The organism is Phaeobacter sp. HS011, from assembly GCF_018101215.1.
GTDB classification, from domain to species: domain Bacteria; phylum Pseudomonadota; class Alphaproteobacteria; order Rhodobacterales; family Rhodobacteraceae; genus Phaeobacter; species Phaeobacter inhibens.
In genome coordinates this window covers 398,816-456,017 of record NZ_JAGEUF010000004.1, presented here as the reverse complement: position 1 = coordinate 456,017, position 57,202 = coordinate 398,816, and the positions used below count along the sequence as shown (strand labels likewise).

Annotated in this window: 53 protein-coding genes and 1 tRNA gene (2 of these 54 cut by a window edge); 24 read left to right on the top strand and 30 right to left on the bottom strand. The window is 59.9% G+C overall.

Features of this window, described 5'->3' with window-relative positions:
* Positions 1–1,815, bottom strand: the 5' portion of a protein-coding gene (clpB, locus tag J4721_RS10490; protein ID WP_014876139.1) for an ATP-dependent chaperone ClpB. 804 nt of this gene lie to the left of the window's left edge; 1,815 of the gene's 2,619 nt are visible here — the first part of the coding sequence; it begins with the start codon at positions 1,813–1,815; its stop codon lies off the left edge, out of view.
* Between the two features lie 325 nt (positions 1,816–2,140).
* Here clpB and pyrF point away from each other — a divergent pair, with 325 nt between their 5' ends.
* Positions 2,141–2,872 (top strand): orotidine-5'-phosphate decarboxylase, encoded by a 732-nt coding sequence (gene pyrF, locus J4721_RS10485; protein WP_102855562.1) that lies wholly within the window; start codon positions 2,141–2,143, stop codon positions 2,870–2,872.
* 495 nt (positions 2,873–3,367) lie between these two features.
* Here the strand turns inward: pyrF and J4721_RS10480 are convergent, their stop codons facing one another.
* Positions 3,368–3,784: an NUDIX hydrolase gene (locus tag J4721_RS10480; protein ID WP_076617792.1), complete on the bottom strand. Its 417-nt coding sequence runs from the start codon at positions 3,782–3,784 to the stop codon at positions 3,368–3,370.
* Positions 3,785–3,968: 184 nt separating this feature from the next.
* On the opposite strand from J4721_RS10480, the gene J4721_RS10475 reads away from it, so the two are divergent.
* Entirely contained in the window at positions 3,969–5,249 is a 1,281-nt protein-coding gene (locus tag J4721_RS10475; RefSeq protein ID WP_211002632.1) for a DNA polymerase IV, read from the top strand.
* A 12-nt stretch (positions 5,250–5,261) separates the two neighbouring features.
* Here the strand turns inward: J4721_RS10475 and J4721_RS10470 are convergent, their stop codons facing one another.
* Entirely contained in the window at positions 5,262–6,122 is an 861-nt protein-coding gene (locus J4721_RS10470) for an N-formylglutamate amidohydrolase (protein WP_014881331.1), read from the bottom strand.
* A 160-nt stretch (positions 6,123–6,282) separates the two neighbouring features.
* On the opposite strand from J4721_RS10470, the gene J4721_RS10465 reads away from it, so the two are divergent.
* From J4721_RS10465 to J4721_RS10455, 3 genes are all read left to right on the top strand, one after another.
* A tRNA-Val gene (locus J4721_RS10465) sits at positions 6,283–6,357 on the top strand.
* Between the two features lie 78 nt (positions 6,358–6,435).
* Positions 6,436–6,561, top strand: coding sequence for a type B 50S ribosomal protein L36 (gene ykgO, locus J4721_RS10460; RefSeq protein WP_008562923.1), 126 nt, complete (start codon positions 6,436–6,438; stop codon positions 6,559–6,561).
* A 232-nt stretch (positions 6,562–6,793) separates the two neighbouring features.
* Complete coding sequence (locus tag J4721_RS10455) at positions 6,794–7,810, top strand: Fe(3+) ABC transporter substrate-binding protein (protein WP_014876144.1); 1,017 nt, start codon at positions 6,794–6,796, stop codon at positions 7,808–7,810.
* 105 nt (positions 7,811–7,915) lie between these two features.
* Here the strand turns inward: J4721_RS10455 and J4721_RS10450 are convergent, their stop codons facing one another.
* Positions 7,916–8,467, bottom strand: a complete 552-nt coding sequence (locus J4721_RS10450; protein WP_231739901.1) for a DUF2938 domain-containing protein — start codon at positions 8,465–8,467, stop codon at positions 7,916–7,918.
* A gap of 283 nt (positions 8,468–8,750) precedes the next feature.
* Between J4721_RS10450 and J4721_RS10445 the strand changes: the two genes are divergently transcribed.
* Complete coding sequence (locus tag J4721_RS10445) at positions 8,751–9,617, top strand: GTP-binding protein (protein ID WP_211002505.1); 867 nt, start codon at positions 8,751–8,753, stop codon at positions 9,615–9,617.
* 19 nt (positions 9,618–9,636) lie between these two features.
* Here J4721_RS10445 and J4721_RS10440 read toward each other — a convergent pair whose 3' ends face one another.
* The 6 genes from J4721_RS10440 to J4721_RS10415 form a co-directional block, all read right to left on the bottom strand.
* A complete protein-coding gene (locus J4721_RS10440) occupies positions 9,637–11,397 on the bottom strand; it encodes an iron ABC transporter permease (RefSeq protein ID WP_211002506.1) in 1,761 nt (586 codons plus the stop codon).
* 201 nt (positions 11,398–11,598) lie between these two features.
* Positions 11,599–12,816 (bottom strand): phenylacetate--CoA ligase family protein, encoded by a 1,218-nt coding sequence (locus J4721_RS10435; RefSeq protein ID WP_014881335.1) that lies wholly within the window; start codon positions 12,814–12,816, stop codon positions 11,599–11,601.
* Between the two features lie 14 nt (positions 12,817–12,830).
* Positions 12,831–13,667, bottom strand: a complete 837-nt coding sequence (locus tag J4721_RS10430) for an ABC transporter ATP-binding protein (protein WP_014876149.1) — start codon at positions 13,665–13,667, stop codon at positions 12,831–12,833.
* 157 nt (positions 13,668–13,824) lie between these two features.
* Complete coding sequence (locus tag J4721_RS10425) at positions 13,825–15,108, bottom strand: ABC transporter substrate-binding protein (protein WP_014876150.1); 1,284 nt, start codon at positions 15,106–15,108, stop codon at positions 13,825–13,827.
* A gap of 90 nt (positions 15,109–15,198) precedes the next feature.
* Entirely contained in the window at positions 15,199–16,275 is a 1,077-nt protein-coding gene (locus tag J4721_RS10420) for a branched-chain amino acid ABC transporter permease (RefSeq protein ID WP_014876151.1), read from the bottom strand.
* Between the two features lie 3 nt (positions 16,276–16,278).
* Entirely contained in the window at positions 16,279–16,536 is a 258-nt protein-coding gene (locus tag J4721_RS10415; protein ID WP_014876152.1) for a hypothetical protein, read from the bottom strand.
* 102 nt (positions 16,537–16,638) lie between these two features.
* Between J4721_RS10415 and J4721_RS10410 the strand changes: the two genes are divergently transcribed.
* Positions 16,639–16,983, top strand: coding sequence for an SHOCT domain-containing protein (locus tag J4721_RS10410; RefSeq protein WP_102884143.1), 345 nt, complete (start codon positions 16,639–16,641; stop codon positions 16,981–16,983).
* Positions 16,984–17,040: 57 nt separating this feature from the next.
* Here J4721_RS10410 and J4721_RS10405 read toward each other — a convergent pair whose 3' ends face one another.
* The 3 genes from J4721_RS10405 to J4721_RS10395 form a co-directional block, all read right to left on the bottom strand.
* A complete protein-coding gene (locus J4721_RS10405; RefSeq protein ID WP_014881337.1) occupies positions 17,041–18,027 on the bottom strand; it encodes a branched-chain amino acid ABC transporter permease in 987 nt (328 codons plus the stop codon).
* Between the two features lie 74 nt (positions 18,028–18,101).
* Positions 18,102–18,911, bottom strand: coding sequence for an ABC transporter ATP-binding protein (locus J4721_RS10400; RefSeq protein ID WP_014881338.1), 810 nt, complete (start codon positions 18,909–18,911; stop codon positions 18,102–18,104).
* A gap of 97 nt (positions 18,912–19,008) precedes the next feature.
* The gene (locus tag J4721_RS10395) at positions 19,009–20,952 is read right to left on the bottom strand and encodes an AMP-binding protein (protein WP_102859702.1); all 1,944 of its coding nucleotides are present in this window, start codon (positions 20,950–20,952) and stop codon (positions 19,009–19,011) included.
* A 270-nt stretch (positions 20,953–21,222) separates the two neighbouring features.
* Here J4721_RS10395 and J4721_RS10390 point away from each other — a divergent pair, with 270 nt between their 5' ends.
* The 7 genes from J4721_RS10390 to J4721_RS10360 all read left to right on the top strand — a co-directional run bounded on the left by J4721_RS10390 (position 21,223) and on the right by J4721_RS10360 (position 27,984).
* Entirely contained in the window at positions 21,223–23,124 is a 1,902-nt protein-coding gene (locus tag J4721_RS10390) for a PAS-domain containing protein (protein WP_014876157.1), read from the top strand.
* Positions 23,121–23,825 carry a response regulator transcription factor gene (locus J4721_RS10385; RefSeq protein ID WP_014876158.1) on the top strand — a complete coding sequence of 235 codons (705 nt, stop codon included), beginning with the start codon at positions 23,121–23,123 and terminating at the stop codon, positions 23,823–23,825. The genes J4721_RS10390 and J4721_RS10385 overlap by 4 nt, the downstream gene beginning before the upstream one ends.
* Before the next feature lie 80 nt (positions 23,826–23,905).
* Positions 23,906–24,133 carry a WGR domain-containing protein gene (locus tag J4721_RS10380; protein WP_014876159.1) on the top strand — a complete coding sequence of 76 codons (228 nt, stop codon included), beginning with the start codon at positions 23,906–23,908 and terminating at the stop codon, positions 24,131–24,133.
* Between the two features lie 300 nt (positions 24,134–24,433).
* Positions 24,434–25,084, top strand: coding sequence for a histidine phosphatase family protein (locus J4721_RS10375; RefSeq protein WP_014876160.1), 651 nt, complete (start codon positions 24,434–24,436; stop codon positions 25,082–25,084).
* Between the two features lie 48 nt (positions 25,085–25,132).
* On the top strand, positions 25,133–25,747 hold the full coding sequence (locus J4721_RS10370) for a glutathione S-transferase family protein (protein ID WP_211002633.1): 615 nt from the start codon (positions 25,133–25,135) through the stop codon (positions 25,745–25,747).
* 10 nt (positions 25,748–25,757) lie between these two features.
* Entirely contained in the window at positions 25,758–26,810 is a 1,053-nt protein-coding gene (locus tag J4721_RS10365) for a saccharopine dehydrogenase (RefSeq protein ID WP_102875083.1), read from the top strand.
* A 31-nt stretch (positions 26,811–26,841) separates the two neighbouring features.
* On the top strand, positions 26,842–27,984 hold the full coding sequence (locus tag J4721_RS10360) for a saccharopine dehydrogenase family protein (RefSeq protein WP_102875084.1): 1,143 nt from the start codon (positions 26,842–26,844) through the stop codon (positions 27,982–27,984).
* 116 nt (positions 27,985–28,100) lie between these two features.
* Here J4721_RS10360 and J4721_RS10355 read toward each other — a convergent pair whose 3' ends face one another.
* From J4721_RS10355 to J4721_RS10320, 8 genes are all read right to left on the bottom strand, one after another.
* The gene (locus tag J4721_RS10355) at positions 28,101–28,424 is read right to left on the bottom strand and encodes a DUF3775 domain-containing protein (RefSeq protein WP_014876164.1); all 324 of its coding nucleotides are present in this window, start codon (positions 28,422–28,424) and stop codon (positions 28,101–28,103) included.
* Between the two features lie 99 nt (positions 28,425–28,523).
* Positions 28,524–29,825, bottom strand: a complete 1,302-nt coding sequence (locus tag J4721_RS10350; protein ID WP_102875085.1) for an adenylate/guanylate cyclase domain-containing protein — start codon at positions 29,823–29,825, stop codon at positions 28,524–28,526.
* Complete coding sequence (locus J4721_RS10345) at positions 29,825–31,054, bottom strand: DNA recombination protein RmuC (RefSeq protein WP_102875086.1); 1,230 nt, start codon at positions 31,052–31,054, stop codon at positions 29,825–29,827. The genes J4721_RS10350 and J4721_RS10345 overlap by 1 nt, the downstream gene beginning before the upstream one ends.
* Positions 31,054–33,006, bottom strand: a complete 1,953-nt coding sequence (gene mutL / locus J4721_RS10340) for a DNA mismatch repair endonuclease MutL (RefSeq protein ID WP_102875087.1) — start codon at positions 33,004–33,006, stop codon at positions 31,054–31,056. The genes J4721_RS10345 and mutL overlap by 1 nt, the downstream gene beginning before the upstream one ends.
* Positions 33,007–33,084: 78 nt before the next feature.
* A complete protein-coding gene (locus J4721_RS10335; RefSeq protein ID WP_211002507.1) occupies positions 33,085–34,014 on the bottom strand; it encodes a metal ABC transporter permease in 930 nt (309 codons plus the stop codon).
* The gene (locus J4721_RS10330) at positions 34,011–35,216 is read right to left on the bottom strand and encodes a metal ABC transporter permease (RefSeq protein ID WP_211002508.1); all 1,206 of its coding nucleotides are present in this window, start codon (positions 35,214–35,216) and stop codon (positions 34,011–34,013) included. The genes J4721_RS10335 and J4721_RS10330 overlap by 4 nt, the downstream gene beginning before the upstream one ends.
* Positions 35,216–36,064, bottom strand: coding sequence for a metal ABC transporter ATP-binding protein (locus J4721_RS10325; protein ID WP_247656034.1), 849 nt, complete (start codon positions 36,062–36,064; stop codon positions 35,216–35,218). Before J4721_RS10325 ends, J4721_RS10330 begins: the two co-directional genes overlap by 1 nt.
* A gap of 14 nt (positions 36,065–36,078) precedes the next feature.
* The gene (locus J4721_RS10320) at positions 36,079–37,089 is read right to left on the bottom strand and encodes a metal ABC transporter solute-binding protein, Zn/Mn family (RefSeq protein ID WP_211002509.1); all 1,011 of its coding nucleotides are present in this window, start codon (positions 37,087–37,089) and stop codon (positions 36,079–36,081) included.
* 221 nt (positions 37,090–37,310) lie between these two features.
* Between J4721_RS10320 and deoC the strand changes: the two genes are divergently transcribed.
* Both deoC and J4721_RS10310 read left to right on the top strand, forming a co-directional pair.
* Positions 37,311–38,300, top strand: a complete 990-nt coding sequence (deoC, locus tag J4721_RS10315; RefSeq protein WP_211002510.1) for a deoxyribose-phosphate aldolase — start codon at positions 37,311–37,313, stop codon at positions 38,298–38,300.
* Between the two features lie 93 nt (positions 38,301–38,393).
* Positions 38,394–40,736, top strand: a complete 2,343-nt coding sequence (locus J4721_RS10310) for an aldehyde dehydrogenase family protein (protein ID WP_102859416.1) — start codon at positions 38,394–38,396, stop codon at positions 40,734–40,736.
* Between the two features lie 102 nt (positions 40,737–40,838).
* Here the strand turns inward: J4721_RS10310 and J4721_RS10305 are convergent, their stop codons facing one another.
* The 7 genes from J4721_RS10305 to J4721_RS10275 all read right to left on the bottom strand — a co-directional run bounded on the left by J4721_RS10305 (position 40,839) and on the right by J4721_RS10275 (position 49,752).
* The gene (locus J4721_RS10305) at positions 40,839–42,158 is read right to left on the bottom strand and encodes a pitrilysin family protein (RefSeq protein WP_027248471.1); all 1,320 of its coding nucleotides are present in this window, start codon (positions 42,156–42,158) and stop codon (positions 40,839–40,841) included.
* On the bottom strand, positions 42,155–43,579 hold the full coding sequence (locus tag J4721_RS10300; protein ID WP_102855577.1) for a pitrilysin family protein: 1,425 nt from the start codon (positions 43,577–43,579) through the stop codon (positions 42,155–42,157). Before J4721_RS10300 ends, J4721_RS10305 begins: the two co-directional genes overlap by 4 nt.
* 295 nt (positions 43,580–43,874) lie before the next feature.
* Complete coding sequence (locus J4721_RS10295; protein ID WP_040178773.1) at positions 43,875–44,390, bottom strand: DUF3035 domain-containing protein; 516 nt, start codon at positions 44,388–44,390, stop codon at positions 43,875–43,877.
* 53 nt (positions 44,391–44,443) lie between these two features.
* Entirely contained in the window at positions 44,444–44,926 is a 483-nt protein-coding gene (lspA, locus tag J4721_RS10290; protein WP_096872800.1) for a signal peptidase II, read from the bottom strand.
* A gap of 71 nt (positions 44,927–44,997) precedes the next feature.
* Positions 44,998–46,587, bottom strand: a complete 1,590-nt coding sequence (gene purH, locus J4721_RS10285) for a bifunctional phosphoribosylaminoimidazolecarboxamide formyltransferase/IMP cyclohydrolase (protein WP_102875094.1) — start codon at positions 46,585–46,587, stop codon at positions 44,998–45,000.
* A 23-nt stretch (positions 46,588–46,610) separates the two neighbouring features.
* Positions 46,611–48,353 (bottom strand): heparinase II/III family protein, encoded by a 1,743-nt coding sequence (locus J4721_RS10280; RefSeq protein WP_102875095.1) that lies wholly within the window; start codon positions 48,351–48,353, stop codon positions 46,611–46,613.
* A 133-nt stretch (positions 48,354–48,486) separates the two neighbouring features.
* Positions 48,487–49,752: an RsmB/NOP family class I SAM-dependent RNA methyltransferase gene (locus tag J4721_RS10275; protein WP_211002511.1), complete on the bottom strand. Its 1,266-nt coding sequence runs from the start codon at positions 49,750–49,752 to the stop codon at positions 48,487–48,489.
* Positions 49,753–49,842: 90 nt separating this feature from the next.
* Here J4721_RS10275 and J4721_RS10270 point away from each other — a divergent pair, with 90 nt between their 5' ends.
* A complete protein-coding gene (locus tag J4721_RS10270) occupies positions 49,843–50,037 on the top strand; it encodes a DUF1674 domain-containing protein (protein WP_211002512.1) in 195 nt (64 codons plus the stop codon).
* A 23-nt stretch (positions 50,038–50,060) separates the two neighbouring features.
* A complete protein-coding gene (locus J4721_RS10265) occupies positions 50,061–50,396 on the top strand; it encodes an antibiotic biosynthesis monooxygenase (protein WP_247656032.1) in 336 nt (111 codons plus the stop codon).
* 3 nt (positions 50,397–50,399) lie between these two features.
* On the opposite strand, the gene dapB is transcribed toward J4721_RS10265, so the two are convergent.
* Positions 50,400–51,221: a 4-hydroxy-tetrahydrodipicolinate reductase gene (gene dapB / locus J4721_RS10260; protein WP_211002513.1), complete on the bottom strand. Its 822-nt coding sequence runs from the start codon at positions 51,219–51,221 to the stop codon at positions 50,400–50,402.
* 113 nt (positions 51,222–51,334) lie between these two features.
* Here dapB and rbfA point away from each other — a divergent pair, with 113 nt between their 5' ends.
* The 6 genes from rbfA (at position 51,335) to rpsO (ending at position 55,716) form a co-directional block, all read left to right on the top strand.
* Positions 51,335–51,730, top strand: coding sequence for a 30S ribosome-binding factor RbfA (gene rbfA / locus J4721_RS10255; RefSeq protein WP_014876184.1), 396 nt, complete (start codon positions 51,335–51,337; stop codon positions 51,728–51,730).
* Between the two features lie 17 nt (positions 51,731–51,747).
* A complete protein-coding gene (locus tag J4721_RS10250) occupies positions 51,748–52,485 on the top strand; it encodes a phosphodiester glycosidase family protein (RefSeq protein WP_211002514.1) in 738 nt (245 codons plus the stop codon).
* A gap of 131 nt (positions 52,486–52,616) precedes the next feature.
* Complete coding sequence (gene truB / locus J4721_RS10245) at positions 52,617–53,522, top strand: tRNA pseudouridine(55) synthase TruB (RefSeq protein ID WP_211002635.1); 906 nt, start codon at positions 52,617–52,619, stop codon at positions 53,520–53,522.
* 43 nt (positions 53,523–53,565) lie between these two features.
* Positions 53,566–54,084: a DUF1643 domain-containing protein gene (locus J4721_RS10240; RefSeq protein WP_102849822.1), complete on the top strand. Its 519-nt coding sequence runs from the start codon at positions 53,566–53,568 to the stop codon at positions 54,082–54,084.
* Between the two features lie 102 nt (positions 54,085–54,186).
* Positions 54,187–55,233 carry a calcium-binding protein gene (locus J4721_RS10235; RefSeq protein ID WP_102859426.1) on the top strand — a complete coding sequence of 349 codons (1,047 nt, stop codon included), beginning with the start codon at positions 54,187–54,189 and terminating at the stop codon, positions 55,231–55,233.
* Between the two features lie 213 nt (positions 55,234–55,446).
* A complete protein-coding gene (gene rpsO, locus J4721_RS10230; RefSeq protein ID WP_014876189.1) occupies positions 55,447–55,716 on the top strand; it encodes a 30S ribosomal protein S15 in 270 nt (89 codons plus the stop codon).
* Positions 55,717–55,800: 84 nt separating this feature from the next.
* Here rpsO and J4721_RS10225 read toward each other — a convergent pair whose 3' ends face one another.
* Positions 55,801–57,202 carry the 3' portion of a class I SAM-dependent methyltransferase gene (locus tag J4721_RS10225; RefSeq protein WP_211002515.1) on the bottom strand. Its footprint extends 218 nt past the window's final position, so 1,402 of the gene's 1,620 nt are visible here — the last part of the coding sequence; the start codon falls outside the window, past its right edge; it ends in the stop codon at positions 55,801–55,803.

Here is a 57,202-nt window from a genome sequence, read left to right as displayed (position 1 = left end):
TGGGCCTAGGAACAGGAACGATCCCAGGGGCCGATTTTCATCATTCAGGCCCGCACGGGCGCGGCGCACGGCGTTGGACACCGCGGTCACAGCCGCATCCTGACCAATCACCCGACCGTGCAGGTCAGCCTCCATCCGCAGCAGTTTCTCACGCTCCCCTTCCAACATCTTGGAGGTGGGGATACCGGTCCAGCGTTCGACCACGCCGGCGATTTGCTCGGGGCGAACGGCCTCTTCGACCATTAGTCCATTGCGTTCAGAGGCTTCCGCCTCACTCAGCTGTTTTTCCAGCCCGGGAATGACACCATAGGACAGCTCCCCCGCGCGGGCGAGGTTGCCCTCTCGTTTGGCCGCATCCAGATCGGCGCGGGCGCGGTCCAGCTGTTCCTTCAACCCACGGGCAGAGGCCAGTTTGTCCCGTTCGGACTGCCACTGCGCGGTCATTTCCGCCGATTTCTCCTGCAGCTCTGCCAGTTCTTTCTGCAGCGTCTCCAACCGGTCTTTTGATGCTGCATCATCCTCAAGCTTCAGCGCCTCTTCCTCAATCTGCATCTGCAGAATCTGCCGGTCGAGCGCATCCAGCTCTTCGGGCTTGCTGTCGACCTGCATCCGCAGGCGCGCCGCAGCCTCATCCATAAGGTCAATCGCCTTGTCCGGAAGGAACCGATCAGTGATATAGCGATGGGAGAGCGTCGCCGCAGACACCAGCGCCGCATCCGCAATACGAACACCGTGGTGCAATTCGTACTTCTCCTTGATGCCGCGGAGGATCGAAATGGTGTCCTCAACCGTCGGCTCGGTCACCATCACAGGCTGAAACCGGCGCGCCAAAGCAGCGTCTTTTTCGACATATTTTCGGTATTCGTCCAGCGTCGTGGCGCCAATACAATGCAACTCCCCCCGTGCAAGCGCAGGCTTAATCAGGTTCGCCGCATCCATCGCGCCATCCGATTTCCCCGCGCCAACTAGTGTGTGCATCTCATCGATGAACAGAATGATTTCGCCAGCGGCCTCCGTCACCTCGGTCAGAACCGCCTTAAGGCGTTCCTCGAATTCTCCGCGGTATTTGGCACCCGCGATCAACGCGCCCATATCGAGCGAAAGCAACTGCTTGTCGCGCAGAGATTCGGGAACATCGCCATTGACGATACGCAGGGCCATACCCTCGGCGATTGCAGTCTTACCAACCCCCGGCTCGCCAATCAGCACGGGATTGTTCTTGGTCCGGCGGCTCAGCACCTGCATCGCCCGGCGGATTTCCTCATCCCGGCCAATGATCGGATCAATCTTGCCGTCCCGTACCGCCTCCGTCAGATCGCGGGCGTATTTCTTCAGTGCGTCATAGCCATCTTCGGCGCTGGCACTGTCCGCCTTGCGACCCTTACGGATATCATTGACCGCCTCGTTCAACGCCTGCGCGGAGACATTGCCATCCGCCAGCGCATCCTTGGCCTTGGACTTGACCATACACAGCGCCATCAGCAGCCGCTCAACCGGCACGAAACTGTCACCGGCCTTCTCAGCAATCTTAGCCGCCTCGTCGAGCACCTTGGCGGTCTGGCCATCCAGATAGATATCAGCAGAATTGCCCTGCACCTTGGGCAGTTTGGACACCGCCAACTCCAGCGCCTGAACCACCTGTTCCGGCGTTCCACCAGCGCGAGTGATCAGATTGCTCGCCAGTCCTTGGTCGTCATCCATCAGCGCCTTCAGCAAATGCTCAGGCATCAGTCGCTGGTGATCCTCACGTCGTGCAATCGTCTGGGCCGCCTGCACAAAACCGCGCGCCCGTTCTGTGAACTTGTTCAAGTCCATCTTGCTCTCCTTATATAAGCGCCCCGTTTTGGTGGCGACGCCCGCTTTGCAGCACGTCCCGTTCAGGGCCTTCAGGTTCAATGTGGGAGATCTTACTGTCTCTTCAAGGTCAGTATGCGGCAAATATGTCACCAAATCCCTGACCCAGATCAAGAGTATGCCCCGCCTGCACTCCTAGCAGAACACTGAGGGAGCATGGCCGCCCCGTCGACCCCGCCGTTTTCCCCTTTCCCAACGGCAACACCACCACTAAAAGCAGCGCGATCCCTAAACTGCCTGCATCTCCACACTGCCCGCAAAGGCGCCCCTAAGCCGAGGAACCTCCATGTCCGCATCTTCCACCGCCAAACCCCGCCAAGAAACCACAGCTGACGACCGCCTGATCGTTGCGATGGACGTTCCCAATGCGATCGCCGGGCTGCAACTGGCCGATACGCTTGGCGATGCTGTGTCGTTCTACAAGATCGGCCTGGGCATGTTGACCGGCGGGGGGCTGGCCCTCGCCAATGAACTGAAACAGGAACGCGGCAAGCGCATCTTCCTTGACATGAAACTCTTCGACATCAGCGCCACAGTTGAGGCTGCGGTGCGCGGTCTGGCGCAGTTTGACCTCGATTTCCTCACCGTCCACGGTGATCCGCATGTTGTGCGCGCCGCCAAGGAAGGCGCCGCTGGCACCAACCTCAAAATCCTTGGCGTGACCATCCTCACCTCTCTGGACCGCGCCGATCTGGACGAGGCGCTGATCAAATCTGGGGAAATCTCTGATCTGGTACAGGAGCGCGCGGGCCTTGCGCTCACCGCTGGAGCCGATGGCGTGATCGCCAGCCCGCAGGAGGCCGCCCTGATCCGCGCCCTGCCCGAAGCATCAGGCAAGCTCATTGTCACCCCAGGCGTACGCCCCGCCGGAGCCGCCCTGGGAGATCAGAAACGCGTGGCCACCCCGGCCAGCGCGTTAGAGGCAGGTGCCGACCATATCGTAGTGGGCCGTCCGATCTGGGCCGCGGAAGCACCACGCAGCGCAGCCGAAGATATTCTGACCAGCCTGCCCCGCTGACACAGACGTTCAAGCAGGCGGCAGCCAAGCTCAGGTTTCACTTCTTCAACACTCCAAACCCGCCGACGCAGATCGCTTTGGCGGGTTTCCCTTCGCGACGGTCAGATTGACCGTTCCAGCACGGTCGATATCGAAAACTGCCTAAACATTAGGCAGAAATAAAACATTTGACTGCGCCCCATATAGGCAGGCTGCGACCCGGCCTTACGCAACGCTTACCTAGGGTCAAGTATGCGAATTGCAACAGATTTCTATATCGCCATGCTGCCAAATGCGCCTTTTTGTCCTGTGCCCACAAAAGCACACAGCCAGAGATGGAATTACATAATCCTGCGCAACAGACTATGCTGAGAGGTCAAAATGACCGACCCTGTTGAAGAGACACTCCCCTGACGGCCTTGCTCTTCCTGAGGTTCGTCACCTCCCCCGCTACAGCAGCGGGGGTTCTTTCTTTCAGGGCATCGATTTTGAACCGGGCGGCAAACGCGCACAAGCTCATGCGCCGATAGTGCCGCGATGCGATAGATAGGCCTGCAGATAATCGGCGAAATGGGGTACCGCCAGATCGTGCGCGATGTACCATTCGGGCCGGACCAGCGCCCAGCTCTGCCCCTCATCCCCCAGCCTGATGTCTCGCTCTCTCTTGGCAGGTAAATGTGCAGCAAAAAACCAGACCACACCGTTGGGCCGCGCATAGCTTCGCCGCCAGACCAGATCTGTCTCCTGTACGAGCAGCCCGACCTCCTCCTCGGTTTCGCGCAGGGCACAGGTTTCTGGTGTTTCCGCCCCTTCGCGACCGCCGCCTGGGAAATCCCAGTGGCCGGGATAGGGAATGTCCGGATAGGCGTCACGCTCAATGACCAACAGCCTGTCACCGATAAAAAGTGCCAGCTTGGCACCGTTGAATGTCATCCCTGCTCTCACCATGTCAGATCGTCTAAAGACAATTTCCGTTGCAGAGGCTACTCTATGCGCCCCTGCAGCACCATGAGATTCCCTCATTCAGCCCCTCCCGGTTTTTGCGCCCATGTCCGACCAGCATCCTATAACGTCTGATCTGACCAGACCTGAGGGTCCGGCAGGCGGCGGCCAGAACCTGCAGGTACTTTGTCGGGAATGCCTGTCCCATGGTGTGCTGAAACCGAAGAATGGCAGGACCCCGAACCCAAAGCGCTGCCCCAGCTGCCAAAGCCCGCGTATCAAAGCTCATCCTGAGCTGTTCTCGCTCTCAATCGCACATATGGATTGTGATGCATTCTACGCCAGTGTTGAAAAACGCGACAATCCAGATCTCGCCGACAAACCTGTGGTGATCGGTGGCGGGCAACGTGGCGTGGTCTCCACCGCCTGCTATGTCGCGCGCATTCGTGGTGTTCGTTCGGCCATGCCGATGTTTCAGGCGCTGAAGCTCTGCCCGGACGCGGTGGTGATCAAACCTCGCATGAACGTCTATGTCGACGTCAGCCGCCAGATCCGCGCCATGATGGATGAGCTGACCCCAGATGTTGAACCGCTATCCTTGGATGAGGCTTTCATGGATTTGTCCGGCACCCAGCGCCTGCATGGCGCGCCGCCTGCGGTGATGCTGGCGCGGCTGGTCAAACGCATGAAAGATGAACTGGGTGTGACCGGATCCATCGGGCTGTCGCACAATAAGTTCCTGGCCAAGGTCGCGTCAGATCTGGACAAACCCCGCGGATTTTCGGTGATTGGCGCGGCTGAAACCTCTGAGTTCCTGAAGGACAAACCGGTGCGCCTGATCTGGGGCATTGGCCCCGCCGCGCAGGCCTCGCTCGACAAGGCCGGGATTCGCAGCTTCTCCGATCTTCTCAGATGGGATCGGACTGATCTTAATGCTCGCTTCGGTTCGATGGGAGAGCGGCTCTGGCATCTCGCGCGTGGCCAGGACCGGCGCCGCGTATCCTCCAATGCGCCCATCAAATCCATCTCGAATGAGACCACCTTCTTTGAGGATACGGCCAGTCTTGAGGTGCTTGACGGACATCTGTGGCGGCTGGCCGAAAAGGTCTCCGACCGTGCCAAAGCGCGGCAGCTGGCCGGACGGGTGGTGACGCTGAAGCTGAAACGCGCAAATCACAGCAGCCTCACCCGGCGGCAATCCCTGCGCGACGCCACCCAAATCGCGGATACCGTCTATCGCACCGCCCGTGCCCTGTTGGATCAAGTTGGCGACGAAGGTCCCTACCGGCTGCTTGGCTGCGGCATTTCCGATTTGGTCCCGGAAACCCAAGCTGATATCACCGGTGATTTGCTCGACCCTCAGGCAGGTCAGCGCGCCAAGGCCGAACGTGCGACAGATGCTATCCGCGAACGCTTTGGTAAATCCGCCATCCAGAAAGGCCGCGCTCTTCGGTAACAGGGGCTGCGCTTACTCCGCTGCCAGAGGCACCGGATCACAATTCAGCTGCGACAGTTCAGCGATCACATCGGTCAGCACCATTTGCAGCGCGGCAAAATCGGCGGTTTTCTCAATGCGCGCCTCATTCATATAGAGGCTACGATCAATTTCGACCTGCACCGCATGTTGCGCACGCGACGGGCGGCCATAGGTCTGCGTGATATAGGCCCCTGCAAAGGGGGTATTACGCGCCACACGCAGCCCGGCGCCGACAAACGCCGCTTCGACCCGGTCCATGACCTCGGAGGAGGCGGCAGCACCGAACCGGTCCCCAAGCACAACATCAGGCAGCCCAGCCCCCCTCCGCCCGGCAGCAGATATCGCCTCATGCGGCATTGAATGGCAATCAATCAGCACCGCCTGTCCAAACCCGATCCGCGCCTGATCCAGAAGCTGCTGCAATGCGGCATGATATGGTCGCCAATAGGACTCGATTCGCCGCCTCGCTTCGCACTGGCTTAGCTTTCCATGGTAGATCGCCCGCCCATGGGCCACCACCCGTGGTACAACTCCCAGCCCCGAAGCCACCCTCGGGTTCTGCCCGCGTTTAATGACACCCTCGATCAGCGCCGGGTCCAGTTCTTCGGTTGATCTGTTGAGATCGACATAGGCGCGTGGCGCCCGCGCGGTCAGCAGGGGCATTCCGAATCGCGGCGCGGCTGCGAACAGCTCGTCAACAAAGGCGTCTTCCGAACTGCGCAGCTGCAAAGGATCAAGAATCGTCTGCGCCAGAAACGCTGCGCTGTAGTCCGATCCGCTGTGCGGTGAGGCAAAAACAACCCCGGACCGCAATTCCTGTGGCATTTCCACCAAATATACTGTGTCAGACATGCAGGCTCCGGCCGCTCAGATACAAGAAACAGCATAGACCGGAAATTTCTGCGGTCAAAAGCTCTTGCACCCCTCTCCGACTCATTTTATAGACCCCCTCACCGGCGCGGTCATCCGCGCCCCTTTCAATTTGGGGCCGGCCGAAAGCGTAGGTATTTATGGGCGATTAGCTCAGTGGTAGAGCACTTCGTTGACATCGAAGGGGTCACAAGTTCGAACCTTGTATCGCCCACCATGAATTCATTGCTCTGGTCTAAGGATCGGAGCCCCGCAACCCAGGCGCTGGTTCGCGCCGCAGAACAGGAGATAGGCCATGAAGGTCAAGAACTCGCTCCGCTCGCTCAAGAACCGGCACCGTGATTGCCGCGTTGTGCGTCGCAAGGGCCGTGTCTATGTGATCAACAAGACCCAGCGCCGCTTTAAAGCACGCCAGGGCTGATTGCCAGACGCAGCTTAGCTGATTTGAAAACCGCATCTTCGGATGCGGTTTTTTCATTTTATACCCTCCCACATCGCGCCCTACGGCCAAGTCGCCGAGGCAGGCGCCTTTTTCCGATTATTTTTGTCGGTTTTTCTTTGCATTTTTGCTGAAACTCTTTATCTGAGCAAATCAGTCGGGTTCGACGCCTCTGGCCAAGACCCCCGAGTGTTTTGAATAGATGGGATGTACCATGCTGAAATCGACCACCATTCTTGCAGGCGCCTTGGTCGCCGCCGTCGCAACATCTGCCGCTGCTGAGGGTGAGCTGAACCTCTACTCCTCGCGCCACTATGATACCGACGAGCGTCTCTACTCCGATTTTGAAGAGGCCACCGGCATCACCATCAACCGCATCGAAGGCAAAGCCGACGAGCTGATCGCCCGGATGAGCGCAGAGGGTGCAAACTCCCCTGCTGACATTCTGCTGACAGTCGACACCTCTCGCCTTGCCCGCGCCAAGAACGAAGGTCTGCTGCAAGCCATCGACAGCGACACGCTGGAAGCCCGCGTTCCGGGCTACCTGCAGGATGCAGACAACCAATGGTTCGGCTTCTCGCAGCGCGCACGTATCATATTCTTTGACAAGGCAGATGTCGCAACCCCGCCGAAGACATATCTCGACCTCGCCGATCCGGCTTACAAAGGTCAGGTCTGCATCCGGTCGTCGACCAACACCTACAACCAGACCCTGCTGGCCTCGATCGTCACGCACCACGGTGAAGAGGCCGCAACCGATTGGGCCAAAGGCGTTGTCGCCAATATGGCGCGCGCACCGCAGGGGGGTGATACCGACCAGCTGCGCGGCATTGTCTCTGGCGAATGCGAAATCGCGGTTGGCAACAGCTACTACTTTGCCCGCTCCATCCGTAAAGACGTAAAAGGTCTATCGGCAGACCGTGACATGATCGGTTGGGTTTTCCCTGCGCAGGACGCAGAAGGCGCGCATATGAACCTCTCCGGCGGTGGTGTGGCAGTGAACGCCCCCAACAAAGACAATGCCGTGAAGTTCCTAGAATACCTCGCCTCCGATCAGGCACAGCAGTATTTCTCGGCTGGCAATGACGAATACCCTGCGGTTCCCGGCGTTGCTCTGGCACCCAGCATCGCCGCACTCGGTCACTTCAAGCCGGATGATGTTCAGCTGTCCGACGTGGCAAAGAACATCCCCACCGCCCAGAAGATCTTCAATCAGGTGGGCTGGGAATAATCCCTACCGCGTGATGACCGGCGCAAATGCGCCACTGATCTAGAGGCAAAGGCGCAGGAGGATTTCCTGCGCCCTTGTTGTTCTGAACGCCGGACAGCAACCCAGCTACTCAGCAGGCGAAATCTGATCCTCAGATCCGAGCCGCCCCTTGGGTGCCAGACGGGACAGACCATACGCCACCACGTAAAGCCCCAAACCGAATGAGAAATGCGACATCAGGCTCTTTAGTCGCGCGGCATCCGGATTGGGTTTATTTGCCGCCATGATGCCCGCCCCCAGTGCTGGTTGCAGGATGAAGAACGGTGCAACCACCGTCACCAGGCCAAAAAGGATCGGTACAACCGGCCCCGGCTGCAGCAGCTGACGCTGCCCGCCAACCGCAACGAATAACGCGGCGAAGATCACGCCAACTATGTAATGTGCAGTCCAGCCAAGTGCGCCTTCATTCGCCACCGGTGCAGCTTTGCGGATACTGTCGTGGGTGAACACCCCCTCAGGCATATGGCCAAGCCATCGTCCAACCACGGCAAAATTGCTCTGCGGGACGCCAAACAATGTATCAGCGGCAATCGCCCATAGATCCATAAACGCCGTCGCCCCCAGCCCCAGTAGGACAATGCGGAGAATCAGTTCATTGCGGTTTAACACGGCTTTCATCCCTTTTTCACAATTCCAGTGTCCCTGGAGCCGAGCCCCCGGGTTGCCGTGATTTTAGGTCCTCCCTACCGCTTCCCGCCAATTGCATTGTCTGAGGTGCTCCCCCAGAAAAGCGGATACGCCATGAATTAAACGAGCATGTTGCCGCCAGTACCGGCTTGACCTGACGTCGCGCTGAGGGTGGACGGACCGGGAAAGACCACCTATAGCTGCAGCCCGTATTCAGCGATGCAGAGCGGGGACAAGCCATGCGTGACCACATCATCCCATCGGGACACACCCGATGAAGCGTATCCCGGTCACCATCATCAGCGGTTATCTCGGCGCCGGAAAAACCACCCTGATCAATCGACTTCTGAGCGAGGATCATGGATTGCGCCTAACGGTTCTGGTCAATGACTTTGGTCGCATCAACATCGACGAAAGTCTTCTTCAGGATGCCAACGCGCAGACCATCGCGCTCAGTAACGGCTGCGTCTGCTGCACATTAGGGGAGGATCTGACTGCCGCTCTGCACCGTATTCTCGCAGAGGAGAACCACCCGGATCACATCGTGATCGAAGCCAGCGGCCTCTCCGATCCGGTCGCCATCGCTAATACCGTGGTGAACGAAGCTCAGCTGTCCTACGGCGGTATCATCACCGTTACAGATGGCGAAAACCTCTCGGATCTCCTTGGCGATGATCTCTTGCGCGATCAGGTAAGCCAGCAGATCCGGGCCGCAGATCTGGTGCTGATAAGCAAATGTGACACCCTGTCGAACGCTGTCATGGAGCAACTGAACGCGCTTGGCGCCCGCACCCCAACGCTCCTGGAAAACGCTCCCCTAGCAGACCTGCTGTTTGACGTGCTGCCGTTGCCTGTCGGCAGAACCGGCGCGAAATCCGCCCATCATTCCTATGCCACCTGGCACCATCGTAGCAATGAACCCATGGACCGCTGCCGCTTGGGCGACAAACTGGCGAACCGGCCCGATGGCCTCTACCGGATGAAGGGCTTTGTGCTGACGAACGGCGGCGGTTATGAGCTGCATGTGGTTGGCCGACAGGTCTCCGCCAAACGCTGCGAGGCGGAAGAAACCATACTTGTTGCACTTGGCCCCGCGGCCCGGATCTCCCGCGAAGACATAGAGGATTGGTGGCACAGCTAAGCCGCCAAAGGGCGCATACTTAACTGCGCCGCCCCACCTGTCGACAGATCAGGATCACTGGCAACAGGCCAACCAGCATGATCACCAGCGAGGGCACCGCCGCGCCTTCCAGCCGCTCGTCCGATGCAAGGCGATAGGCATGAACCGCCAGCGTATCGTAATTGAAGGGGCGCATGATCAGCGTTGCAGGCAGCTCCTTCATCACATCGACAAAGACAATCAGCAAAGCGGTCATCAGGCTGGGCGTCAGGATCGGCAGATGCACCCGACGCAGCATGCCCAGCGGGCTTTGCCCCAGTGACCGCGCGGCGGCGTCCATATTGGCGTGCACCGTGGATTGCCCGCCCTCATAAGCCCCCAAGGCCGCTGCCAGAAAGCGCACCATATAGGCAGCCACCAGCAGCCAGATCGATCCGGTAATCAGCAGACCGGTCCGGATCTCGAAATTCGCCTGCATCCAAGCATCCAATGTGTTGTCAAAGGCTGCGAAGGGCACCATCAACCCAACCGCGATCACTCCGCCCGGCACCGCATAGCCCAGCCGCGAGACATGCCCCGCCAGCGCTGAGGGCCGACCCGGCCGCAGGCGCTGGTAAAACCCAAGGCAAACTGCCGCGACCACCGTCAGGAGCGCAGCCGTCATCGCCAGCGTGAGCGAGTTCTGCAAGAATCCCAGGTAGCGTTTGCTGAACAGGTTCTGCTCCGACTCCATCCCCATCTGTGCCAGAATCACAACCGGCAACAGAAACCCCAAGAGGACCGGCAAGACACAGAGACCAAACGCCAGAGCCGCCTTGAAACCGTGCAAATCCACCGGCGGCATCTTGGCCTGGTGCTTACCCGCGTGATGATAGCGTGCCCGTCCGCGTGTGGCCCGTTCCGCGACTGCCAAGGTCAGGGCAAACCCAAGCAGACATAGCGCCAGCTGCGCCGCGCCAGCCCTGTCCGCCAGAGAAAACCAGCTGGTATAGATCCCGGTGGCAAAGGTCTGCACACCGAAATAACTCACGGTCCCGAAGTCAGCGATGGTCTCCATGACAGCCAACAGAACACCGGACGCAATCGCGGGGCGCGCCATGGGCAGGCTGACCCGCCAGAATGCCTGCAGAGAGGTGTTGCCAAGCGCACGCGCCGCTAAAAAGGCTCCCGCGCTTTGCTGCAGGAACGCGGCCCGCGCCAGCAGGTAAACATAGGGGTAAAGCACCAGTACCAGCATCACCGCTGCCCCTCCGACGGAGCGGATCTCCGGGAACCAATAGTCGCGCGGCCCCCAGCCAGTCACCTGTCGCAATGTCGTCTGCACAACACCGGGATGATCCAGCACGAAGGTATAGGCATAGGCCAACACATAGGCTGGGAAGGCCAGCGGCAGGATCAGCACGACCTCCATCACCCGTACGCCTGGAAAACGGGTCATCGTCACCAGCCAGGCCGCACCCACACCGACCATTCCGGTACCTAGCGCCACCAGCAAGACCAGTACCAATGTGGTGCCGACATACCCCGGCAATACCGTGTCCATCAGGTGCCGGATCGTCTCTGTCCCACCTGTCAGCGCCGCAAGGGAGACCGCCAGCATTGGCAACAGACACGCCAGGGCCACCACCCAACCGACAGTGGCAAACAGCGCACCGCCGGGTTTTTTCCGCCGCCCCCGACGGCCGCTCGGACCTGTCATGGATGGCACCGCACCTGCGGAGGCCGTATCACTAACGGCCGATGCATCGGCGGCTCGTGCTGCCTCTGCTGCTACGGGTGAAATGGATGTGATCTTTGGCATGAACGCAGGACTACCTCAGTGCAGCCCTCTATTTCGATCATTTTCGTCGGAAATGCCAGCAACAATGCCAAAGCGCAGCCATTCGCCGCGCCCGCATACTTCAAAAAAGCGTGGCGAAACAAAAACTGGCGCAACCGGAGGGAGGAACCCGGTTGCGCCAGATATACCCTGATCGGGTGGTACCCCCAACAGGACAGGGGATCAGTCGTAGCTGCGCTGGTCCTCGATCACCAAACCATCCTTAGGCAGGACACCGGGTGCGACCACTTCCACGCGGCCTTTCAGCTTCAGCACCTCCACCACAGAACGGGAAAAAGCGATTTCATCGCCGTTCTGCGCTTCGATCTGAACGGTCATCGCATCCATTTCGCCGTCCCGGCTGGCAATAACGCGCGCCTTGATGATCTCATCGTGCTTGTCGACCAGTGCCGCAACCTGTTCAGGGCGCACAAACATGCCCTTGATCTTGGTGGTTTGATCCGCGCGCCCCATCCAGCCCTTGATCCGCATATTGGTGCGACCGCAGGGGGAGTCACCCGGCAACACGGCGCTGAGATCCCCGGTGGCAAACCGGACAAGCGGATAGTCCGGGTTCAGCGTGGTCACCACGACCTCGCCGACCTCACCTGCGGCCACCGGGGTGCCGGTCCCGGGGGTGACAATCTCGACGATGACCTGTTCATCGACGATCATCCCCTCCATAGCCGCACTCTCATAGGCAATATTGCCCAGATCCGCCGTCGCATAAGATTGAAGACAGGTGATACCACGATCCGCATATTCCTGACGCAAGGAGGGGAACAGCGCCCCGCCACCCACAGCCGCCTTGGTAAAGCCCAGCTGCACACCCATGGCATCGGCCTTGTCCAAGATCACCTTCAGGTAGTCAGGGGTGCCGGCGTAAGCAGTCGCGCCCACATCACGCGCCGCAGTGACCTGCAATTCGGTCTGACCGGTACCCGCGGGCAGCACAGCGGCACCAACCGCGCGCGCACCATTCTCAAAGATCATACCTGCGGGCGTCAGGTGATAGCCAAAGCAGTTTTGCACCACATCGCCGGGGCCAATACCCGCCGCATGAAGGAACCGCCCCATACGCCACCAGTCATGATCCACCCCGCCCGGTTCGTAGATCGGACCGGGTGACTGGAAGATATGAGCAAAACCGCTGGCAGGCTTCACCGTGAACCCACCAAACGGTGGATGTGCAGCCTGTGCCTTGCCCAAATCAGATTTGCGCAGAACCGGCAGAGCCGCCAGATCCGCAACGGAGGTAATAGACGCGGCATCAACATCCCGCAAGCTGTCGCCATAACCAGGCGCGGCCAAGGCACGGGCAATCTGCTGCGGCAGTTGTTCCGCCAAGTCAGAGGCACGGGCGTCTGCACTGCGAGTCTCAAGGCTGTCAAAATTTGTCATGTCAGCACCCCGCCTCAGCTCAACCACCGCTTCCGGCGGCGATAGGATCGCACATCCCGGAAACTCTTGCGCCCGTCGTCGGACATACCAAGGTAGAATTCTTTCACATCCGGATTCTCGCGCAGTTCAGCAGCCGGGCCATCCATCACCACACGACCGGATTCCAGAATGTAGCCGTAGTGGGAATAGCGCAGCGCCACATTGGTGTTTTGCTCAGCCAGAAGGAAGGTCACCCCTTCGTTTTCATTGATTGATTTCACGATCTCAAAGATCTGTTCCACCAGCTGGGGCGCCAGCCCCATTGATGGCTCGTCCAGCAGGATCGTCTCCGGGCGGCTCATCAAAGCGCGGCCCATGGCAACCATCTGCTGCTCACCACCCGAGGTATAGCCCGCCTGGCTTCGGCGGCGCTCCTTCAAACGTGGGAAGTAGCTATAGACCATCTCCAGATCGCGCTGGATGTTCGCATTGCCATCGCTGCGCGTATAGGCGCCGGTCAGCAGGTTTTCCTCAACGGTCAGATGTTCAAAACAGTGACGGCCTTCCATCACCTGAATAACACCTTTTTTGACCAGTTCGGCAGGGTCCCGGTCCTGAATGCGCTCACCGCGATAGCTGATCGACCCTTTGGTGACCTCGCCCCGCTCGGAGTGCAGCAGGTTTGAAACCGCCTTGAGTGTTGTCGTCTTGCCCGCGCCATTGCCGCCCAGCAGCGCGGTGATCCCACCCTTCGGGACCTTCAGGCTGACGCCCTTCAAAACGAGGATCACGTGGTTGTAGATCACTTCGATGTTGTTGACCTCAAGCAGGGTCTCTGCCTGAACATCGGTGGTTTTGGCTGTATCCAGCATCTGTTGTTGTCCTCACGCGGTCCTGACCCGATCGCCCTGTTCCGGGTCTGTCAGTGGGTGCGGCCCTCACGCGCCGCACCGGGTGATATGCGCGCCGGCAGCGACGCGGTTCGGCAGATCCGCCCCCGACCGAAAGCCGGGGACAGACCAAACTGCGTTACTTGCAGCCCGCCTCGATATTGTTTTCCTTGGCATAGGCCATGGAATCTTCCTCGATCAGCGGCTGGATCACATCACGATCGCTGGGTGCGAAATCGCTGATCAGGTTCCAGGTTTTGGCCGAGGCATCCCACTGGGTCATGCCAACCAGACCGGGGCCACCGTGGTTTTCACAGGAGACGTTGAAGGACGGACCGAAATACGGCATCCCCAGCGCAGACATGCGCGCTTCCGGCATCTCCAAGGCTTCCATACCATCGCGCATCATCGCAGGCGTGATGTCATTGGTGCCATGGATTTCCTGGGCGGTTTTTGCCGCTTCAACAGCCAGCATCGCTGCATACATGCCGCGGTTATAAAGCACATTGCCGATCTGATCGCCGGCACCAGCCGCCAGCCCTTTGTCCACAACATGTGTCTGAATATCCGCAAATACAGGGAAGTCACGCCCCACACCGTGGAAGGTCACAGCCTTGTATCCATTGGCCTTATCACCCGCAGCCATCACATCGTGCTCAGCACCGGACCACCACACGCCGATGAAATTCTCCATCGGATAGCGAGTATTGGCGGCTTCCTGAATGGCGACCTGATTCATCACGCCCCAGCCCCACATGATCACGAAATCCGGACGGTCGCGACGGATCTGCAACCACTGGGATTTCTGCTCCTGACCAGGGTGGTCGACGGGCAATGTCGACAGCGTGAAGCCGTGTTTCTTCGACAGCTCCTCCAGCGTCCGGATCGGCTCCTTGCCGTAGGCGGAGTTGTGGAACAGCAGCGAGATCTTCTTGCCGTTCAGATCACCGCCGTTTTCTTCCAGCAGATAGTTGATGATCCCAGACGCACCATCCCAGTAGTTGGCAGGGTAGTTGAAAACATTGCTGAACACTTCACCATTTGCCGCCGAGGTGCGGCCATAGCCCATTGTGTGCAGCGGAATGCCATCTGCGGTCACTTTCGGGATCAACTGATAGGTGATGCCGGTGGACAGCGGCTGATAGACCAGCGCGCCTTCGCCCTTGGTCGACTCATAGCATTCCACACCTTTCTCGGTGTTGTAGCCGGTCTCACACTCGATGACCTTTGCCTTCACGCCATTGATGCCGCCATCGCGTTCGTTGACCAGCGTGAAGTAATCCGCATAGCCATCCGCAAAAGGGATACCGCCAGCCGCATAGGGGCCGGTACGATAACTCAGCGACGGGAACACCAGGTCCGCCATGGCAGGGCCAGCGGCCATCACGGCGCCCAGCGCCAGAGTTGTCAGTTTCATTTTCATCGGGTCTCATCCTCCCTTGAATTGTCCGATGTGGGTCACAGCGGGGGTTGATCTTGTTATTGCCCCGCAGTCTTGCTTGGCCGGCCCCACTTAGTGCGGGAAAGGCCAGAGTCTCAGTTTTTCCTTGGCGACGCGCCACAGCTGCGCGATGCCATGCGGCTCCGCGATCAGGAAGATCACGATCAGCGCACCGACAATCACCAGCTGGATATGGGCCACGATATCAGTGGGCCAGCCCAGCACATCCACGCCTACGACCTTCAGTACGACCGGCAGCAGCACCAGGAACGCCGCCCCGGCAAAGGAGCCGAAGATCGACCCCAAGCCACCGATGATCACCATGAACAGCACCAGGAACGATTTATTGATACCAAAGGCTTCGCCAACTTCGACTGCGCCAAGATAGACGGAAAAGAACAGTGCGCCGGAAACCCCGATGAAGAAACCAGACACCCCAAAGGCCGAAAGCTTCGCCTTTAGCGGGTTCACCCCGATGATCTCCGCCGCAATGTCCATGTCACGGATCGCCATCCAGCTGCGGCCTACGGTCCCGCGGGTCAGGTTGCGGGCAACCAATGCGCAGAAGGCAAGGAAAATCAGGCTGAACATATATGTGGCCCAGGCCGGTGCATTGGGGCCGGTGATGATAATGCCGAACACATCCCGCTCCGGCGCGCTGATCTGACCCGAGGCGGAATAGTTGTAGAACCACGGCACCCGGTTGAAGAGCCAGACCAGAAAAAACTGCGCTGCCAGCGTTGCCACGGCAAGGTAGAACCCCTTGATCCTGAGCGATGGCAGACCAAACCCGATGCACACCAGCGCCGTGATACCACCGGCGAGCAACACGTGAATGAACATGCTCATTTCCGGGAACGCCGTCATCAGCTTGTAGCAGGCATAGGCTCCCACAGCCATGAAACCACCAGTCCCCAAGGACACCTGACCGCAGTACCCGACCAAAATATTCAGGCCAATTGCGGCAATCGAATAGATCAGAAACGGCAGCAGGATCGCATTGGCCCAGTAGTCATTTACGACGAAAGGCACCACCAGGAATGCCAGCGCCAGCACCACGTAGTAGCGGATCCGGTCAAACTTGATCGGGAAGGTCTGGCTGTCATCTTGGTAGGAGGTTTTGAAATCTCCGGCTTCACGATAGAACATGACTCAGATGCTCCCTTCTTGCTGCGCGCGGTTTCTCTGACCCGCGTCGAGTTGATTTGTCTTGCTTGCGTAACCACTTAGCTCGGCCACACGGGCCAGACGCAAATAGGCAAGGATGCCAGTGATCAGCCCCGCCGCCGCCAACAGCGATGCCGTGACCATCTGCGCCTCCGAAAACCCCTCGGCAGTCAGCGCCAGGTAGCCAAAGGCCCAGAACCCGGCCCATGCGATCACATTGACGATGGCAATCAGCTTGGTCATCTGACCCCTCCGACGTTAACCATTTCTTCGGATTTCCGGCTTTCGCCACATTTCGCCCAATTCTCTGTGCCATCTTTTGCGTGGGAAAAGTGAGTGGGAACGATGAGTGCAATATTGCAGGAAATCCGGCAGCTAGAGGCTGCCCGGGACAGGGGAGACATATCCCCTGAGGACTTTACAAAGGCGAAGAACCGGCTGCTAAGCACAGTCGAAGACGCGACTGTGTTACCGCAGGCCAATCGCCAGCCAGCCCCGCGCACCGCAGCGCGGCAATCGGGGACCGCGGCCTCTACGGCCTGGGGCATGCTGCTTCTGGCGCTATGCGCCGCTGCTGTCATGACGGTGCTTGTCGGCCAGTTGGTCGGGGACATCACTATCGCCTTCACACTGGTGGTCACCATCTTTGCCGCCATCGTCATCGCCGCCTTCCGACGCTTGGAAGGCTGAACAGAACGGCATGGCGCGGCCATATTCCGGTGGCGCCATGCAGACGTGATAACAGCCTCAGACCCGTTCAATGATCTTCTCCCCGAACAGACCTTGCGGGCGGAACACCAGGAACAGCAGCGCCAGCACATAGGCAAACCAGTTCTCCGTCGCGCCCCCAACCATCGGGCCAATCATGAATTCGAACAGTTTTTCGCCGACGCCAATGATCAGGCCGCCTACAATGGCTCCAGGGATCGAGGTGAAGCCGCCCAGCATCAAGACTGGCAGGGCCTTTAGCGCGATCAGCGACAGTGAAAACTGCACGCCGGATTTGGTGCCCCACATGATCCCGGCGACCAGTGCAACAAAGCCCGCAACCGACCAGACCAGCACCCAGATAAAGTTCAGCGAGATACCAACCGACAGTGCCGCCTGATGGTCATCGGCCACCGCCCGCATCGCACGGCCCTGTTTGGTATATTGCGCAAAGGCAACCAGCCCCATCACCAGCAGCGCGGCAATAACCGTCGCCACAATGTCGAGGTTGTCGATGAAGAACCCGTAGTCAAAGATCTGATAGGTGGTCTCATCGATCCACAGGTTGATCCCCTGCGGCAGGCCGACATCCAGCGCTTTGATCTCTGACCCCCACATCAGATCCGCCACCCCTTCAAGGAAATAGGCAAGTCCGATGGTGGCCATGAACAGAATGATCGGCTCCTGCCCGACCAGGTGACGCATCACGAAATGCTGCACCATCCAGGCCAGCAGCACCATCACGCCCACTGTCATGACAATTGCGACAAAGGACGGGACGGTCCAGCCAAAGTGGGTGATATGCCCACCGAAGATCGCATTGATCACATGGGAGAACGGCACCTGACCGTTCATGATCCCCACCAGCGTCATCGCGGCAAACAGGGCCATAACACCCTGCGCATAGTTAAAGATGCCCGAGGCCTTGTAGATCAGGACAAAGCCCAGCGCGACCAGCGCATAGAGCACCCCTGCCATCAGGCCGTTCAGCGTGACTTCCATCGCAAAGACGAGTTGTTCAGGCATCCCGCTCTCCTCCTGCAAGTTTCATCAAAGAAGCTTGCCAAAAATTTCCGAAATTCATTCCACAGCCCAGATGATCAGTCATGGCTGACCCCCAAGTAGGCATCAATCACGTCCTGATTGTTGCGCACTTCGTCCGGTGTGCCGTCGCCAATCTTCTTGCCGTAGTCCATAACGACAACACGATCAGACAGGTCCATCACAACGCCCATGTCATGTTCGATCAGCGCGATGGTGGTGCCGAATTCGTCATTCACATCAAGGATAAAGCGGGACATGTCCTCTTTTTCCTCAACGTTCATACCCGCCATCGGTTCATCCAGCAGCAACAACTTTGGCTCGGCGGCCAGGGCACGCGCCAGCTCAACCCGTTTTTTCAAACCGTAAGGCAGACGCGCAACCGGCGTCTTGCGGATTGCCTGAATCTCGAGAAAATCGATGATCCGTTCCACCGCTTCGCGGTTTTCGGTTTCTTCCGCCTCCGCCTTGCCGCGCCAGATCGCCTGCTGAAAGATATTGGTCTTCATGAAATTGAGGCGCCCGGTCATCACATTGTCGAGCACACTCATCCCGTCGAACAACGCGATATTCTGGAACGTGCGTGCGATGCCCTGACGGGCCACCTCATAGGGGCGCATCTGTGGGCGGGGCTTACCACGAAACAGCACCTCGCCTTCCTGCGGGACATAAAACCCTGAGATCACGTTCAGCATTGAGGATTTGCCCGCGCCGTTGGGGCCGATGATGGCCCGGATCTCGCCTTCGCGAATGTCAAAGGAGATATCCTTGATCGCAACCACGCCGCCAAAGCGCAGAGTGATGTTTTTCATCTCCATCACCACGCCGCCGATCTTGCGCCCGTCCTCGGTGATATAGCCGTCTTCCATATCCTTCACGACACCGCGCCTTTCGCATTGTTGTTTTGTTGTCTATGGCTAAGCGCCGCTGCCGATCGTGTTGATGCGGTTCTTGTCATCAAATGTCTCATTCCGCGGCCACCGCGTGTGTGGTAACCGGCACGACCTTGGCATCGATGATATCCAGCGTGGCGCTTATCTCGCCCTTGCGTCCATCCTCATACGTCACTTCCGTACGTGTCGAAATCTGCGAGGAGCCATCGTAAAGCGCTGTGATAATATCGGAATACTTATCCTCGACAATCACACGGCGCACTTTGCGGGTCCGGGTCATCTCGCCATCATCGGCGTCCAGCTCTTTGTGCAGCACAACGAAGCGGTGCACCTGACAACCCGAAAGCATGACATCCTGCGCCACCGACTCGTTGACGGTTTCGACATGTTCCCGAATGGATTGCAGCACCTTCGGATGACCCGCCAACTCCTGATAGGACGCATAGGCAATGTTGTTCCGCTCCGCCCAATTGCCCACCGCCGTCAGGTCAATATTGATAAAGGCAACACAGCGGTCCCGGCCATTACCGAACAGCACAACCTCCAGAATATCCGGATAGAACTTCAGCTTGTTCTCAACATATTTGGGCGCAAACATCGCCCCGTCCGCCATTTTGCCAACGTCCTTGGCTCGGTCGATGATCCGCAGATGGCCGCTGTCTTCTTCAAAGAAACCTGCGTCACCCGTTGCGACCCAACCTTCGGCATCCTTGGTCGAGGCCGTGGATTCCGGGTTGTTGTAATATTCGACGAAGGTTCCCGGCGAGCGGTAGAAAATCTCACCATTGTCGGCGATCTTGATCTCTACATCGGGGGCCGGAACACCCACGGTATCAGCGCGCACCTCACCATCGGGCTGCACGGTGATGAACACCGTCGCTTCGGTCTGGCCGTAGAGCTGTTTGAGGTTGATCCCAAGACTGCGATAGAAATCAAAAATCTCCGGCCCGATCGCCTCACCGGCGGTGTAGCCAACGCGAATGCGGCCATAGCCCAGCGTATCCTTCAGCGGACCGTAGACCAGCAGATCACCCAGTTTGTACTTCAACCGGTCCATCAATCCGACCGGGCGACCATCCAGGATGTCACCACCCACCTTTTTCGCATGTGCCAAGAAGTGGTGGAACATCTTGCGCTTCAGCGTGCTCGCGTCTTCCATACGGATCATAACGCTGGTCAGCTGACCTTCGAAAACACGCGGCGGTGCGAAGAAATAAGTTGGCCCGATTTCGCGCAGGTCCGTCATCATGGTGTCGGCGCTCTCTGGGCAGTTCACACAGAAGCCACACCAATAGGCCTGCCCAACCGAGAAGATGAAATCACCAACCCAGGCCATCGGCAGATAGGACAGGATATTTTCACCTGCCGTCAGCTTGTCAAACTCCGCAGAGTTCTTAGCGCTTTCGATCACATTGCGATTGGACAGAACAACGCCTTTGGGCTTGCCCGTGGTGCCAGACGTATAAAGCATCACGCAGGTGCTGTCGTAGGTCAGCTTGGCCTTGCGGGCTTCCAGATCAGGCGTCCATTCGTCGCGCGCCGCGCGGCCCTGATCCTGAACATGCGCATATTCATGCAGCGCATGGTGGTCATATTTGCGCATGCCGCGCGGATCCAGATAGATGATCTGCTCCAGATTGCTCAGCTCTTCCTGAACCTCAATGACCTTATCGACCTGTTCCTGGTCACCCGCGATCACAAACCGCGCACCGCAGTGGCCCAGCACATAGGCCATCTCTTCCGCCACCGCGTCCTGATAGAGCGGCACCGGCACCGCGCCCACCGATTGCGCCGCAACCATCGCCCAATAGAGCGATGGACGGTTGCGCCCGATGATAGCTATGAAATCTCCCTCGTTAACCCCGAGGTTGATCAACCCAAGCGCAAGCGCCTCGATTTCCTTCTGGGTTTCGGACCAGGTCCAGCATTGCCAAATGCCGAATTCCTTTTCCCGATAGGCTTGGCGGTCGCCAATCTGCGCCGCATTGCGTTCAAGCAGCGCCGGCAGGGACATCATCCCTGCGGCACCCGACTGCGTCTGAGCCACGTTCTTTCTCCTCCCCTTTCCGACCCATGCGGCCGGACTGATCGCTACCCGCGATTCTGATCCCGATTAGGGACGGCCTCATGCTAAGGCGTCAACTTTTTCCTGATGTTTTCCCAAATCTTACGAATTGTAACAGCAGTTCACCTGGCGTACGCAGACCCTCTTGAACGGTCCCCCTGTGACAGGCTAGCCCCTTTGCGCAGACCCATCGGGATGCTAGCCATACGCCGGGGAGACAGCATGAACCGATCCGAAAAACACCGCGCCACGATGACCACAGCCGGGCTCAATCTGATTGCCCAGGCAATGTCGATCTATGACAGCGATTTGTGTCTGGTGGTTTGCAACCAGCGCTTTCAGGAGATGTTCGACCTGCCCAATGCGCTGATCACTCCGGGCGCGCGGTTTGACGAAACCATCCGCCATATCGCCACCAGCGGCGAATACGGCCCCGTTGATGATATCGAGGGTTTCGTGCAGCAGCGCGTCGATCAAGCGCTCGATTTTGTGCCCCATTATCTGGAACGCGAACGCGCCAACGGTCAGGTGATTTCGATCGAAGGGGCGCCGCTGCCTCAGGGGGGCTGGGTCACAGTCTATACCGACATTACCCGCACCAAGCGAATCGAACAGCTGTTGCGCGCCCGGTCCGAGGAAATGTCCGATCAGCTGATCGTACATACCGAGGAACTCTCGGCCACCAACCGCAAACTGGCCGCCACGATCACCGCACTGGAAGAGGCAAAGCGTCAGCTCACCGAGATGGAAGCCCGCACCCGCCTGACGACCGAGATGATGCCCGCCCATATCGCCCATGTGGATGCAGAGGGTTACTATACCTATACCAACCGGCGCCTCAGCTCTGTCTTTCCCAGCCGTCCTTCTGAAATTCTCGGCATGCATATCGCGGAGGCGCTTGGTGCCGCTGCCTACGACAAGATCGCACCACATCTGATGGCCGCCTATCAGGGCGACAGCCCGGTATTCGAATTCACCGAAAACCACGACAGCCGCCGGATCCGGGTCGCCTTCACCCCTGATGCCACTGGCGGCGTGTTCATCCTGTCGATGGATGTGACTGAGGAAACCCAGACCCGTGTCGCCCTGCAACAGGCCCGCCGCCGCGAGATGGCCGCACAGATGACCAGCGGGCTGGCGCATGATTTCTCCAACCTGTTGACCATCATTCTGGGTATGCAGGGCAAGCTGGCCAAATCCGATCTGAACCCGGAGGCCGCCGATCTGGTCCAGGCCACGCTATCCGCTGCCCGCCGCGGTGGACGATTGCTGAACCGCATCGCCGAGATGACAGGCCATCGCAGCCTGCGGCCGCGCGCCACCGACCTCCACGCCCTGCTACAAGAGCTGAAGGTGCTGGCAACGCCATCGCTGCCTCAGGGTATGGGCCTCAGCATTGTAGATCATACGCCAGATGTGCGGCTGTTGTTGGACCCCGGGAAACTGCAGGATGCGCTGCTGAACCTTATCCTGAATGCGCGCGATGCCTGCGGCACGCAGGGTCAGATCACCGTCAGCGCCCATGTCGTTGGCCAGACATGGTTGGAAGTCAGCGTTACCGACACCGGACCCGGCTTTTCAAAAACCGCCTTAGACAAAGCGCTTAATCCGTTTTTCACCACCAAAGGCGGTGAAGGCTCCGGCCTTGGCTTGCCCATGGTTTATGACATGGCGAAATCTACCGGCGGGGACATGCGGATCGGCAATACCGTATCAGGTGCCAACGTTACCTTGCGCATTCCATACCGCCTTGCCCCTGATGCTGCTGGCGGGCTGGCACTGCTGGTTGAGGATAGCGAAGAGCTACGCGCCACTTTCCGTGACATGCTGATCGATCTTGGCTATGCCGTTGTGGAGGCCACAAGCGTGGATGAAGCCTGCGCGCTCACCGCCGATATCGATGGTATTTCGCTGGTGTTGTCAGATATCAAGTTGCAAGGCAGCGCCACCGGCATTGATCTGGCAGATCGCTTGCAGGGATCTCGTCTGCCCTGCATTCTGATGACCTCTCTGCCAACCAGCGACCCTCTGTTTCGCACCGCCCTGAAGCGCTGCCCGGTGTTGCAGAAACCCTTTACCACCCATCAGCTCTCAGCGCTGATCAAATCGGACCCCGTTGCATGAGCAGACCCCTTATCACCATCCTGGACGACGAACCTGAGATCCGGCGTATCCTGACCGACACGCTTGAGGAGGCTGGGTTTCGCACCCAGAGCTTTGCCCGCGCCCGCGAGTTCGAGGCCTCGCTCAACCGGGTCACCCCCGATGTCTGTCTCGTGGATCTGTCACTACCAGATACCGACGGGCTGGCGCTGGTCCACAGGCTGGCACTGGAACAGGGCGCCGCAGTAATCATCATTTCCGGGCGCGCACAAGTGCAGGACCGTGTCACTGGGCTTGAGCTAGGGGCTGATGACTACATCACCAAACCCTTTGATCCGGCAGAGGTCGTTGCCCGCATTCGCGCCCGCCTGCGTGGCGGCCCGCGCAGCGCCGCAACCACGGGAAACAGCGCAGAGTTCTCCGGCTGGACCGCGCATTTTGATCGCTACATCCTAGAAGATGACAGCGGCGCGGAGACACCATTCTCCCATGCGGAGGGCGAAGTGCTGCGACTGTTCCTCGAAAGCCCAAAACGCCTGATCTCCCGCGCGCAAATGCAGGAAAGCCTGGGCGGCGGTGCTGGAGAGAGTTTTGACAGGGCAATGGATGTCCGTATTTCCCGGCTGCGCACCAAACTGCGCGAAGACCCCAAAAATCCCCGTCTGATCAAAACGATCTACGGTGCCGGCTATATCTTTCTCGGCGATGTGACCTGGCTGTAATCCCGCTGCGGCTGGGCCGATAAGGTCTGGACCTGCAGCACAGACTGGACGCAGCGAATCGGAGACGATATGATTCGGATATGGCCACCTGTCTGCTCTATCGCCAAGCCCCTGCGCGGGTTCCGCGCTTTTATCGGATCGAACTTGCGATGAACCTGTTCGCCGAGGTCTCCGTTCTGCGGGAATGGGGGATTGCTGGTGGCAGCGGACAGAGCGCGATCAACATCTACGGCAACCTACGCGAGGCGTCGATCGCTGCGGACCAGCACCGTAAACGGATGCTGAAACGCGGCTACGACCGCGCCTGATCTCCGCTAAGGTCGCCGCTACGACAGCTCGTGGCCCCTCCAAGCACAGCGCAGACCTCTGGTTCTCATTGTCGAAACCTGCCGTTCGCCCACTGTGCAACAGCTGCAAAACCAGTGCGTTTTCGCGATCCAGCGTTAAGCCTTTGTTCGGTTGTTTCGCACGCGAAACATTTGGTCCGGATCGGACCTAAAATCCAATCCATGCACCTGCCTTGACCGATTGGATCCGAAACCGCCAACTGGCCCTTTCCACCGTTGCAAAGCTTGCATAAGACTTGCCCGGACGCAAAGGAACACGCCATGACCCATATCACGCTGATCCGCCACGGACAGGCCAACACCGGTGCCCGCGATGAGGCGAGCTATGATCGGTTGAGCGATCTGGGCCATCAGCAGGCACGCTGGCTGGGCGCACATCTGCGCGACACCCGCGCATATTACACCCGCGTCTATTGCGGCACCCTGACGCGCCATATCGAAACGGCTGCCGGGATGGAGCTCGAAAATGTGGTGCAGGATCCCCGCCTGAATGAGATGGAGTATTTCAACCTGGCCGAGGCGATGCAGGATCAGCACGGTCTGGAAATTCCCACCGAGCGTGAGGGGTTTGTCGATCACATGCCCAAGGTCTTTGCCGCCTGGGCCGCAGATGAAATCGCAAACCCGCCCGAAAGCTGGCGCGACTTTGAAACCCGCACAAGATCTGCCCTGACAGAGATCGCAGCAGGTGACGGCCCCGCACTGGTGGTCACATCGGGAGGGTTGATCGCCATGGCGATGGGGCAGGCGATGGGGCTTGATACAACCGGAACAGCACGGATCGCGCTGGCGATCATGAACAGTTCCCTGCATCGGTTGCACCCGATCGGCGGTCAACTGAGCCCGGTTTTGTTCAACGCGGTGCCGCATCTTGAACATCCGGAACGGCACTACGCGCAAACGCATCTCTAGGCTCAGCATGGAGCACTGAGAACGCATGATCTGAGGGAGGACAGAATGATGCAGCTATATTACGCACCCAAGACGATTTCGGTGGCCGTGGCCATTGCGCTGGAAGAGGCCGGATTGGACTATGAACCCATCCGCATCGACTTTGCTGCCAAAGAGCAACTTGGCGACGCCTACGCCCAGATCAACCCCAAGGGCCGCGTGCCCGCATTGGTCGTCGATGGCGGTATCCTGACCGAAACCGGCGCGCTGTTGGAATTTGTGGCCGACGTGGCCCCGGACGCGGGCCTGCGCCCCAAAGACCCCGTGCTGCTGGCGCGCATGCGGGAGGTGATGTTCTACCTCGCTTCAACCATGCATGTGAACCACGCCCACAAGCTGCGCGGCACCCGCTGGGCCACGGATCGTAGCAGCTGGAAAGACATGCAGAAGATGGTGCCCAAGACCATGGCGGCCTCCTGCGACTATATCTGCCAGTCTGGTCTGCGAGGCCCCTTGGTGCTGGGTGACACGCTGAGCCTCGCCGATTGCTACCTCTATGTGGTGTGCAGCTGGCTGGAAGGCGACGGTGTCAATGTCGCGGACTACCCAAAAATTCAGAAATTTATGGCGAGCATGGATCAGCGCGAGTCCATTCGTGCCGTGACCGCCAAGGGCATGCTGTAAAGGACAAGATATGACGCATCTATGGGTACGGGCCGAACAGCGCCCCAACGAAGAACGGGTCGGTCTGACCCCTGAAGGTGCCAAGGCGCTCTTGGCCGCAGGTATCAAGGTCACGGTTGAGGAAAGCTCGGTCCGGGCCATCCCCTTACAGGGGTATGTCGATGCAGGCTGCGATATCGCCGCCGAGAACACGTGGCCGGACGCCCCAACGGATGCCATCATTTTCGGCCTGAAAGAACTGCCGGAGGATGGTACCCCGCTGCCGCATCGCCACATTATGTTTGGCCATGCCTTCAAGGGCCAGCATTCCGGCAAGGCACTGCTGGAGCGGTTCAAGGCCGGTGGCGGCACGCTCTATGATCTGGAGTATCTGGTCGATGAAACCGGTCGTCGAGTCGCCGCGTTTGGGTATTGGGCTGGCTATGCCGGTGCAGCGGTCACGCTGAAGACCTGGGCCGCGCAGCAGCGTAGTGAGCTATGCGGGCCGGTCCGGGTCTACGAAAGCAAAGACGCCCTGCTGACAGATCTTGGTGCCGAACTTGATGCGCTGAAGGTGGAGCGTCCCACCGCTATGGTGATCGGGGCGCTTGGGCGCGTGGGCACCGGTGCTGCCGACCTCTGCGAGGCGATGGGCATTAAGGTCACCAAATGGGATATGGCCGAAACCGCCAGCGGCGGCCCCTTCCCCCAAATTCTGAACCATGATCTGTTCCTGAACTGCATCTTTGCCCGGCCCGGCACCCCGGTGTTTGTCCCGCGCGAAGCACTGGATCAGGACCGCCAGCTGTCCGCTATCGGAGATGTCGCCTGCGACCCGGACAGCGACTACAATCCGGTGCCGGTCTATGATCGCGCGACAACCTGGGCCTCCCCCGCGCTGCGTGTCGCCGAACATCCGGTGCTCGACGTTATGGCAATCGACAACCTGCCGTCAATGCTGCCCGTCGAAAGCTCGGAAGACTACGCAGCTCAGCTTTTGTCCTCTCTACTGACCCTCACCGATCTGCAAAGCGGCGTCTGGGGGCGAGCGGAAACCACCTTCAAGGATCACCTTCCGGGCTGACAGCCGACGGAACCAAAAACGGAGACTGAAAATGACAATCCATTGGTGCGGCACCGGCCTGTCCGCAATTCCCGGCCTGCGTCGCCTGCTTGAGGCCGGTCATGATGTCGCGGTCTGGAACCGCACACCCGACAAAGCACGCGAGGCGATTGGCGATCTGACCAGCAACATCCACAGCTTCAGTCTGGCCAACCTCGGCCAGATGCTGAGTCCCAAGGACGTGATCGTGTCGATGCTGCCCGGCGACTGGCATGTGCCTCTGGCAGAGTTGGCGATTGAGCATGGCGCTCATTTCGTGTCCTCCTCCTACATTGCGCCAGACATGCGCGCCCTGGACCAGAAGGCCAAGGATGCAGGCGTCTGTCTGATCAATGAGGTCGGTCTCGATCCCGGTATCGATCACCTGATGGCGCATGCGCTGGTCGCGGATTACAAGGCCTCTGATGCGTTCGACGTCGATAATGAGCTGAGCTTTATCTCCTACTGCGGCGGCATCCCCAAGACACCGAATCCGTTTCGCTACAAATTCAGCTGGTCGCCGCTCGGCGTGCTGAAGGCGCTGCGCTCGCCGTCCAAATCGATCCGCGATTTCAAAGAACTGGATGTCATGCGCCCTTGGGATGCAATTTCGTCCTACGCGGCACCGCTGCCCACGCCTGAGAGCTTTGAGGTTTACCCGAACCGCGACTCGCTGCCCTTCATGGCGCAGTATGAATTTGGGGAAGACTGGAAAGTGAAGGACTTCGTCCGTGGCACCCTGCGTCTCAATGGCTGGGCTGAAGCCTGGGCGGATGTGTTCAAAGAGGTCGAGACCCTAGAAGGCGCCGAAGGGGATGCCCGGCTCAAGGAAATGTCGGATCAATTCTGGACCGAAAACGCCTATGATGAAGGCGAGGCAGATCGCGTAGTACTTTGCGTCGGCCTTAAAGCTGAAAAAGACGGCTCTGAAGTCTGGCACAAAACCTACGTCATGGATGCCTGGGGGGATGAACGCGGCACCGCCATGGCGCGTCTGGTGTCTTATCCTGTGTCCTTTGCCATTGAAGCTGCCATGAACAGCAAAATCGCGCCCGGCGTCAGCGCCGCCCCCAGTGATCCGGCATTGGTGGATCAATGGATGGCCAAGATCGGTGAACTGGCTCAGCACCTTGAGGTTGTCGACAACAAGGCCTGAGAGATCCCGGGGTTGGGGCGGTCCACGGCAGATAAATCATGCGGGCGCCGGTTTCCGGCGCCCTTCTGCATCAGGCCCCACACATCAGCGCAAACCGACCAGATCGGCCGATTGGGCTAGCGCCCGATGACATCCTCTTCAACGCCCTGCACATCAATCCCCAGCGCATCCAGCCCGGCCTCCAGATTGTCCGCCAGATGCGGCGTGCCGATCAGGTAATCGGCGGTTGGAGTGGTGGCCTCCTGCCGGGCAGTGGCGATGGCCTCTTCCAGATCACCGGCCTCGAAACTGTCGCGACCGATCCACATGATCGCCACCAACTCCGCCTGTTCATCTTCCCCCATTCGGTCAATGAACGCCCTGAGTTCGCCTTCGGCGCGGGTCAGCTCGCGGGCCATCAGGGCCACCTGCGCCACCTTGCGGGTACTGATCTCAAGCATGGCGATTGTCCTCCGTTGTCCGCGCATGTGACAGGGATCTAAGCCAGGTTCACCACCACCGTCCTTGATCTGAGGCAAAGACCGCAACAAAGACCCTGATCAGCCCTCTCTGCCGTAGATCTCAATCACCTTGCTGCGCCCGCGCAGGGTTACCGGCGGCAGTGCCACCCAGCGTTGGCGGGAGGGCTCGATCCCTGCGACCGTCAAGGTCGCGGCGGACGCAATGATGATTTGCGGCACTGTTTTGCTGTGTTGCTCCAGCCTTGACGCTGTGTTCACGGCATCACCAAAGACTGAATATTCCAACCGCGCCGCATTGCCCACGACGCCAGAAAACACCTCTCCTGCATGGACGCCGATACCGATCTCCACCACAGGCTCCCCGGCTGCGACCCGCCGGTCCGACCAGCGGTGGATCGCCTCGCTGAGCGTCGCAGCACATGCCAGCGCCCGGGCCGCGCCATTCGGCTGCCCCATTGCAACCGGTGCATCATCAAACAGCAACATCGCAGCATCGCCCATGTATTTGTCAATCATCCCGTCGTGACGTGCCGCACTGTCTTCGACCTCGTTGCGGAAAGCGGTGATGAAATCTCCGACTTCCTGCGGGTCACGGGTTTCCGACCATTGGGTAAAGCCGCGAATGTCGACAAACATCACTGCCATCGGCTGCCGCTGCCCTTGCTGGAGCGCCAATAGCCCGCCATCTGCCAGCTGATCGGCCACCTGCGCCGGTAGGTAGCGGGTCAGATTGGCGCGCGCATCGGCCGCCTCCAACTCACGGTAGAACAGCCGTCGCATCCGCGCAGCCGCCAACACCATGACCAGACCTGCAAGGAGGATCATCGTCAGCTTCATCACATTAGCCGGAGTGTCCAACACGCTGTGCAAGATCCCAAGCTGTCCGACATCAAGCCGGTCATCCGGCCAGAATATCAACCCGCCCAACCCGGCGCTAAGCAGCACAGTTGTATAAAGCTGCAGGCGCGGGTCCATCCGCATCACACCATAAGCCAGCACCAGCGGCACCAGCCAGGCCGGCGGCAGCAGCAACGCCACCCCGCCGGGATAGCTGCTGTTTTCAAGGCTGAACCAGACATTGAAGAGGAGAAACCCACAATCCGCAGTCACGCTGAACCACGACATCCAGGGCCGGAACCATCCGAGCGTGGTCGCTGCGAAAGTCACCACCCCCAGCATCAAATAAGCAAACATCGTCAGAACGGCGAACAACAGCTGGCGATGCAGAAACGGGGCCAGCGTGCTGAAATCCAACCCGGCCACGGTGACCACGAACACGGTAAACAACCCCAATGTCACCGCGATCCTGAGGACCGAAACCAACCGCTCTGCTGCGATTGAGGCATTGTTCAGCAGGGGCGCAATTGTGGTCTGCTGCATCAGCTTTCGGGCCGCCCCAGCGGAACGACATTGGCCGGATCACCGGGCTGGCCAATCCCTACCGACGGTGCCGCGATTTCCTCAAAGTCGAAGTTGTCCAGCCGCTGCGCGCGACGACCAGCCTTGTCGGCACTGATCTTGATCTCGGCGATATCCTTGGCTGCCATGCCGAAATGCCGGTCCAGATTGCCGACCCGGTCCCCCAGGCGTTCCACATCCTTATGCAAATGCGCCAGTTCGCTGCGGATCGCCCCGGCCTGTTCCCGCATCCGGGCATCCTTGAGAATAGCACGCATCGTATTCAACGTTGCCATGCAGGTCGTTGGCGACACAATCCAGACCTTTGCGGAGAAGCCCTCCCGTACAATATCAGAGAAATTGGCATGCAGCTCGGCATAAACGGCCTCAGACGGCAGGAACATCAGCGCCCCATCTGCGGTCTCGCCGTCCAGAATATACTTCTCCGAAATAGCCCGGATATGAGCGCGCAGCGCGGCCTTCAGCTGCCGTGCCGCACTGGCGCGCTGCTCCTGTGTGTCTGCGTTGCGCAGCGCCTCATAAGGTTCCAGCGGGAATTTGCTGTCGATCACAATCGGGCCGGGCGGATTGGGTAAGTAGATCAGACAGTCGGCGCGTTTGCCATTGCTCAGCGTATGTTGGAACGCATAGCTGTCGGCTGGCAGCGCCTTGGAGACGATATCATTGAGCTGGATTTCACCAAACGCGCCACGCGTCTGCTTGTTTGCCAAAATATCCTGAAGCCCCAGAACATCTCCCGACAGTTTGGTGATATTGTCCTGTGCCTTGTCGATCACCGCCAGCCGCTCCTGTAGCTGCGTGAGCGAGGTTACTGTGCGTTTGGTGGATCCATGCAGGCTTTCCTGCAGCCGTTCCTGCATATCCGCGAGGGCGCGTGCCTGTCGCAGCGCGTTGTCCGATAGGCGGTCGTTAACCTGTTGCTGCACCGCGCTGAGTCGGGTTTCCACCGTCTGAATCATCTGCACCTGCGCATTGGCCTGCGCGTCCGAGACATGTTGCACCCCGCCGCGCAGCTGCTGAAAACTTTGCCCCAGATGCGCCATCTGCTGTGCAATCGGCGCAATGCTCTGCACTGCACGGGCGTTGGCACGCAGCATCATGAGGAGGATCAACAGCACGATACCACCCAGCCCCAGCATCACCAGAACCTGCGGCTCTGCAGTCTGGAGAAACAGCACGATGGGCTCCATCAGCTGCGTCCGAACAGGCGTTCGATGTCGGCCAGTTTCAGCTCGACATAGGTGGGGCGGCCATGATTGCACTGGCCCGAGTGCGGAGTGGCTTCCATTTCGCGCAGCAGGGCATTCATCTCCTCGCCCCGCATCCAGCGGCCCGAACGGATGGAGCCATGGCAGGCCACGCGGCTGAGGATGGCTTCGATCTTGGCCTGAACCAGCTGGCTTTCGCCCTGATCATCCAGCTCATCCAGAATATCGCGCACCATTGCTTCGGCGTTCACGGTCCCCAGAATGGCCGGTGTTTCTCGCACGGCAATGGCCCCACCACCAAAGGCCTCGATCCCGAGGCCAAAGCGGTTAAGGTCATCTGCAACCGCCAGAATACGGGCACAGTCGCCCTCGCTCAGCTCCACAATCTCAGGGATCAGCAAAGCCTGCGCGGCCACCCCGGTTTCCGCCATCTGGCGTTTCAGTTTTTCGTAGACCAGCCGCTCATGGGCAGCGTGCTGATCGACGATGACCATACCGTCGACGGTCTGGGCGATGATGTAGTTTTCATGCACCTGCCCGCGGGCGGCGCCAAGCGGCAGTTGCTCTGCCCCGGGTGCGGATGTTTCGGATCGTTCAAAAGGCTGACCCGGGGCCATTGCCGGGTTCTGGCTCTCGGGCGCCTCTGTCACCCGGCCACTATAGGCCTGAGCCAGTTCGGCAAAGCCCGATGGTGGCGGCATGTCGCCACCGGCTATGCGTGACTGGCCTGGGGCCTGCGCCGCATAAGAGAGGCTCCGCGCGCCCAGTGAGGGGCGGTCCATCTGATAGATCCGTGGTGCCCCGTCCGCGCCCGGCTGGCTGGCCATGGGTTCGGGACGCATCGCGCCCAGTGTCGCGCCAGCCACCGTGCTGGAGGCGCGGTGTCCGGCCTCAGCCAGCCCATGGCGCAGCGCAGAGACAATCAGACCTCGCGCCACACCAGGATCCCGGAACCGGACCTCGGATTTGGCGGGATGCACGTTCACGTCCACCAGCGTCGGATCGCAATCCAGAAACAACGCCGCCGCCGGATGGCGATCACGGCTGAGAAAATCGAAATAGGCCGCCCTGAGGGCGCCGGTCAGCATCTTGTCCTTGACCGGTCGCGTGTTCACAAACAGGAACTGCGCCACCGCCGCACCACGCGAATAGGTAGGCAAAGCCGCATAGCCAAAGAGCCGCACACCGTCGCGTGTGGCGTCAATCTTCAGTGCGTTCTCTGCAAATTCCCGCCCGAGCACCGTCGCCAAGCGCCCGTGCAGCGCATCAAATAGGTCACCGGTCAGGGGATCGGCGCGGAAGGTCACGCGCCCCTCGCCACCGCCGGACACATCGCGCAGGGTAAACCCGACCGAAGGTTCCGCCATGGCCAGACGTTTGATCACATCGCCGATGGCTTGTGTTTCGGCCCGGTCGCTGCGCATGAACTTCAGCCGTGCAGGGGTCGCGTAGAACAGATCCCGCAGCTCCACCACTGTTCCGACACGCAGGGCGGCGGGTTTGACAGGTTCCGTCCGTCCGCCCGCCACGCGGATCTGGGCGGCCTCCTGATCCTTGGCGCGACTGGTGATGCTCAGCCGTCCGACCGCGCCAAGGGAGGGCAGCGCCTCACCGCGGAAACCAAAGGTATGGATATTCAGCAGATCGGATCCGTCGATCTTGGAGGTTGCGTGCCGGGACAGCGCCAGCGGCAGATCCGCTGGCGACATGCCGCAGCCATCATCCGTCACCCGGATCAGCGTCTTGCCACCATCAGCGATTTCGATGGTGATCCGCGTGGCGCCCGCGTCGATGGCGTTCTCCACCAGCTCTTTCACCGCCGAGGCGGGGCGTTCCACCACCTCGCCTGCCGCGATGCGGTTGATGGCGCTGTCGTCGAGCTGCCGGATGACCGGTTGAGAGATGCCGCTGATTTGGGGGTCTGCTTGTGCCATGCCGCAATATTTAGCATGGCGCCGCGCGATTCTTCCAGCCGCAATCCTCGCGGCTAGAAGCTGCCAGTGCTGCGAAAGTCAGATGCCTGCAGGCGCTCCGGCCCGGTGTCTGCACGGCCCGAACCGCGCCGCAATGGCCAGTAACAGGCCCGAAACCGTCGCGATCATACCTGCTGCGCTGACCGCGTCAGTCGCCCCAAGCCAAAGCGGACCATAGCCCGCCAGCACGTAGCCAAGGATAGCGGACACAACAGCGAAGGCAACACTCCAACCCAGCTGTCCTTCCAGACGGTTCGACATCATCCGCGCCGCCGCAGGCGGACAGATGAACATCGCAATGACAATGATCGACCCCACCGCGTCAAAGGCGGCGACGGCTGCAATTGCGGCGGTGATCACCAGCCCCAGTCCCAAAAGGTTGGTGCGAATGCCAAGGGTCCGGGCGAACCCCTCGTCAAAGGTCGAGATCTTGAGCGACCGCCAAAACAGCGCGATGAACAGGGTGACGCCGATCAGGGTCAGCGCCATGCGTGGCAACTCGGCTGGCAGATAGCTGAGCGCGACCGGATCCAGCAGCGAGCCCCAGCCTGTGGCATCCAACCAGATCAGGCTTTCAAGATTGCCGTAGAGCGCATGTTCCACATCCAGATGCACCGTTGATGTGTCGGTCTGTTCCAGCAGCAAGACACCAGCTGCAAACATAGTGGTGAAAACAACGCCCATTGCCGCGCCCGGCTCAATCCGGCCAAGGCGCCGGATCAGCTCAATCAGAACCACCGCAGCAATAGCAGCCCCAGCCGCGCCCAGCATCATCGGTCCGGCGGCAATCATCCCGGTCAGAAGGAAGGCCACCACAATGCCAGGCAAGACCACATGGCTGATGGCATCGCCGATCAACGCCTGACGGCGCAGCAGAAGGAAGTTACCGGGCAACGCGCAGGCCACGGCAGCAAAGATACCGATCAGCAGTGGTGTCAGAGACAGGGGAACAAATTCAGCGCCGCTCATGCCGGAACCTCACGGGGGCCGCCGATACGGCGGTCAATTTCAGAAATCTGGTCCTCGGTCAGGACCGTCTCAATCTCGCGCAGCCCATCATAAAGCGCGGCTGCCGCCTCATGCGTCTGATCGCTGCGGACCAGCGCCCAGCGACGTTCATCCCGCAGCGCCTTGGCGGCGCGGGCGCGGCCTTCTTCCGTGGCCACACCATCCGCCCGCAACAACCCGCGTCGACGCAGCAATCGCAGGGTCAGTGGCTCATAGATCACCTGATCCTGCGCGAGCGCCAGCAAGCCCTGTCGCAGATGGACCCGACGCTGAAACCTCAAATGACGCAGCACAGCAGCAAGCACGCCGCGATTGGGGGCCAGCAGGAGTGACAGCGCAAAGAGGCCAAAACTCATCAAAACGATGATCGGACCGGTGGGGAGATTGGGCGCCGAAGCCGAGACCGCAGCCCCCAGATAGGCTGACAGCCCTCCGGCTACTCCCGCCAGTAAGACCACCAGATCGGATCGCTCGGTCCAGAAACGGGCAGTAACCGCAGGGATGATCAGCAATGCCACGATCAGGATCAGGCCGACAATCTTCAGGCCGACAACGGTGACGGCCATTACCAAACCCATCATCATCATATCGATCCGCGACACTGAAATGCCTCGCGCCGCGGCATATTCAGGGTCAAACGCAACCAGCGTCATCGGACGTCTGAGCAGCATGATCAGAAGCAATGTTGCAGCGCCACCGCCGGCGATCACCAGCGCATCATTCCACAGCATGCCCGCAGTGGAGCCGAGCAGGAACCCCTCCAACCCGGCCTGACGACCCACGCCAAGCGTCTGAATCACCGTCAGGATCACAATGCCGAACCCGAAGAACACCGACAATACTGCGCCAATCGCGGCATCCTCAGCCAAGCGGGTGCGCCGTGTGAGCCAATTGAGGCACCAGAGCCCCGCCATCGCCGACAGCGCAGATCCGGCCAGCAGACCGGCCAGATTGCGACCATCACCGCCAAGCGCGACCATGACGAGAAAGGCCAGACCAACACCGGGCAGTGTCGCGTGACTAATGGCGTCACTGACCAGTGCTCGTTTGCGCAGGAACAGAAAGGTACCGGTGATTCCAGATGAGATGCCAAGCAGCGTCGCGCCAATGGCCACCAACGTGGCGTTATACCCCATCTGCAACAGCAGAGCGTCCCAAAGCATCAGAGCGTCCCACCGGTCTGCGGGTGTCGCGACGTCGGTGCTGTGGCCAGTTGATCGACCTGCGCGGTGGCGAGTCGTCCGCCGTAAGCGCTTTGCAGAGTTTCTGCAGTAAAGGCCTGCGCAACCGGACCTTCCGCCACTTTACGGGTGTTGATCAGGAACACATTGTCAAAATATTCACCCACCGTGGCGAGGTCGTGATGGACTACAACCACGGTTTTACCATCTGCACGCAGCTGTTTCAGCACGGCGATGATGGCCTTCTCAGTCGCCGCATCCACTCCGGCAAAAGGTTCATCCAGCAGGTAGAGATCCGCACCCTGCGCCAAGGCCCTCGCCAGAAACACCCGCTGCTGCTGCCCCCCAGAGAGCTGGCCGATCTGGCGGGTGGCAAAATCACCCATCCCGACTCGGTCAAGACAGGCCTTTGCGGCAGCCCGATGGCGTCCGGTGATCCGTCCCAGCAGACCCAGCTCCCGGTAGAGGCCCATCATGACCACATCAATCACCCGAGTCGGGAAGTCCCAATCCACGCTGGCGCGTTGTGGCACATAGGCGATGCGACCACGCTGACTGTTCAACGGTTTGCCGAAGACCTGCACCCGCCCCGAAACCGGCGGCACGATACCAAGCGCCGCCTTCAGAAGCGTTGATTTGCCGGCCCCATTGGGGCCGATAATAGCGGTCATACGACCCGGTTCCACCGTCATGTCCACCGAGAAGACAGCGGGTTTCTCACCATAAGTAACCGTCAAACCGCGAATGGCCAGCGGCGATTGTTGCAGGTGTTGGCGGCTCTCGGTTGAACCAGCCGGTGCGCCATTTTCACGGGCCAATTCCACAGCCATCTCACTCGCTCCCATCAAAGCCCGGCACCGGAGAGGCGGCCCGACATGCCCTTGGGCGGCACCTCGGCCCCAAGCGCGGCAGCGATGGTGGTCATATTGTGATCCAGCATTCCAACATAAGTGCCCTCATAGCTGCCATCAGCGCCCATAGCATCGGAGAACAATTCTCCGCCGATGCGGACTTCATGACCCTGTGCGGCCGCACCTTCGATCAGCGCGCGAACGGAGCGATCCGAGACCGAGCTTTCGACAAAGACTGCGGAAACGCCGCGCTCAACCAGTAAGTCTACCAGTTCGCCAATGCGATTGAGGCCTGCCTCCGACTGGGTGGAAATGCCCTGAATACCCAGAACCTCAAACCCGAAGTCACGCCCGAAGTAACCAAAGGCATCATGTGCGGTGACCAATACACGGTTCTCTGCAGGGACCTGAGCCAGAATCTTGGTGCCGTAGGTGATCAGCTGATCCAATTCTGCCAAATGCGCCGTTGCGTTGGCCGCAAACAGGTCAGCCTGATCCGGGCGCGCCTCGGTCAGCGCCGCCTGTACCTCTGCCACCATGTCCTTCCACAGGGCTGGTGTCATCCAGACATGCGGATCGAATTTATCCGCATAGGTATCGTGACCCCGCAGTTTGTCCTTGTCCAAACCATCGGCAACCGCCACCACGGTCCGCTTGCGCGCCAGATCGTGGAAGAATTCCTCCATCTGCGCCTCAAGATACAAACCATGCCAGAGCACCAGATCAGCGCGGGTCATCGCAACAATGTCAGACCGCGTCTGACGATAGGCATGGGGATCAACACCCGGTCCCATCAACGCGCGGACCTCGACAGCATCACCGCCAACCTGACGGGCGGCATCCGCGATCATGCCGGTTGTTGCCACCACTTTCAGCGGTGCCTCTGCCCGCGCCGGGCCAGCACCGAGACCCACCATAGGCAGGGCTATAAACCCTGCAAGAGCCATAAGAGCCGCCACCATCATTCTACGGGTCATCATCGGTGAGTTCAGTCGCAAACGCATTTGGCAGGTCCTTTGGATACCATCTGGCACCAATAAGAGCACGGCGCCACGCGCTGTCAATGCTAATGCGAATTATTCGCAATAATAAATGAGAATCGTTCGCAAAATGAATGAATTTTTGTCCAAACAGTCAAAAATTTACACCCAAGATGGCCCCGCTTGCTTGCCAAGACTGGGTGGTCGTGCGATTTTCGCACCGAACTCGAACGAGGATTCCCGGCATGGAAAGCCAAATTGCAGAGCACACCGCGCAGCTGCCGCAGGTGGGCGAACCGCGTAACCCCGGCATGGAGCTGGATCTGGACTGGGCGCTAGGGGTTGAGGCAAACACCTCTGCCATCGAACGCCGCTGCGCCACCCTGCCCGGTCGGCGTAGCGTCAAGAAAAACCATCAGGCGGCCTGGCTGCTGAAGGCGATCACCCTGATTGATCTGACCACATTGTCCGGTGATGACACTGTTGGCCGGGTGCAACGTCTTTGTGCCAAGGCCCGTCAGCCGGTGCGTGCTGATCTGATGCAGGCGCTTAATATGGAGCCGATCACCACCGGGGCGGTCTGCGTTTATCACGATATGATCGAGACGGCCGTGGCCGCGTTGGATGGCACCGGTATTCCGGTTGCTGCGGTATCCACCGGCTTTCCCGGTGGTCTGTCGCCGTTTCACCTGCGACTGGCAGAGATCGAAGAAAGCGTGAAAGCCGGTGCGAAGGAGATCGATATCGTGATCTCCCGTCGTCATGTTCTGTCGGGCAACTGGCAGGCCCTATATGATGAGATGAAAGCTTTCCGCGAGACTTGCGGCGACGCCCACGTCAAGGCGATCCTCGCAACGGGAGAACTAGGCACATTGCGCAATGTCGCACGTGCATCGCTGATCTGCATGATGGCCGGGGCCGATTTCATCAAGACCTCGACCGGCAAGGAAAGCGTCAACGCCACGCTACCAGTCAGCTTGGTGATGATCCGCACGATCCGCGATTATCACGAACGCACAGGCTACCGGGTTGGCTACAAACCCGCTGGTGGGATTTCCAAGGCCAAAGACTCGTTGGTCTACCTATCTCTGATCAAGGAAGAGCTGGGGGATCGCTGGTTGCAGCCAGATCTGTTCCGCTTTGGTGCCTCGTCGCTGTTGGGCGATATCGAACGCCAGCTCGAACATCACGTGACTGGCGCCTATTCCGCCGGCTACCGCCACGCGCTGGCGTAAGACCCAGACGCCACCCTCGGGCGCCCTATGTGCGTCCGTCCGGGCCGTTTCCCAGATTCAGGGCAAACGGCGACAGACCACAAGGCTCGACACATGACCCTAACTGTAAAAGAGATCTTTGAAACGATGGACTATGGCCCCGCCCCCGAAAGTGCCGCTGACGCTCTGGCGTGGCTGGTAGATCAGGGCGCCCGGTTCGGCCACTTCATCAACGGTGAGTTCACGGCCCCCGGCGATGGATTTGACAGTAAGAACCCAGCCACCGGCGAGGTTCTAGCGACCCTGAGCCAAGCCACCCAATCCGACGTGGACAGCGCCGTGGATGCCGCACGCAAGGCGCAGGCCAAATGGTCAGGTGCTGGCGGCGCCGCGCGGGCTCGGTATCTTTATGCCATAGCGCGCCTGATGCAGAAACACGCGCGCCTGTTTGCGGTTCTGGAAACGCTTGATAACGGCAAACCAATCCGCGAAAGCCGCGATATCGATGTGCCACTGGCGCAGCGCCACTTCTACTATCACGCAGGCATGGCCCAGCTGATGGAGAGCGAACTGCCCGACCGCGAGGCATTGGGCGTTTGCGGTCAGATTATCCCGTGGAATTTCCCGCTGCTGATGCTGGCGTGGAAGGTCGCACCAGCCATTGCCATGGGCAACACCGTGGTGCTGAAGCCCGCCGAATACACTTCGCTCACCGCATTGCTATTTGCAGATATCTGTCGTCAGGCGGGCCTGCCCAAAGGTGTTGTGAACATTGTGACCGGCGACGGTGCAGTGGGTGAAATGATCGTGGGCGCAGACGTCGATAAGATCGCCTTCACCGGCTCTACCGCTGTTGGTCGCCGCATACGTGAGGCCACCGCAGGCAGCGGCAAGGCGCTGACGTTGGAACTGGGTGGCAAATCCCCCTACATCGTCTTTGACGACGCCGATATCGACAGCGCCATCGAAGGGCTGGTGGATGCCATCTGGTTCAACCAAGGCCAAGTCTGCTGCGCCGGCTCGCGTCTGCTGGTTCAGGAAGGCATTGCGGAGCGTTTTCACACCAAGCTGCGTGCGCGGATGGACAAACTGCGCATCGGCAATCCTTTGGACAAGAGCATTGATGTCGGAGCCATCGTGGACCCGGTTCAGCTGACCACCATCAGCGAGATGGTCGCGGCCAATACTGCGGGCCGCATGCATCAGGCGCAGGTCGCTGTGCCGGAACGCGGCTGTTTCTACCCGCCGACGCTGATTGAAGGGCTGGCCCCCTCTGATGCACTGATGCAGGAAGAGATTTTTGGCCCGGTTCTGGTCTCCACCACTTTCCGTACGCCCTCTGAGGCGGTCGAACTGGCGAACAACACCCGCTACGGGCTGGCGGCAACACTATGGACCGAGAATGTAAACCTAGCGCTGGATATCGCCCCCAAGCTGGTGGCCGGGGTGGTTTGGGTCAATGCGACCAACCTCTTTGACGCAGCAGCCGGTTTTGGTGGCACCCGCGAGAGCGGCTTTGGCCGCGAAGGTGGTTGGGAAGGACTCAGCGCCTACACCAAGCCAAAGGGCAAGACCAAAGCGCTGGAAAAAGTCACAGGATTCAGCGGCGACGGTGCCCCCGTCGATGCCGTGGACCGCACCGCAAAATTCTATGTTGGCGGCAAGCAGACCCGCCCGGATGGAGGGTATTCCAAAGCGATCCACAGCAAATCCGGCGGGCTTTTGGGCCATGTCGGACTGGGCAACCGCAAGGATGTACGCAACGCTGTTGAGGCGGCTGCCGGGGCCAAAGCCTGGTCCAAGACCACCGGACACCTGCGGGCACAGATCCTCTACTATATCGGCGAAAACCTGTCAGCGCGGGCGGGCGAATTTGCGGATCGTATCGACCGGATGACGGGCAAATCGCAGGGCGCGCAGGAGGTCGAGGCCTCGATCCAGCGCCTGTTCACGGCTGCCGCCTGGGCCGACAAATATGACGGTCAGGCGCATGGCGTTCCGATCCGGGGTGTCGCACTGGCGATGAAGGAGCCAGTCGGCGTGATCGGCGCGCTCTGCGCGGATGAGGCTCCCCTGCTGGGTCTGGTGTCTGTGATGGCACCGGCGATTGCCATGGGCAACCGCGTGGTTCTGGCCGCCTCCGAAGCCTACCCCCTGTCAGCAACAGATTTCTATCAGGTGCTTGAGACATCCGACCTACCAGGTGGTGTCGTCAATATTCTGACTGGCCGGCACGCGGAAATGGCTTCCCCCCTTGCGTCACATCTGAATGTCGATGCGGTGTGGAGCTTTTCGTCATCTGACCTGTCTGCGATGATTGAAGAGGCCTCTGCCGGGAACCTAAAGCGCACTTGGGTGAACAACGGTTTGGCGATGGACTGGTCTGCCGATCACAGCCGCCGCTTCCTCGAAGCCGCAACGGAAGTGAAAAACATCTGGATTCCCTACGGCGAATAAACCGATTGGAGCAGCTACGGCTGCATAAATCATATCCAGAAAAAAGGGCGCGGCCATTTCTGGCCGCGCCCTTTTTTCCGTTTGATCTGCTCTGCGCCGATCTCAATTGGTGGATTGCAAACCTTCCGGGCGGCCGACTACGATGAAATGCAGCTGGTCCGGCAGCAGGATCTCCGCTGCCACTTTGTTGATTTCTTCCAGCGTGACAGCGTTCACCTTGTCATTGCGGGTGGCCACGTAATCAATGGGCAGATCATCCATCTGCATCCCCGCCAGGATCGAAGCGATGCGGCTGTTACCATCAAAGCGCAGCGGATAAGCGCCGGTCAGATAGGTCTTGGCGTCCTGCAACTCTTTTTCCGTCACGCCTTCAACTGCCAGTTTTGCCCATTCCGCCTGAATGACCTCAACCGTTTCGGCAATCTTACCGTTGGCCGACGCGACCGACCCCATGTAGACGGCCCCCAGATCACGTGGCACCAGATAGCTATAGACGCCATAGGTCAGGCCGCGTTTTTCGCGCACTTCCGACATCAAACGACTGTCAAAAGACCCGCCACCGAGGATCTGGTTCAACAAATAGGCCGCGAAATATCGCGGGTCGTCGCGCTCGATCCCGGCATGTCCAAACAGGGCCACGGATTGCGGCGTGTCATAATCAACCACGGTCACGCCGCCGTCGATGGTGACCTCAGCTGGTCCCGGTATCGGCGCTCCCGCATCCGGCAAATCGCCCAGCAAAGTATCCAGCAACGCTCCAAGTTCAGCCTCGGTAATATCCCCAACCGCCCCGACATACAGCCGATCACGGGCAAACACCGAATCATGGGCATCAAACATATCCTGACGGGTCAGTGCGGTGACGCTTTCAATGGTGCCGTTGCCTTCTGTGCCATATGGGTGATCTCCAAAGGCCATCTGAGAGAACACCCGTCCCGCGATGTCATTCGGATCTTTGGCATCGGCACGCAGACCAGCCAGAACCTGGGCGCGCACCCGGTCCAGCGCATCCTGATCAAAGCGCGGCTCATGGATTGTCTGGCGCAGCAGATCAACGGCCTGATCGCGGTTCTCGCTCAGAAACTGCGCTGAAATCGACACCGTGTCCTTATCCGCATCATAGGAAAACCCGGCTGCCAGGCTTTCAACTGTGCGGGCGTAGTCCTGCGCTGCCAGTGGCCCGGCGCCCTCCTCCAGCAGCCCCGCCATCAGATAGGTCGCGCCACGTTTGCCAGGTTTGTCGAGCGACGTGCCGCCACGAAAGCGCAGTTCCAGAGCGGTGAAAGGAATGCTGTGATCCTCGACCAGCCATGCTGTGACCCCTCCGGGTGATGTCACCTCTTTTATCTTGATCTCTGCCCAAGCCGGCAGGGCGAGCAAACAGACGGTCAGGGCCGCCGCAATAGATTTCAGCACCTTCATTGGCTTACCTCTTCGTCACGCATCATCCAACCCGTCACTGAAACCTCGGGTTGCAGCACCTCGCGAGCGACGGCAATGATCTCGTCTGCGGTGATGGATTGCAGGATACGCGGCCAGGCCTGCACATCCTCAACCGTCAGACCCGACGCCAGTGCTCGCCCATAGCGGTTGGCGATCCCGTCGACATTGTCGCGGGCGTAGATTTCTGCGGCACGCAATTGCAGTTTGATCCGCTCCAGCTGCGCCTCATCGACGCCTTCTTCGAGAAACCGGGCAAAGGTGGCATCCAACGCGGCCTCGGCCTCCTCAAGGCTGACATCGGCCCCTGGAACGACCAGAAAGTCAAAGGTGGTGTCATCCAGTGATACGTCGGAATAGAACACCCCGGTGTAGACCGCCACCTGTTGATCAAACTGCAGCGCGTTGGTCAGGTAAGAGGTGCTACCACCGCCCAAGAGTTCGGCCAGAAGATAGAGCGCCGCTGCACGTTCCTGGGCACCGTTGTCGCGTTCCGGCGCCAGATAGGAGCGCTGGACAAAAGGCTGCGCCACACGCGGGTCTTTGAAAATAATGCGCCGGGCGGCGGTCTGCGGCGGCTCCTTGCTACGGACACGGTCCGGCAGATCCGGATTGGCCGGGATCTGCCCATAGGTCTCCTGTGCTAGGCGGCGCACCTCCTCGGGGTCAACGTCTCCGGAGACAACCAAAATGGCATTATTCGGCGCATAATAGGTTCCGTAGAACGAGAGCGCATCCGCCATGTCCAGCTCTTCCATCTCATGACGCCAGCCAATAATGGGCTGCCCATACCGATGGTTGAGATATTGCGCTGCGTTCAACTGCTCACGAAACAGCGCCCGTGGTTCGCTGTCGGTACGCTGGTTACGCTCTTCCAGAATAACTTCACGCTCGGTCTGAATATCCTGCTCGGTGAGCCGGATGTTTACCATCCGGTCGCTCTCCATCTGCATCATCAGCCCCAGGCGGTCAGCCGCGACTCGCTGAAAATACGCCGTATAGTCATAGCTGGTGAAGGCGTTGTCCCGGCCGCCGTTCGCAGCAACCGTGGCCGAAAGCTCACCGGCCGCCAGCTTATCGGTGGCCTTGAACAGCAAATGTTCCAGAAAATGTGCAACGCCGGACTGGCCTACCGGCTCATCGGCGGAGCCTGCACGGTACCAGACCATATGCTGCACGACAGGCGCGCGGTGATCTTCGATCACAACGACCTGCATCCCGTTATCGAGAACAAAGCTGGTGACCATATCGCTTGCATCAGATTGAGTAGCGGCGTCCTGCGCCTGCGCGCTCTGAACCAGACCGGTAGCCGTCAAATCGGCGCTGTCCAGAGCGACAAGGGCCGCGACAACTGCGGCGGCCCGGGTGATCCGCCGGATCAAAGGTTTCATAGGGGGGATCATTCGGTGATCTCCTTTTGCGGTGCGCCACCAGCAACACAAGCACCGGTAACGTCAAAATAGACAAATGCAGCCGGTCAGGATCCTGCGGCCTGCCCTGAAGGGCGATGCAGCGCCCGGCCCTGTCCGTGTGGCCTGCGGTGCAACAGAAACAAGTCCGATCGAGCAACATATCAATGGCGATCAGCCCGAAAAGCGGACCAACATCGCTAAGGTCAAACTACGCTCTGGAGGCGCATGTGCAAGGGAAATGGCGTTTTTGTGATCGCCCGAAGCCACCGATACGACCTGTTCGGCGTTACTCTGCCGGTGGGGCCGATGGCGTCTCAAAACCGGCGCGGCGGAAACGTTCGCTGACCTGATCCGGGGCGATGGCCTCGCGCTTGTAGGCCTCTTGGTAGCGATCGACCGGGAACAGCTTGAACCGCGCAGTGCGGTTTTCGCGCTTGCGTTTCTTTGCATCGCGCGCAGCGAGATCAGCGCGAACGTCGGGATCAACGCCATAGCGGCTCACGGCGGTGACCAATGCGCCGTCGCTGGCAGGAATGCCTTCTCCTGGGACCAGCGCAGCAGGGTTGCCGCCAAGCACTGCAACCGCTTCACCCTTCGGGTTGCGGTCGGTGAGATTGGCCGCGCCGGGTGTCGGCTGCGGCAGCGTCTGATAGCTGGTCGGTTCGGCCAGTGGTTTGGCAGGCAAGACCATGAACTCATCCGGGCCGGTTCCAGCAGGGCGCAGATCGCGCAGCCCTTTTTGCCCGCAGGCAGATACGGCCAGCGCGCCCATCAGAACAATCACACCAAAAGGGATCCGCATGACCCGTTACTCCTGCCTGTTTGTGCCGCTTTTATCGCATTTCCCCAGCAAGGTCACGCAGGGTTTTTCTGCCGCCCGTCAAATAGGATCAAGCCGGCTGCACCAGCAAAGATGAAGATGTCCGCAACGTTGAAGACAAAGGGGTTATTGATACCGCAGCAGGACATATTGAGGAAATCCAGCACGTACCCGTAGAGCAGCCTGTCCACCACATTGCCAAGCGCACCACCGATCACGAGACCGGCTGAAAGCTGCATCATGCGGGCATTGGCAGGCAGGCGGGCGATCCAGATCACCAGCACCACGCAAATCACCAATGACAGACCGATAAGAACCCACCGCGTCGTATCGGTGCCACCGCCAAACAGACCGAAATTGATGCCCGTGTTCTCGCCATAGCGAAACCGCAGCAGCGGCGGTAGCACATCAATGCCACCGCGATTGGCCACATCCATGACCCGCACCACCAGATATTTGCTGATCTGATCGGCAAGCAGCGCCAATATCGCGGCCCAGATCATCACTTTGGCTCGCATCGTGCGGCCCCCTTTGCCCGAAATTTGAGGCGTGATCGGGCCCAAACAGGCCCGATCAGTCTCAACTGCATTTAGTGGCGGAAATGGCGCATGCCGGTGAAGACCATCGCCAGTCCTGCGTCATTGGCGGCTTTGATGACCTCATCGTCGCGCATGGAGCCACCTGGCTGGATCACGCAGGTTGCGCCGTTTGCCGCAGCCTCAAGCAGACCATCGGCAAAGGGAAAGAACGCATCAGACGCCACGGCAGAGCCTTTGGCCAAGCTTTCGGGCAATTCTAGCGCGTCCGCCATGCGCTGCGCCTTGATGCCAGCGATAGTGGCGCTGTCCAGGCGACTCATCTGACCTGCACCGACCCCAACAGTCTGGCCGGATTTGACATAGACAATCGCGTTCGATTTCACGTGCTTGGCAACCTTCCAGGCGAACAGCAAATCCTGCATCTGCTCATCCGTCGGGGCCTTTTCAGTGACCACCTTCAGGTCGTCCATGGCGCGGTGACCGACATCCTTGTCCTGTACCAGCATACCGCCGGACACCTGACGGGTGGTCAAGCCTGTATCCTGCGGGTTGGGCAGACCATCGGTCAGCAACAGGCGCAGGTTCTTCTTGGCAGCAAAGATCGCCTTTGCCTCATCCGAGGCACCGGGGGCGATGACGACTTCCGTAAAGATCTGGACGATCTCTTGCGCGGTTTCTCCGTCCAGCGGCTGATTCAACGCGACGATACCGCCAAAAGCAGAGGTCCGGTCGCAGTCAAAAGCCTTCTGATACGCATCCTTCAACGTCTCGCCGCGGGCCACACCACAGGGGTTGGCGTGTTTGATGATCGCCACGGCCGGGCCATCAGCGGGTGCAAACTCGCTGACTAGCTCAAAGGCGGCATCAGTGTCGTTGATGTTGTTATAGGACAGTTCCTTGCCCTGCACCTGCTGCGCCGTGGCGACGCCTGCGCGGGCGGAGCCATCCAGATAAAAAGCCGCCTGCTGATGCGGGTTCTCACCATAGCGCAGCGTCTGCGCCAGTTGCCCTGCTACAGCGCGGCGGCGCGGCGCCTCAAGATGCAGTGCGCCGGCCATCCAGTTTGAAACTGCAGCATCATATGCGGCTGTGCGAGCATAGGCGTTCTGCGCCAACCACTGACGGAAGCCATAGGAGGTCTGGCCGTCGTTTTTGTCCAACTCTGCCAGCAGCGGTTCGTAGTCCTCGACATCCACCACAACGTTCACGAACAGGTGGTTCTTGGACGCAGCACGGATCATCGCCGGGCCGCCGATGTCGATGTTCTCGATGCAGCTGTCGTAGTCGCCGCCCTTGGCCACGGTTTCCTCAAACGGATAGAGGTTCACCACCAGAAGGTCGATGGCGCCGATGCCATGCTCATCCATCGCAGCGACATGGGTGTCGTTGTCCCGCAATGCCAGCAAACCACCATGCACCATCGGGTGCAGCGTCTTGACCCGGCCATCCATCATTTCCGGAAAACCGGTGATCTCTGACACGTCTTTCACGGTCAGCCCTGCGTCGCGCAGCGTCTTGGCCGTCCCGCCGGTTGAGAGCAGCTCAACGCCACGTGCCGCCAAGGCCTTACCCAGGTCAATCAACCCGGTCTTGTCGGATACGGAAAGCAACGCACGGCGTACGGGGTGAAGGTCGGTCATGGCAGGGCAGGTCCTTTTCAGGCTCAGTCAGTTAACGCGGGGTCGTCCCGGTTCAGGTCTCGCACGGCAACGGCAGTCTCCTGCGCCTTACTGAGCGTCCACCGGATGCGCGTGGCATAGTTCATTGCCCGCCCGGAGAGAACGATCTGTTTTGCCGCACGCGGCTTCAAGCGGGTTTTTTCCAGGTACACGCTGGGTTCCAGCTTCAATTCGCAGGTTCCATCATGACGGAACACCCAGATCTCCCCGCTCTTGAGCGCCATGGATACTGCCGCGCCCCCCAAGTCAAGGGCTGCATCCACATCCGGGTGCAAATGCAGGCGGATCTCAAAGCCAATACCACCCAAAGAATGCGCATCCATTGCCTTGTCAAAGCGGCGTTTATTGCGGGTATCCAGCGCCAAAAGCATGTCCTCACCGGCCAGACCACGGCCATCCACCGCCAGCTCCAGCGTGCGTGCATGGGTCAGGCCGAAATGGTTCTCGTAGCCATTGTGCCCGCCCTGGAAGCGATAGCCATCTTCCAGATCAGACAGATCCAGCGGCACGTTATCTGGCGCCTCTGTCATAATCTCATGGCCACTGCCGCGTTCCGGCGGGGCCAGTCGGGCGCTGGAGTGCCCTTCGATACAGAGCGTGGAATGGGACGGGGTTGCCCGCCCGGCACGCCGCCATTCAACACCGAAGGTTTCGCCCGAGCCGCAGTTGACGATCAGCGGTCGGCGACCGGATGTCAGCTCAAATGCTAGGGTCGAGGCATGACCATTCCAAGAGGCGCGCCCCTTGGGCGGGACCGATGCGTCGATGATCACCGAGGTGCGCCGCCCGGACAAACGCGCATAGCCCATTGCCAACCCATCGGCGTGACGCGTGGTGACGTGGCTGGCAGCCAGTGCGTGATCCAGCCGTCCCTCCAGCCCGCGACCACCGCCATGAAACCGTGCCAAACCACCATCGGCGTGACGTAATGTGCGCAGAGTCGGTGCGATACGCTCAATTGCGGCCAGTTGCGCAGGCGGGACGCCGCGTCCGGCATCCTGTAGCGCCGCCGCAGCCCAGGTCAGTAGGGTAAAAACCTCTAGCAACTCCTCCGGGTTGCGTGTCGGCAGGCCTCCCTGTTCATCAATCTGACTGGCGCATTCTTCGGCCAGGGCCTTCAGGGCCGGGTCAACCTGATCCTCATGCCCCTTGAGGGCGAGGCCAGCATAGATCAACCCGGTGAGCGCCTCAAAGCGTGGCAAGCCGGGGGAGGCCCCCTGCCAGCGGCGGGACAGGAACCATGTCTGCCGGGACAAGGCGCCGAAAAATGCTTCAGATTGATCGGCGGTACGGGCCGCCAGCAGGAACAGCGCATGGTTGATCCAGCGGATGACCCGACGGCCCGTCAGATCAGGCGACCAGCCCGGCCCACTGCCATTGCCGTGGGTGTCGATCCACCCCCAGACCCAGAGTTGCGCCTTTTCCCGGGCGCGAAAATCCCCGACGGCTGCCAGATCGTCCAACCAGGCAAACCCGTGGCGTTCAGCATCAAAAGCAAGATCAGGTGCCACAACATCCCAGAGCGCAGTCGTAGGAGATTCGACCAAATATCCCGCAAACAGAAGATTACCTGCAACCAGCTGACGCCCGCGGGCGAAGCTGCCAATGGTGCGTGGCTCGGGTTGCGAGACAAAAGCGGTTGCGCCCGGCTGCCGCCGAGAGCGCCGTGCATAATATCGGTTCAACAGGCGGGTGCCGCGCCGCGCCATTCTATCGTATCGGGACATGCTCTCTTGCCTCACGCCAGAGAATTTTTCCGGGGCGTTTTCGGCTGAGCATAGCGACGCTTACGGGCCAAGTCACCGATAATGAGGCGGGCGCCTGCGCGGCGGACCGGCAAAGGCTCGCCAAGACCTGAGGTCAGGCCGCAGATTTGCGCAATTCGGCCATGTAGAAACCATCCATGCCGCCCAAATCGGACCAGTAGTCAGGCCGTAGGCGCACCCCGCCTTCTTCGGTTATCCAGTCGGGGTCAATGCCGTCAATGTCGCGGATCCGATCACCGACGGACATATCCGGAAACATCTCAAGCGCATCTTCAACCTGACACTCGCCCTCATCTGGCAGCAGCGAACACGTGCAATAGATTAGCCGACCGCCCGGCTTCACGAGGCTCCAGGCGTGGGCAAGCATCTGCGCCTGCAATTCAATCAGCGCGCCAAAGCCGCTGCCGTCTTTGGCGTGGGGCAGATCAGGGTGACGGCGAATCGTACCCGTAGCGGAACACGGAGCATCCAGCAGGACTGCATCATATTGACCAGTCTGTTCCAGCGCATCACCGACAACCACCCTGACCTCAAGGCCCGTACGCTCAAGATTCTCTGAAAGCCGCGCCATCCGCCCGGCAGACTGATCCACGGCCGTCACATTCGCCCCGGAGGCCGCCATCTGCATCGTTTTGCCCCCAGGAGCAGCGCAGAGATCCAGCACCGATTCGCCAGGTTTCGCCGCCAAAATTTGCGCAGGCAGAGCTGCTGCCGCGTCCTGAACCCACCAATCCCCTGTCGCAAACCCGGGCAGGCCCGAGACCTGAACGGAATTGTGGATCCGATAGGATCCCGTCGGCAGCAAAACCGCCTCAAGCGCTGACAGATCCGCGCCGGGCTTGGGGCTAAGATCCAGCGGTGCGCCTGCTAGATGGGCAGCCTCGATCTGCAGCATGGCCGGTGCGCCCCAGGCCTGCGACAGCGGGCTGCGCAGCCATTTCGGCAGGCGTGGCACCCGCAGTTTCGCCCATTCGGTCGGCCCCTGCTCCGCGACCTTACGCAGAACCGCGTTGACCAGACCCTTCAATTTACCGTGACGGCGATGGCGCGCGATGATGTCCACCATCTCGTTCACAACCCCGTGCGCCGCACCGCCCTGACACAGCTCAACCGTACCGATCCGCAGGGCATTATGCACCGTCAGGGGCGTCGCTTTCTTCAAGTGCTTTTGCAGGATCCGGTCGGCACGTTCCAGGTTGCGAAGCGTGTCGGTTGCCAACCGCTGAGTGCGGGCGCGTTCCTCTGCTGGCAGTTTGTCCAAGGCCCCCGCTGCGTAACATTCGGACAGCAGCTTGCCCTCTCCCAGCACCTGATCCAGCAGGTGAATGGCACGGCGGCGGGCTTGGGTTGCGTTGGACATACGAGGCTCCTGATGCACGGGCGGCAGCGCCATGGGTTGTCGCCGCCGGACGCGGGCGTATATCATAGAACGATAATAAGGAAACCCGGCATGAGTGACTCTGAAAAAACCGAAACCGAAAATCTGCCCCCTGCCGCACTGCGTGCGCTGGCAGAGGCTGCAGAACGGCGCAAGGCCGCTGAGGTCGAAGCGGCCAATCGCCCGGTTGAGCTGGGCGGTCGCGATGGCCCCGATCCGGCGCGCTATGGCGACTGGGAGAAAAAAGGCATCGCCATCGATTTCTGATGATGTCGCCGCAGGAGGCCCGCTTGATCATCGAGATCCGCCGCTACAGACTGTACCCCGGCAAACGCGAAACCTTTATTCAGTTCTTTGAACAGGTGAACAGGCCAGAATTGCGCGACGCGGGTATGCTGGTTTTTGGCCCGTTGCGCGATCTTGAGGATCCGGATGTCGTCCACTGGATGCGCGCTTTTGCAACGCTATCGGACCGCGAACGCATCAAGGACGGATTTTATGATGGGCCGGTCTGGCTGAAAGAGGTGGAACCCCACGTCATGCCGCTGATCGCCCATTTTGAGGCTTCGGTGGTTGAGACCACCGAAGGGTTCGAGACTTTCAGTGGCTCTGCGTCCCTGCTCTGAGGATCACAGGCCCAGCACATCCAGCATGTCGTACTGGCCGGGTTCCTTCCCCTGCCCCCAAAGTGCGGCCTTGATTGCACCACGTGCAAAAATCGCCCGGTCGGTGGCCATATGGCGCAGCACGATACGCTCTCCCTGACCAGCAAACAGCACATCATGTTCCCCGACGATATCTCCACCTCGAATCGCGCTGAAACCGATATCACCGCGTTTGCGCGCGCCGGTGATGCCGTCGCGCCCGCTGTCGCTGACATCTGAGAGTGTCACGCCGCGCCCCTCCGCAGCCGCTTCGCCTAGCATCAATGCGGTGCCGGAGGGCGCATCGACTTTGTGATGGTGGTGGGCCTCAATCACTTCGATATCGAAATCCTCATCAAGGGCGGCGGCGACTTTTTTGGTGAGCTGGACAAGGAGGTTCACGCCCAGGCTCATGTTCCCGGCCCGCATCTGCACCGACTGACGCGAGGCCGGTTCAAGCTGGGCAATCTGCGCATCGCTCATCCCGGTGGTGCCGATGACATGGACGACACCGGCCTCAGCGGCCATCCCGGCAAAGGCGATGGTCGCCTCAGGGCTGGTGAAATCGATCACCGCCTGCGCCTTGGCGAAGGCCGCAGGCGCGTCGTCGGTCACTGTGATGCCGATTTCAGACCCGCCCAGGGCCAGCCCCACATCCTGACCGACCCAATCGTGACCTTCCCGCTCCACTGCACCGACCAGATGCGCGCGGGGATGATCCGCAATGGTCTTGATCAGCATCTGCCCCATGCGCCCAGAGGCGCCGGTGATCACGATGCCGGGTATGTCTGTGCGGGAAGCTGCCATGTCAGGGGTCCTTCGTGTTGCGCTGGATCGCGAGTGGTCTGTTTCGGGCTGGTTTTGTCCTAACCGCTTGTGCTGCGCTTGGCAAAGCCCCGCTTTCGGCATAAATCGGATATATGGCTAAGAACAAACTCCACGAGGGCTCAGGGCCCTCACAACGTCAGCTCCGCGTCGGCGAATTGATTCGCCGCGCCTTGTCCGAAATCTTTGCACGCGGTGACCTGCATGATCCCGACCTGAACCGGCTGTCGATCACTGTCGGCGAGGTTCGCACTTCGCCCGATCTACGCATTGCCACGGCTTATGTGCTGCCGCTTGGTGGCAAAGGGCAGGAAGACACGCTCAAGCTGATGGCCCGCAACAAGGGCGAACTGCGCCGTATGATCGGCAAAAAGCTGGCGTTGAAATTCACGCCAGAGCTGCGATTCCAGCTGGATGATACCTTTGACCGGATGGATGACACCCGGCGGATGCTGTCGCAGGACGCGGTGCGCCGCGATATCGGCGAGTGATTCGCTGGGCGGTGGCTATGGCGCTGGCCCTCTGGGCCGCGCCTGCTGTGGCGGTGGACTGCCGCAGCATCGCCTATGACGACAACCGCTACACGATCTGCGAGGTTGACGTGACCAAGGACGAGCTGCGCCTGTTCCTGAAGGATGGCGCCGGAGACGTCTACGGTCATTTCTCGGCGATCGAAACCGATCTGGCTGACAAAGGACAGACACTGCCCTTTGCCACAAATGCCGGTATGTATCATCGCGACCGCTCCCCCGTCGGATTGTACCGGGACGGCGACAAGGAAGAGATGCGTCTGATCACAACCCCCGGTCCGGGAAATTTCGGACTGCTGCCCAACGGGGTGCTGTGTATCGGTGCTGCCCGCACGGATGTGATCGAAACGCTGACCTTTGCCGAAACCAACCCACCATGCCGCTATGCCACGCAATCCGGCCCGATGCTGGTAATTGATGGCGCGTTGCACCCGCGATTTCTGCCGAACTCGACCTCGTATTTTATTCGCAACGGCGTCGGGACCAGCGCCGACGGGCAGCGCGTGGTCTTTGCCATCTCGCAGAACGCTGTGACGTTTCACCAGTTTGGCAGCCTGTTCCGGGATCACCTGAAACTGCCAAACGCGCTGTATTTTGATGGCAATATTTCGCGGCTACACGCCCCGCAGATCAACCGCAGTGATGCCGGATTCATGATGGGGCCGGTGGTGGGCGTGGTGGCGGATGGCACGGAGAGCGACGCGGCGACCAACTGAACCCAAAACACGCGCCGAACCCATCGCGGTCGCAGTCGGTCCGCAGTTTCGCGACCTCCCGCGATTGACAGCCCGGAATGGCTGGGCTACCTCGCGCGCCTCTCTCACCGACGATGACATTGGGGAACGATATGGGACGCAAACGCAAAGGGCGTGATATTTCCGGCTGGCTGGTGGTCGACAAGCCTGCGGGGCTGACGTCCACTGCGGTTGTCAACAAGGTCCGCTGGGCCTTTGATGCAAAGAAGGCGGGTCACGCCGGTACATTGGATCCCGAGGCAACCGGCGTTCTGGCGGTCGCCCTCGGCGAAGCCACCAAGACTGTGCCCTATATCACCGATGCGCTGAAGGCCTACACCTTCACTGTGCGCCTCGGTCAGGCAACCAACACGGATGACGCCGAAGGGGAAGTGATCGCCCGCAGCGAAACACGGCCAAGTGACGATGAAATCATAGCGGCGCTGCCGCAGTTCCTTGGTGATATCATGCAGGTCCCACCAAAATTCTCAGCTGTAAAAATCGATGGTCAGCGCGCCTATAAACTGGCTCGCGACGGTGAAGAGATCGAACTGGCCGCCCGCCCCTTGTGGGTTGAGGAGCTGATTCTGGTGGACCGCCCCAATGACGACCATGTCGTACTGGAAATGACCTGCGGCAAAGGCGGCTACGTGCGCTCCGTTGCACGGGATCTGGGTGCAACACTTGGATGTCACGGCCATGTGAAATGCCTGCGTCGAACCTGGTCGGGGCCGTTTGATGCTGAGGATGGCATAAGCCTTGAGACGCTGGACGAGATGGCCAAATCGCCGGATCTTGATGGCTATCTGCGCCCGCTTGAGGAAGGGCTTGCCGATCTGCCCCAGCTGACCTGCACACCTGAAGGCGCCGCCAAGCTGCGCAATGGCAATCCCGGAATGGTGCTCGCCTCCGATGTTGAATACGGCGAGGAAGCCTGGGCCTCGTTGGATGGTTTGGCTATTGCGGTCGGACACTACAAATCCGGCGAACTGCACCCCAGCCGGGTATTCGTTCGCTAGCCTGCGGTTGACAGCGGCGCGAGGTCTGGGCACCACGGGCGCCATGATCCATCGCAGCCACACCAAGGGCGACGCGCCCTCAACCGCGGTCTATTCCGACTGCGAGCAGTACCGATATAGCCTCAGCCGGGTCTGGGATCCGGCGGGGACACGGGTGATGTTTGTGATGCTCAACCCGTCTACCGCCACGGAGGTCCAGAACGATCCAACCATTGAGCGCTGCGAGAGGCGCGCGCGCACCTTGGGGTATGGAGGATTTCGGGCGACCAATATCTTTGCCTTTCGGGCCACTGATCCGCGCGATATGAAACGCGCGGCGGACCCGGTCGGACCAGATAATCTGGGAATAATTCTGGACGGTGCGGCCTGGGCGGATCAGGTGATCTGTGCCTGGGGAACCCATGGCGCGTTTCGTCAGCAAGGCGACCATGTTGCGACAGCGCTCGTCGAAACCGGTAAGCCGTTGTTTCATCTCGGACTGAGTAAGGCCGGTCATCCCAAACACCCGCTCTACATCCGCTACGACCAGAAACCTGAACCCTGGCTGCCCAAGCTGGCATAAGATCTTGCTAACCATCGCTTCTGATTTGGTTTGATATACAACCAATACGTGCATCATATTGATCATGCGGGTATTCCGCGTGTTTCATGAGGGGTCGCCGGAATGTTGATGCTGGCTGCAATGTTGGGGATCGCCGCTGTTGGTGGCATCTTGTTGATTGACGAGGGCGACGATGACCCGGATACCTCTGACGTCAATGACGGCAGCGATGATGATGCCGCAAAGAGCAGCGGCAGCGAAACTGTCTCCCTTGACGCATTCGTCTCTACTGGTACCGCTGCAAGCGATCAGCTAGGCGGTGGTGATGCGGACGATCTTCTGCAAGGCCTTGCTGGCCATGATCAGCTGAACGGCTACGCCGGTGATGACAGCGTGCAAGGCGGCGATGGCAATGACTCGCTGCATGGCGGTGAGGGGAGCGACACGCTACAGGGCGACGACGGAGATGACCTGCTGCATGGAGAGTATGGCGACGACCTGCTGGCTGGGAACAACAATGACGACAGTCTGTTTGGCCACTTCGGTGAAGACACGCTTGATGGCGGTGCAGGCGATGATCACGCCCACGGCGGCCAGGGCAATGATACGCTTGTCGGGGCTGACGGGCATGATGCGCTGCATGGGAACGACGACGATGACCACCTGACAGGTGGTCAGGGGCAGGACACGCTGTTCGGCGGTACCGGCAATGATCGTCTGGTCGGCAACGATGATGGCGACACCGCAGATTATCTGAACGGCGGTGAGGGCAACGACACGATACTTGCCGGAGCCGGTGATATCGTGACCACCGGCGCAGGCGCCGATAGTATCCTCGTTGGTGCAGGTGATTTTTATGTCAGCGAAGACGCAGACGGGGCCAATACGGATCCGACTGCGCCTATTGATTTGTCCGATTTCAACAGCAATGAGGATCAGCTGGTTGTTATCTGGGATAAATTTGGATCCGACACGCCTATCGTTGACGTGAGCAGCAATCCAAATACCCCCGGTGAGCATATCGTGACCATAGATGGCGAGGAGGCGCTGCGCGTGACCGGCCCGGCAGAACTGGCAGCATCCGACATACTGGTCGTAGACCAAGAGGCCGCAGCCCGCTTTGGCGTGATGGCCAAAGAAGCCGGGAGCGGCGGGTTAACGCTCGGCTAATCCGGGACTGCCCGGTGCCGCATCTGATGCGCAGTCAGAGGTCAGGTCGCCAAAACCTTTTGCTATTTCCAAAGAATCTGCGTATATGCGCGGCCTGTTCAACGGCGCTGCGACCTTCTGCGGAAAACTGCATCGCCCGAGACGCCTCCATGGGCCTGTGCTGGACGACATCCCGGCCTGCGCCATTCACACAAACCTTCAAAGGAGACCCCGATGTCGATCACTGCTGAAGACAAAGCCCGCCTGATGAAAGAATTCGCAACCAAAGACGGCGACACCGGTTCCCCGGAAGTCCAGGTTGCAATCCTGACCTCGCGCATCAACACCCTGACCGAGCACTTCAAAACCCACAAGAAGGACAACCACGGTCGTCGTGGCCTTCTGAAAATGGTTGCTCAGCGCCGTAAGCTGCTGGACTACACCAAAGGCAAAGACGTGGCCCGCTATCAGGACCTGATCAAACGTCTCGGCATCCGTCGCTAATCGCGACGACCGGACGATTGAAGATCAACGCCCGCACCTTTTGGCTGCGGGCGTTTTTCGTTGCAGTGGCGGATCAATGAACTGCTAGGCGACGGCGCCGCGCTTTGACGAGGCTTCCGCCGCAGGATGGGCCATCTCGATTTGCGATGGCGATTCGTCGACCAAGCTCACGCCAAGACCTGTAAGAATTTTCAGGCGCCGCGCCGCAAAAGCATGGGCGCGGGCGCGCAAGACGGCAAGATTTTCCTCAGCCAGTTCCAGCACCCGGCCGTCCTGTTCCAACCGCTGTCCCTGGGGCTCAAGGATCCGCCAGACGAAGGCCGCCCAATCATGTGGCGTCTGCTGCCCCTCGCTTTGAGCCAGCAGGAACAGCTGCTCCATTCGGTCAACCGCAACACCGCCGCCTGTCGCCGGGGATGCAAGGAACCCCAAACGCTCGCTATCTTCAGCATTCTTGCAGACCGCCATATTGAAGTCGCGACACCGCGCAATCCGATCCGCGTATCCTGTCTGCGGCAAACAGGGCACGATATACCCCGCACCAGTCAGGATCGTCAGCATCCGCGTGATGTCGCCCCAGGTCATATCCGAGAATACCCCCTGCTCCAGCAAGGCGCGAACGGTGTGTTGCCCATCGGCTAAGGCATGCAATACAGGCTCGTACTGACTCGCTTCCAGTGCGACATCACCCCTGCGCCAGCTGATTTTCAACGGGCCAGTCCCGTAATGGCGCGCCAGCGCGAAGGGGGTCTGGAACCACCCTCCTACGCCGCCACGTTGCGTCTGTGGCAGCCATCCCCGTACAAAAACATCCGCACGGAACTGCTCGTTCAACAAAATATCGCGCAATCCCTCGCGCCTGATCGAATTGCTTTCTTCTGCCAGCAGCGCCCGCTGTGGCGCGCTAAGACAAATATCGTCGATGTGGTCCAGAGGATTCGCCGCGCCCATGAACTCCAGCTTTGCTTGCGCCAGATCTTCTGCAACATCGGCAAAATGGAACGGGGTCCAATCCTTGTTGAAAAACTCATGCGCCAGATAGTTCCGCGGCATAGATTTCATCTCGCTCAGCCGGGTCAACTGACCCGGATTGGAGGCAAAGAAGCCCGCGCCGGCCTGCTTCAATTGCTCTGCAAACCCCAAGGCCTCATCAATACGCTGCTCCAGCGGTCCGGTGCTCTGCGCCGCACGATCCGTCAGCAAACGACGCAATGGCATCGACGGTGCCCAGCCAGGTTGCGTGTTGTAACTGATATAGACCAGCCCACCCGGTTTCAGGCGGCGAGCGATGAAGCCAGAGATGCGCTCCTGATTTTCACGCGACACCCAGCTGTAGACGCCATGGAGCGCAATCACGTCGAAGCTGTTTGGCAAGTTTGCCTCCTCCTCGAAATCCTCAAAGGACCTTTCGTAGAAGGTGACATTGGGCACTGCGGCCTCCTGCGCCAGTCGCTGTGCACCAGCGATGTGCGCAGGGTTGAAATCC

Excerpts from the sequence above, each read along its gene's own strand:
- pyrF (WP_102855562.1), top strand. The coding sequence starts at position 2,141 with ATGTCCGCATCTTCCACCGCCAAACCCCGCCAAGAAACCACAGCTGAC.
- J4721_RS10480 (WP_076617792.1), bottom strand. The coding sequence starts at position 3,784 with ATGACATTCAACGGTGCCAAGCTGGCACTTTTTATCGGTGACAGGCTG.
- J4721_RS10470 (WP_014881331.1), bottom strand. The coding sequence starts at position 6,122 with ATGTCTGACACAGTATATTTGGTGGAAATGCCACAGGAATTGCGGTCC.
- ykgO (WP_008562923.1), top strand. The coding sequence starts at position 6,436 with ATGAAGGTCAAGAACTCGCTCCGCTCGCTCAAGAACCGGCACCGTGAT.
- J4721_RS10455 (WP_014876144.1), top strand. The coding sequence starts at position 6,794 with ATGCTGAAATCGACCACCATTCTTGCAGGCGCCTTGGTCGCCGCCGTC.
- J4721_RS10450 (WP_231739901.1), bottom strand. The coding sequence starts at position 8,467 with ATGAAAGCCGTGTTAAACCGCAATGAACTGATTCTCCGCATTGTCCTA.
- J4721_RS10445 (WP_211002505.1), top strand. The coding sequence starts at position 8,751 with ATGAAGCGTATCCCGGTCACCATCATCAGCGGTTATCTCGGCGCCGGA.
- J4721_RS10440 (WP_211002506.1), bottom strand. The coding sequence starts at position 11,397 with ATGCCAAAGATCACATCCATTTCACCCGTAGCAGCAGAGGCAGCACGA.
- J4721_RS10435 (WP_014881335.1), bottom strand. The coding sequence starts at position 12,816 with ATGACAAATTTTGACAGCCTTGAGACTCGCAGTGCAGACGCCCGTGCC.
- J4721_RS10430 (WP_014876149.1), bottom strand. The coding sequence starts at position 13,667 with ATGCTGGATACAGCCAAAACCACCGATGTTCAGGCAGAGACCCTGCTT.
- J4721_RS10425 (WP_014876150.1), bottom strand. The coding sequence starts at position 15,108 with ATGAAAATGAAACTGACAACTCTGGCGCTGGGCGCCGTGATGGCCGCT.
- J4721_RS10420 (WP_014876151.1), bottom strand. The coding sequence starts at position 16,275 with ATGTTCTATCGTGAAGCCGGAGATTTCAAAACCTCCTACCAAGATGAC.
- J4721_RS10415 (WP_014876152.1), bottom strand. The coding sequence starts at position 16,536 with ATGACCAAGCTGATTGCCATCGTCAATGTGATCGCATGGGCCGGGTTC.
- J4721_RS10410 (WP_102884143.1), top strand. The coding sequence starts at position 16,639 with ATGAGTGCAATATTGCAGGAAATCCGGCAGCTAGAGGCTGCCCGGGAC.
- J4721_RS10405 (WP_014881337.1), bottom strand. The coding sequence starts at position 18,027 with ATGCCTGAACAACTCGTCTTTGCGATGGAAGTCACGCTGAACGGCCTG.
- J4721_RS10400 (WP_014881338.1), bottom strand. The coding sequence starts at position 18,911 with ATGGAAGACGGCTATATCACCGAGGACGGGCGCAAGATCGGCGGCGTG.
- J4721_RS10395 (WP_102859702.1), bottom strand. The coding sequence starts at position 20,952 with ATGATGTCCCTGCCGGCGCTGCTTGAACGCAATGCGGCGCAGATTGGC.
- J4721_RS10390 (WP_014876157.1), top strand. The coding sequence starts at position 21,223 with ATGAACCGATCCGAAAAACACCGCGCCACGATGACCACAGCCGGGCTC.
- J4721_RS10385 (WP_014876158.1), top strand. The coding sequence starts at position 23,121 with ATGAGCAGACCCCTTATCACCATCCTGGACGACGAACCTGAGATCCGG.
- J4721_RS10380 (WP_014876159.1), top strand. The coding sequence starts at position 23,906 with ATGGCCACCTGTCTGCTCTATCGCCAAGCCCCTGCGCGGGTTCCGCGC.
- J4721_RS10375 (WP_014876160.1), top strand. The coding sequence starts at position 24,434 with ATGACCCATATCACGCTGATCCGCCACGGACAGGCCAACACCGGTGCC.
- J4721_RS10370 (WP_211002633.1), top strand. The coding sequence starts at position 25,133 with ATGCAGCTATATTACGCACCCAAGACGATTTCGGTGGCCGTGGCCATT.
- J4721_RS10365 (WP_102875083.1), top strand. The coding sequence starts at position 25,758 with ATGACGCATCTATGGGTACGGGCCGAACAGCGCCCCAACGAAGAACGG.
- J4721_RS10360 (WP_102875084.1), top strand. The coding sequence starts at position 26,842 with ATGACAATCCATTGGTGCGGCACCGGCCTGTCCGCAATTCCCGGCCTG.
- J4721_RS10355 (WP_014876164.1), bottom strand. The coding sequence starts at position 28,424 with ATGCTTGAGATCAGTACCCGCAAGGTGGCGCAGGTGGCCCTGATGGCC.
- J4721_RS10350 (WP_102875085.1), bottom strand. The coding sequence starts at position 29,825 with ATGCAGCAGACCACAATTGCGCCCCTGCTGAACAATGCCTCAATCGCA.
- J4721_RS10345 (WP_102875086.1), bottom strand. The coding sequence starts at position 31,054 with ATGGAGCCCATCGTGCTGTTTCTCCAGACTGCAGAGCCGCAGGTTCTG.
- mutL (WP_102875087.1), bottom strand. The coding sequence starts at position 33,006 with ATGGCACAAGCAGACCCCCAAATCAGCGGCATCTCTCAACCGGTCATC.
- J4721_RS10335 (WP_211002507.1), bottom strand. The coding sequence starts at position 34,014 with ATGAGCGGCGCTGAATTTGTTCCCCTGTCTCTGACACCACTGCTGATC.
- J4721_RS10330 (WP_211002508.1), bottom strand. The coding sequence starts at position 35,216 with ATGCTTTGGGACGCTCTGCTGTTGCAGATGGGGTATAACGCCACGTTG.
- J4721_RS10325 (WP_247656034.1), bottom strand. The coding sequence starts at position 36,064 with ATGGCTGTGGAATTGGCCCGTGAAAATGGCGCACCGGCTGGTTCAACC.
- J4721_RS10320 (WP_211002509.1), bottom strand. The coding sequence starts at position 37,089 with ATGCGTTTGCGACTGAACTCACCGATGATGACCCGTAGAATGATGGTG.
- deoC (WP_211002510.1), top strand. The coding sequence starts at position 37,311 with ATGGAAAGCCAAATTGCAGAGCACACCGCGCAGCTGCCGCAGGTGGGC.
- J4721_RS10310 (WP_102859416.1), top strand. The coding sequence starts at position 38,394 with ATGACCCTAACTGTAAAAGAGATCTTTGAAACGATGGACTATGGCCCC.
- J4721_RS10305 (WP_027248471.1), bottom strand. The coding sequence starts at position 42,158 with ATGAAGGTGCTGAAATCTATTGCGGCGGCCCTGACCGTCTGTTTGCTC.
- J4721_RS10300 (WP_102855577.1), bottom strand. The coding sequence starts at position 43,579 with ATGATCCCCCCTATGAAACCTTTGATCCGGCGGATCACCCGGGCCGCC.
- J4721_RS10295 (WP_040178773.1), bottom strand. The coding sequence starts at position 44,390 with ATGCGGATCCCTTTTGGTGTGATTGTTCTGATGGGCGCGCTGGCCGTA.
- lspA (WP_096872800.1), bottom strand. The coding sequence starts at position 44,926 with ATGCGAGCCAAAGTGATGATCTGGGCCGCGATATTGGCGCTGCTTGCC.
- purH (WP_102875094.1), bottom strand. The coding sequence starts at position 46,587 with ATGACCGACCTTCACCCCGTACGCCGTGCGTTGCTTTCCGTATCCGAC.
- J4721_RS10280 (WP_102875095.1), bottom strand. The coding sequence starts at position 48,353 with ATGTCCCGATACGATAGAATGGCGCGGCGCGGCACCCGCCTGTTGAAC.
- J4721_RS10275 (WP_211002511.1), bottom strand. The coding sequence starts at position 49,752 with ATGTCCAACGCAACCCAAGCCCGCCGCCGTGCCATTCACCTGCTGGAT.
- J4721_RS10270 (WP_211002512.1), top strand. The coding sequence starts at position 49,843 with ATGAGTGACTCTGAAAAAACCGAAACCGAAAATCTGCCCCCTGCCGCA.
- dapB (WP_211002513.1), bottom strand. The coding sequence starts at position 51,221 with ATGGCAGCTTCCCGCACAGACATACCCGGCATCGTGATCACCGGCGCC.
- rbfA (WP_014876184.1), top strand. The coding sequence starts at position 51,335 with ATGGCTAAGAACAAACTCCACGAGGGCTCAGGGCCCTCACAACGTCAG.
- J4721_RS10250 (WP_211002514.1), top strand. The coding sequence starts at position 51,748 with ATGGCGCTGGCCCTCTGGGCCGCGCCTGCTGTGGCGGTGGACTGCCGC.
- truB (WP_211002635.1), top strand. The coding sequence starts at position 52,617 with ATGGGACGCAAACGCAAAGGGCGTGATATTTCCGGCTGGCTGGTGGTC.
- J4721_RS10240 (WP_102849822.1), top strand. The coding sequence starts at position 53,566 with ATGATCCATCGCAGCCACACCAAGGGCGACGCGCCCTCAACCGCGGTC.
- J4721_RS10235 (WP_102859426.1), top strand. The coding sequence starts at position 54,187 with ATGTTGATGCTGGCTGCAATGTTGGGGATCGCCGCTGTTGGTGGCATC.
- rpsO (WP_014876189.1), top strand. The coding sequence starts at position 55,447 with ATGTCGATCACTGCTGAAGACAAAGCCCGCCTGATGAAAGAATTCGCA.